This is a genomic window from Mitsuaria sp. GD03876 (assembly GCF_029840635.1).
Lineage (GTDB): Bacteria > Pseudomonadota > Gammaproteobacteria > Burkholderiales > Burkholderiaceae_C > Roseateles.
This window is the reverse complement of the sequence record NZ_JAOCCU010000017.1, coordinates 1-54720: the sequence shown is the minus strand read 5'-3', so window position 1 is coordinate 54720 and position 54720 is coordinate 1. Positions and strand designations below refer to the sequence as shown.

General features: G+C 70.1%; 54 protein-coding genes and 1 tRNA gene (1 of these 55 only partly in view). 17 read left to right on the top strand and 38 right to left on the bottom strand.

The window, feature by feature from the left end; all coding sequences use genetic code 11:
* On the top strand, nt 1-1891 hold the 3' portion of the coding sequence (locus N5D62_RS12860) for a M13 family metallopeptidase (protein ID WP_279758216.1). The gene continues 131 nt to the left of window position 1, outside the view; 1891 of the gene's 2022 nt are visible here — the last part of the coding sequence; the start codon falls outside the window, past its left edge; the stop codon is at nt 1889-1891.
* Between the two features lie 47 nt (nt 1892-1938).
* Here N5D62_RS12860 and glk read toward each other — a convergent pair whose 3' ends face one another.
* The 6 genes from glk to N5D62_RS12830 form a co-directional block, all read right to left on the bottom strand.
* Nucleotides 1939-2934: a glucokinase gene (gene glk, locus N5D62_RS12855; RefSeq protein ID WP_279758215.1), complete on the bottom strand. Its 996-nt coding sequence runs from the start codon at nt 2932-2934 to the stop codon at nt 1939-1941.
* A gap of 201 nt (nt 2935-3135) precedes the next feature.
* Nucleotides 3136-4581 (bottom strand): GH1 family beta-glucosidase, encoded by a 1446-nt coding sequence (locus N5D62_RS12850; RefSeq protein WP_279758214.1) that lies wholly within the window; start codon nt 4579-4581, stop codon nt 3136-3138.
* A gap of 38 nt (nt 4582-4619) precedes the next feature.
* Complete coding sequence (locus tag N5D62_RS12845) at nt 4620-5501, bottom strand: carbohydrate ABC transporter permease (protein ID WP_279758213.1); 882 nt, start codon at nt 5499-5501, stop codon at nt 4620-4622.
* Nucleotides 5488-6486 (bottom strand): sugar ABC transporter permease, encoded by a 999-nt coding sequence (locus N5D62_RS12840; protein ID WP_279758212.1) that lies wholly within the window; start codon nt 6484-6486, stop codon nt 5488-5490. The genes N5D62_RS12845 and N5D62_RS12840 overlap by 14 nt, the downstream gene beginning before the upstream one ends.
* A 9-nt stretch (nt 6487-6495) precedes the next feature.
* Entirely contained in the window at nt 6496-7776 is a 1281-nt protein-coding gene (locus tag N5D62_RS12835) for an extracellular solute-binding protein (RefSeq protein WP_279758211.1), read from the bottom strand.
* An 11-nt stretch (nt 7777-7787) separates the two neighbouring features.
* Nucleotides 7788-10235 carry a TonB-dependent receptor gene (locus tag N5D62_RS12830; RefSeq protein ID WP_279758210.1) on the bottom strand — a complete coding sequence of 816 codons (2448 nt, stop codon included), beginning with the start codon at nt 10233-10235 and terminating at the stop codon, nt 7788-7790.
* Nucleotides 10236-10466: 231 nt separating this feature from the next.
* Here N5D62_RS12830 and N5D62_RS12825 point away from each other — a divergent pair, with 231 nt between their 5' ends.
* On the top strand, nt 10467-12020 hold the full coding sequence (locus tag N5D62_RS12825) for a tryptophan 7-halogenase (protein WP_279758209.1): 1554 nt from the start codon (nt 10467-10469) through the stop codon (nt 12018-12020).
* Nucleotides 12021-12032: 12 nt separating this feature from the next.
* Here the strand turns inward: N5D62_RS12825 and N5D62_RS12820 are convergent, their stop codons facing one another.
* The 6 genes from N5D62_RS12820 to N5D62_RS12795 form a co-directional block, all read right to left on the bottom strand.
* Nucleotides 12033-13097, bottom strand: coding sequence for a LacI family DNA-binding transcriptional regulator (locus tag N5D62_RS12820; protein ID WP_279758208.1), 1065 nt, complete (start codon nt 13095-13097; stop codon nt 12033-12035).
* Between the two features lie 116 nt (nt 13098-13213).
* Nucleotides 13214-13298, bottom strand: a tRNA-Leu gene (locus N5D62_RS12815).
* Nucleotides 13299-13377: 79 nt separating this feature from the next.
* The gene (locus tag N5D62_RS12810) at nt 13378-14802 is read right to left on the bottom strand and encodes an FAD-binding oxidoreductase (protein WP_279758207.1); all 1425 of its coding nucleotides are present in this window, start codon (nt 14800-14802) and stop codon (nt 13378-13380) included.
* Complete coding sequence (locus N5D62_RS12805; RefSeq protein ID WP_279758206.1) at nt 14796-15899, bottom strand: DUF1338 family protein; 1104 nt, start codon at nt 15897-15899, stop codon at nt 14796-14798. Before N5D62_RS12805 ends, N5D62_RS12810 begins: the two co-directional genes overlap by 7 nt.
* The gene (locus tag N5D62_RS12800) at nt 15892-17394 is read right to left on the bottom strand and encodes an aldehyde dehydrogenase family protein (protein ID WP_279758205.1); all 1503 of its coding nucleotides are present in this window, start codon (nt 17392-17394) and stop codon (nt 15892-15894) included. The genes N5D62_RS12805 and N5D62_RS12800 overlap by 8 nt, the downstream gene beginning before the upstream one ends.
* Before the next feature lie 14 nt (nt 17395-17408).
* Entirely contained in the window at nt 17409-18503 is a 1095-nt protein-coding gene (locus N5D62_RS12795) for a saccharopine dehydrogenase NADP-binding domain-containing protein (RefSeq protein ID WP_279758204.1), read from the bottom strand.
* A 172-nt stretch (nt 18504-18675) separates the two neighbouring features.
* Here N5D62_RS12795 and N5D62_RS12790 point away from each other — a divergent pair, with 172 nt between their 5' ends.
* The 4 genes from N5D62_RS12790 to N5D62_RS12775 all read left to right on the top strand — a co-directional run bounded on the left by N5D62_RS12790 (nt 18676) and on the right by N5D62_RS12775 (nt 20377).
* Nucleotides 18676-19197, top strand: coding sequence for an Lrp/AsnC family transcriptional regulator (locus N5D62_RS12790; RefSeq protein WP_279758203.1), 522 nt, complete (start codon nt 18676-18678; stop codon nt 19195-19197).
* A gap of 124 nt (nt 19198-19321) precedes the next feature.
* Nucleotides 19322-19456 (top strand): hypothetical protein, encoded by a 135-nt coding sequence (locus N5D62_RS12785; protein WP_279758202.1) that lies wholly within the window; start codon nt 19322-19324, stop codon nt 19454-19456.
* Nucleotides 19457-19494: 38 nt separating this feature from the next.
* Nucleotides 19495-19734, top strand: coding sequence for a hypothetical protein (locus N5D62_RS12780; RefSeq protein ID WP_279758201.1), 240 nt, complete (start codon nt 19495-19497; stop codon nt 19732-19734).
* Between the two features lie 67 nt (nt 19735-19801).
* Nucleotides 19802-20377, top strand: a complete 576-nt coding sequence (locus N5D62_RS12775; protein WP_279758200.1) for an NnrU family protein — start codon at nt 19802-19804, stop codon at nt 20375-20377.
* Between the two features lie 76 nt (nt 20378-20453).
* On the opposite strand, the gene N5D62_RS12770 is transcribed toward N5D62_RS12775, so the two are convergent.
* The 3 genes from N5D62_RS12770 to N5D62_RS12760 are packed head-to-tail and all read right to left on the bottom strand — an operon-like array spanning nt 20454 to nt 22604.
* Entirely contained in the window at nt 20454-21347 is an 894-nt protein-coding gene (locus tag N5D62_RS12770) for a hypothetical protein (protein ID WP_279758199.1), read from the bottom strand.
* A 28-nt stretch (nt 21348-21375) separates the two neighbouring features.
* Complete coding sequence (locus N5D62_RS12765; RefSeq protein WP_279758198.1) at nt 21376-22257, bottom strand: ABC transporter ATP-binding protein; 882 nt, start codon at nt 22255-22257, stop codon at nt 21376-21378.
* Nucleotides 22254-22604, bottom strand: a complete 351-nt coding sequence (locus N5D62_RS12760) for a GntR family transcriptional regulator (protein ID WP_279758197.1) — start codon at nt 22602-22604, stop codon at nt 22254-22256. Before N5D62_RS12760 ends, N5D62_RS12765 begins: the two co-directional genes overlap by 4 nt.
* A gap of 334 nt (nt 22605-22938) precedes the next feature.
* Between N5D62_RS12760 and N5D62_RS12755 the strand changes: the two genes are divergently transcribed.
* From N5D62_RS12755 to N5D62_RS12735, 5 genes are all read left to right on the top strand, one after another.
* Nucleotides 22939-23598, top strand: a complete 660-nt coding sequence (locus N5D62_RS12755) for a class I SAM-dependent methyltransferase (protein ID WP_279758196.1) — start codon at nt 22939-22941, stop codon at nt 23596-23598.
* A gap of 124 nt (nt 23599-23722) precedes the next feature.
* Nucleotides 23723-24991 (top strand): arabinose transporter, encoded by a 1269-nt coding sequence (locus N5D62_RS12750; protein ID WP_279758195.1) that lies wholly within the window; start codon nt 23723-23725, stop codon nt 24989-24991.
* Entirely contained in the window at nt 24984-26213 is a 1230-nt protein-coding gene (locus N5D62_RS12745; protein WP_279758194.1) for an efflux RND transporter periplasmic adaptor subunit, read from the top strand. Before N5D62_RS12750 ends, N5D62_RS12745 begins: the two co-directional genes overlap by 8 nt.
* A gap of 9 nt (nt 26214-26222) precedes the next feature.
* Nucleotides 26223-29309 carry an efflux RND transporter permease subunit gene (locus N5D62_RS12740; protein ID WP_279758193.1) on the top strand — a complete coding sequence of 1029 codons (3087 nt, stop codon included), beginning with the start codon at nt 26223-26225 and terminating at the stop codon, nt 29307-29309.
* Complete coding sequence (locus N5D62_RS12735) at nt 29302-30771, top strand: efflux transporter outer membrane subunit (RefSeq protein ID WP_279758192.1); 1470 nt, start codon at nt 29302-29304, stop codon at nt 30769-30771. The genes N5D62_RS12740 and N5D62_RS12735 overlap by 8 nt, the downstream gene beginning before the upstream one ends.
* Here the strand turns inward: N5D62_RS12735 and N5D62_RS12730 are convergent.
* Nucleotides 30731-31429, bottom strand: a complete 699-nt coding sequence (locus tag N5D62_RS12730) for a TetR family transcriptional regulator (protein WP_279758191.1) — start codon at nt 31427-31429, stop codon at nt 30731-30733. The two genes, N5D62_RS12735 and N5D62_RS12730, sit on opposite strands and share 41 nt — an antisense overlap.
* Nucleotides 31430-31678: 249 nt before the next feature.
* Here N5D62_RS12730 and N5D62_RS12725 point away from each other — a divergent pair, with 249 nt between their 5' ends.
* Nucleotides 31679-33445 carry a glycoside hydrolase family 16 protein gene (locus N5D62_RS12725; protein ID WP_279758190.1) on the top strand — a complete coding sequence of 589 codons (1767 nt, stop codon included), beginning with the start codon at nt 31679-31681 and terminating at the stop codon, nt 33443-33445.
* Between the two features lie 132 nt (nt 33446-33577).
* Here the strand turns inward: N5D62_RS12725 and N5D62_RS12720 are convergent, their stop codons facing one another.
* Nucleotides 33578-34192, bottom strand: a complete 615-nt coding sequence (locus tag N5D62_RS12720; protein WP_279758189.1) for a hemolysin III family protein — start codon at nt 34190-34192, stop codon at nt 33578-33580.
* 334 nt (nt 34193-34526) lie between these two features.
* On the opposite strand from N5D62_RS12720, the gene N5D62_RS12715 reads away from it, so the two are divergent.
* Nucleotides 34527-34880 (top strand): RNA-binding protein, encoded by a 354-nt coding sequence (locus N5D62_RS12715; protein WP_279758188.1) that lies wholly within the window; start codon nt 34527-34529, stop codon nt 34878-34880.
* Nucleotides 34881-35158: 278 nt separating this feature from the next.
* Here the strand turns inward: N5D62_RS12715 and N5D62_RS12710 are convergent, their stop codons facing one another.
* The 10 genes from N5D62_RS12710 to N5D62_RS12665 form a co-directional block, all read right to left on the bottom strand.
* On the bottom strand, nt 35159-35821 hold the full coding sequence (locus tag N5D62_RS12710) for a DUF1080 domain-containing protein (RefSeq protein WP_279758187.1): 663 nt from the start codon (nt 35819-35821) through the stop codon (nt 35159-35161).
* Nucleotides 35821-36456 (bottom strand): gluconate 2-dehydrogenase subunit 3 family protein, encoded by a 636-nt coding sequence (locus N5D62_RS12705; protein WP_279758186.1) that lies wholly within the window; start codon nt 36454-36456, stop codon nt 35821-35823. The genes N5D62_RS12710 and N5D62_RS12705 overlap by 1 nt, the downstream gene beginning before the upstream one ends.
* A gap of 2 nt (nt 36457-36458) precedes the next feature.
* On the bottom strand, nt 36459-38270 hold the full coding sequence (locus N5D62_RS12700) for a GMC family oxidoreductase (RefSeq protein ID WP_279758185.1): 1812 nt from the start codon (nt 38268-38270) through the stop codon (nt 36459-36461).
* 80 nt (nt 38271-38350) lie between these two features.
* Complete coding sequence (locus tag N5D62_RS12695; protein WP_279758184.1) at nt 38351-38767, bottom strand: DUF6869 domain-containing protein; 417 nt, start codon at nt 38765-38767, stop codon at nt 38351-38353.
* A 4-nt stretch (nt 38768-38771) separates the two neighbouring features.
* Nucleotides 38772-39188, bottom strand: a complete 417-nt coding sequence (locus tag N5D62_RS12690) for a hypothetical protein (RefSeq protein ID WP_279758183.1) — start codon at nt 39186-39188, stop codon at nt 38772-38774.
* A gap of 160 nt (nt 39189-39348) precedes the next feature.
* Nucleotides 39349-39750: an ankyrin repeat domain-containing protein gene (locus N5D62_RS12685; RefSeq protein WP_279758182.1), complete on the bottom strand. Its 402-nt coding sequence runs from the start codon at nt 39748-39750 to the stop codon at nt 39349-39351.
* A 55-nt stretch (nt 39751-39805) separates the two neighbouring features.
* Nucleotides 39806-40267, bottom strand: coding sequence for a cupin domain-containing protein (locus tag N5D62_RS12680; protein WP_279758181.1), 462 nt, complete (start codon nt 40265-40267; stop codon nt 39806-39808).
* Nucleotides 40268-40331: 64 nt separating this feature from the next.
* On the bottom strand, nt 40332-41210 hold the full coding sequence (locus N5D62_RS12675) for a helix-turn-helix transcriptional regulator (protein ID WP_279758180.1): 879 nt from the start codon (nt 41208-41210) through the stop codon (nt 40332-40334).
* Complete coding sequence (locus tag N5D62_RS12670) at nt 41207-41608, bottom strand: VOC family protein (protein ID WP_279758179.1); 402 nt, start codon at nt 41606-41608, stop codon at nt 41207-41209. The genes N5D62_RS12675 and N5D62_RS12670 overlap by 4 nt, the downstream gene beginning before the upstream one ends.
* A gap of 95 nt (nt 41609-41703) precedes the next feature.
* On the bottom strand, nt 41704-42057 hold the full coding sequence (locus tag N5D62_RS12665) for a DUF1428 domain-containing protein (RefSeq protein WP_279758178.1): 354 nt from the start codon (nt 42055-42057) through the stop codon (nt 41704-41706).
* Between the two features lie 49 nt (nt 42058-42106).
* On the opposite strand from N5D62_RS12665, the gene N5D62_RS12660 reads away from it, so the two are divergent.
* Nucleotides 42107-42685, top strand: coding sequence for a DUF4148 domain-containing protein (locus N5D62_RS12660; RefSeq protein ID WP_279758177.1), 579 nt, complete (start codon nt 42107-42109; stop codon nt 42683-42685).
* Between the two features lie 120 nt (nt 42686-42805).
* On the opposite strand, the gene N5D62_RS12655 is transcribed toward N5D62_RS12660, so the two are convergent.
* From N5D62_RS12655 to N5D62_RS12635, 5 genes are all read right to left on the bottom strand, one after another.
* Complete coding sequence (locus N5D62_RS12655; protein ID WP_279758176.1) at nt 42806-43339, bottom strand: hypothetical protein; 534 nt, start codon at nt 43337-43339, stop codon at nt 42806-42808.
* Nucleotides 43340-43734: 395 nt separating this feature from the next.
* Complete coding sequence (locus tag N5D62_RS12650; RefSeq protein ID WP_279758175.1) at nt 43735-44127, bottom strand: VOC family protein; 393 nt, start codon at nt 44125-44127, stop codon at nt 43735-43737.
* 99 nt (nt 44128-44226) lie between these two features.
* The gene (locus N5D62_RS12645) at nt 44227-44400 is read right to left on the bottom strand and encodes a hypothetical protein (RefSeq protein ID WP_279758174.1); all 174 of its coding nucleotides are present in this window, start codon (nt 44398-44400) and stop codon (nt 44227-44229) included.
* Between the two features lie 99 nt (nt 44401-44499).
* Entirely contained in the window at nt 44500-44715 is a 216-nt protein-coding gene (locus N5D62_RS12640; protein ID WP_279758173.1) for a cold-shock protein, read from the bottom strand.
* Nucleotides 44716-44927: 212 nt separating this feature from the next.
* The gene (locus N5D62_RS12635; protein WP_279758172.1) at nt 44928-46346 is read right to left on the bottom strand and encodes an amino acid permease; all 1419 of its coding nucleotides are present in this window, start codon (nt 46344-46346) and stop codon (nt 44928-44930) included.
* A 245-nt stretch (nt 46347-46591) separates the two neighbouring features.
* On the opposite strand from N5D62_RS12635, the gene N5D62_RS12630 reads away from it, so the two are divergent.
* From N5D62_RS12630 to N5D62_RS12620, 3 genes are read left to right on the top strand one after another with little or no spacing between them, the layout of a single operon-like run.
* Nucleotides 46592-47968, top strand: coding sequence for an aminotransferase class III-fold pyridoxal phosphate-dependent enzyme (locus N5D62_RS12630; RefSeq protein WP_279758171.1), 1377 nt, complete (start codon nt 46592-46594; stop codon nt 47966-47968).
* Entirely contained in the window at nt 47968-49020 is a 1053-nt protein-coding gene (locus N5D62_RS12625) for a GNAT family N-acetyltransferase (protein ID WP_279758170.1), read from the top strand. Before N5D62_RS12630 ends, N5D62_RS12625 begins: the two co-directional genes overlap by 1 nt.
* Entirely contained in the window at nt 49017-49916 is a 900-nt protein-coding gene (locus N5D62_RS12620; RefSeq protein ID WP_279758169.1) for a hypothetical protein, read from the top strand. The genes N5D62_RS12625 and N5D62_RS12620 overlap by 4 nt, the downstream gene beginning before the upstream one ends.
* Here N5D62_RS12620 and N5D62_RS12615 read toward each other — a convergent pair.
* From N5D62_RS12615 to N5D62_RS12590, 6 genes are all read right to left on the bottom strand, one after another.
* On the bottom strand, nt 49876-51390 hold the full coding sequence (locus N5D62_RS12615) for a DegT/DnrJ/EryC1/StrS family aminotransferase (RefSeq protein ID WP_279758168.1): 1515 nt from the start codon (nt 51388-51390) through the stop codon (nt 49876-49878). The two genes, N5D62_RS12620 and N5D62_RS12615, sit on opposite strands and share 41 nt — an antisense overlap.
* Nucleotides 51387-51911: a DMT family transporter gene (locus N5D62_RS12610; protein WP_279758167.1), complete on the bottom strand. Its 525-nt coding sequence runs from the start codon at nt 51909-51911 to the stop codon at nt 51387-51389. Before N5D62_RS12610 ends, N5D62_RS12615 begins: the two co-directional genes overlap by 4 nt.
* Before the next feature lies 1 nt (nt 51912).
* Nucleotides 51913-52281 (bottom strand): EamA family transporter, encoded by a 369-nt coding sequence (locus N5D62_RS12605; RefSeq protein WP_279758166.1) that lies wholly within the window; start codon nt 52279-52281, stop codon nt 51913-51915.
* Complete coding sequence (locus tag N5D62_RS12600) at nt 52278-53165, bottom strand: alpha/beta fold hydrolase (protein ID WP_279758165.1); 888 nt, start codon at nt 53163-53165, stop codon at nt 52278-52280. The genes N5D62_RS12605 and N5D62_RS12600 overlap by 4 nt, the downstream gene beginning before the upstream one ends.
* Nucleotides 53162-53929: an MtnX-like HAD-IB family phosphatase gene (locus N5D62_RS12595; protein WP_279758164.1), complete on the bottom strand. Its 768-nt coding sequence runs from the start codon at nt 53927-53929 to the stop codon at nt 53162-53164. The genes N5D62_RS12600 and N5D62_RS12595 overlap by 4 nt, the downstream gene beginning before the upstream one ends.
* The coding region (locus N5D62_RS12590; RefSeq protein ID WP_279758163.1) for an HlyD family efflux transporter periplasmic adaptor subunit at nt 53922-54720 on the bottom strand (799 nt) is incomplete at its 5' end. The genes N5D62_RS12595 and N5D62_RS12590, both read right to left, overlap by 8 nt.

The window sequence follows — 54720 nt, the reverse complement described above, 5'->3', positions numbered from 1 at the left end:
GTTCCGCGCCGCCAACGGCCACTGGCTGTCCACCACCGAGATCCCGGCGGACAAGGCCTCGTACGGCGCCTTCGTGCAGCTGCGCGACCTGTCCGACAAGCGCGCGCGCGGCATCATCGAGGAGCTGGCGAAGAAGAAGGGCCAGGCGGGCAGCGTCGAGCAGAAGATCGGCGACTACTACGCGTCCTACATGAACACGGCGGCCATCGACAAGGCCGGCCTGGCGCCGATCCAGCCGCAGCTCGACAGCATCGCCGCGATCCAGACGCGCCAGCAGCTGGCCGCGTGGCTGGGCAAGCAGATGGGCGTGGTCGACACCCCGGTGCCGCTGGCCATCGAGGCCGACTTCAAGGAGCCGACCGTCAACCGGCTGCTGACCTGGCAAGGCGGCATCGGCCTGCCGGACCGCGACTACTACCTCAAGAAGGACGACGAGCGCCTGTCCAAGGCGCGCGACGCCTACAAGGCCTATGTCCAGACGCTGGCCAAGGCGGCGGGCCTGAAGGATCCGGCCGCGGTGGCCGATCGCGTGATGGCCTTCGAGCACGGCCTGGCCGAGGTGCAGTGGGACAAGGTCGAGAACCGCGACCCGGTCAAGCTCTACAACCCGATGACGCCGGCGGAGCTGGCGCAGAAGGCGCCGGGCTTCGACTGGGCGGCCTTCTTCGAGGCGGCCTCGCTGCCGGGCCTGGACAAGCTGTCGGCCTCGCAGCCGAGCTACCTGGTCGGCGTGGCCAAGCTGCTCAACGACGTGCCGCTGGACGACATCAAGACCTACCTGACCATCCGCGTGCTGGACGGCGCGGCGGACACGCTGCCCAAGGCCTACCGCGACGCGCACTTCGCCTTCCACGGCACCGCGCTGACGGGCGCCAAGAGCGAGAAGCCGCGCTGGCAGCAGGCCGTGGACAACGTCAACGGCGCGCTGGGCGAGGCCGTCGGCGAGGTCTACGTCAAGCGCTACTTCCCGGCCGCCGACAAGGCGCGGATGCTGGAGCTGGTCAACAACCTGCTGGCCTCGTACAAGGACTCGATCGACAAGCTGACCTGGATGACGCCGGCCACCAAGGCGCAGGCGCAGGACAAGCTGTCCAAGTACATGGTGAAGATCGGCTACCCGGACGTCTGGCGCGACTACGGCAAGCTGGAAGTCCGCGCCGGCGACCCGGTGGGCAACGGCCTGCGCTCGGCCCGCTTCGAATGGCAGCGCCAGGCCGCCAAGGCCAGCAAGCCGGTCGACCGCCGCGAATGGCTGATGACGCCGCAGACCGTCAACGCCTACTACAACCCGACGCTCAACGAGATCGTCTTCCCGGCCGCGATCCTGCAGCCGCCCTTCTACAACACGAAGGCGGACGACGCGACCAACTACGGCGCCATCGGCGCGGTGATCGGGCATGAGATCAGCCACGGCTTCGACGACCAGGGCAGCCAGTTCGACGGCACCGGCGCGCTGCGCAACTGGTGGACCGACGAGGACCGCAAGGCCTTCGAGGCCATCGGCGCGAAGCTGGTCGCGCAGTACGAGGGCTACGAGCCGATCCCCGGCAAGCACCTGAACGGCAAGCTGACGCTGGGCGAGAACATCGCCGACCTGTCGGGCCTGCAGATCGCCTACAAGGCCTACCTGCGCTCGCTGGGCGGCAAGCCCGCGCCGGTGATCGACGGCTTCACCGGCGAGCAGCGCTTCTTCATGGGCTGGTCGCAGGCCTGGCGCGAGAAGTCGCGCGAGGAACGCCGGCTGCAGCTGCTGACGGTGGATCCGCACTCGCCGGCCGAGTTCCGCGCCAACGGTGCCGCGATCAACCACGACGGCTTCCACGAGGCCTTCAAGACCAAGCCGGGCGACAAGATGTTCAAGTCCAGCGAGGACCGCATCCGGATCTGGTGATCGGATCCCTGACGACGAAGCGGCCGGTCATCCCGGCCGCTTTTTTTTCAGTGCGCGAGACCGTCCCGGTCCAGCGCGCGGCTCGCGCCGAGCAGCGGCGCCTGGTCGGCCTGCTGCACGACGAAGGTCGGGATCGCGCGCAGGTAGGAGGTCAGCCGGCCGCCCGCCTCGAAGCGCGCCCGGAACGGGCTGCGGTCGAACCACTCGCCCAGGCGCGGCACGATGCCGCCGCCGATGTACATCCCGCCGCGCGCGCCCAGCGTCAGCGCAACATGCGCCGCGATGTCGCCCAGCAGCGCGCAGAACATCGCCACGACGTCGCTGCTGAACGGCTCGCCCGCCAGCGCCGCCGCGGTGATCGCCGGCGCCGCCCGGCCCTCGCCCGGCGCGAGCCGCAGCCCGCGCAACTCGGCCAGCGCCATGTAGAGGTTCTCCAGCCCCGGCCCGGACACCGCGCGCTCCGCCGACACATGGCCGAAGCGCGCGTGCAGCAGGTCCAGCACGGCCCGCTCCTCGGGCACGTACGACGCGAGCGTGGCATGCCCGCCCTCGCCGCCGACGGCGACCATCGTCGTGCCGTCCTCCGACGGCAGCAGGCCCGACACCCCGAGCCCGGTGCCCGGTCCCACCAGCCCCATCGCCGCCCCGGCGACGACCTCGCCGCCCCCGACGCGCCGCACCGCCTCCGGCCCGAGCGCAGGCAGCGCCAGCGCCAGCGCGGTGAAGTCGTTGAGCACCAGCAGCCGCTCCGCCCCCAGCGCCGACTGCAGCGCGCGGGTGGAGAAGCTCCAGTGGTGGTTGGTCATCCGGACATGGTCGCCGGTGATCGCCGTCGCGATGCCGATCGCGCAGCTGCGCGGCGTCGGCAGGCCCTCGCGATGCAGGTGATAGAAGATCGCGTCGGCCAGCGTGTCGAAGTCCCGGCAGGGATACCGGGCCAGGTGCTCGAGCGGTTCCGCCTCGCCGCCCTGGCTGGCGAAGCGCACGTGCGTCGCGCCCACGTCCGCCAGCAACCGCGTCGGCGCCATGTCGCCCTGACTCATGCCTCGTGCTCCTTCACCGGTCCGTCCTGTCGCGCGGCGCCGCCGTGAGGTCACGGGCGCGCCGCCGAAAGCCCCGGATGCTGCCACAGTCCGTCCGCCGTTCCCCGGCCACGACCGCGCGCCCGACCGGTGTTTAGCGGGCGCCGCGCAACGCAGCGCCTCCGCGACGCCGCCTCGGCGCCGCCGCCGCCATGCCGCCCTTCAGCGCGGCGCCGCGCGGAAGGCCGCGATCAGGTCCCGGTACCAGTGGGCGCTGTCCTTGGCCAGGCGCTGCTGGGTCGCGTAGTCGACATGGAACAGCCCGAAGCGCTTCTGGTAGCCGGAGTTCCACTCGAAGTTGTCCAGCAGGCTCCAGTAGAAGTAGCCCCGCACGTCCGCGCCCAGCGCCACCGCCTGCGCCAGCGCCTCCAGGTGGCCGCGCAGGTAGGCGATGCGCGCCTGGTCCGGCACGCGGCCGTCGACGACCGCGTCGGCGTTGGCCATGCCGTTCTCGGTGATGACGATCGGCGGCGGCGTGTACTCGCGGGTGATGCGCAGCAGGTGCTGCGTCAGCGCCTGCGGGTAGATCTCCCAGCCCATGTCGGTGAAGCCCAGCTCCCCCGGCGGCGTCACGAACTGCTGCCGCCCGTTGAGCACGCTGCGCGTGTAGAAGTTGATGCCCAGGAAGTCCAGCGGCTGCTGGATCAGCGCGAGGTCGCCGGCCTCGATCACCGGCGCGTCGGCGCCCAGGTGCTCGACGATGTCGGCCGGGTACTGGCCGCGGAACACCGGGTCCATGTACCAGCGCACGTTGGTGCCGTCGTCGATGCGCGCGGCGCGTCGGTCCGCCTCGCTCAGCGGATCGGCCGGGAAGGACGGCGTGTGGTTCAGCACGATGCCCAACTGCGCGGACGAGCCCACCGCGCGCATCGCCTGGATCGCCGCGCCATGCATCATCAGCAGGTGGTGCGAGACCTGGTAGGCCTCGGCGCGATTCGTGTGGCCGGGCGCGAACTGCGCCGTCTCGTAGCCGAGCGTGGCCGAGCACCACGGCTCGTTCAGCGTCGCGATCGTCGCCAGGCGGTCGCCGAAGCGCCGCGCGATCTCGGCCGCGTACTCCGCGAACAGCGGCACCACGTCGCGCGACAGCAGCCCGCCGATCGAGTCGTCCAGCGCCTGCGGCAGGTCCCAGTGGTACAGCGTCGCGTTGGGCTTGATGCCGGCGGCCAGCAGCTCGTCGATCAGCCGGTCGTAGAAGGCGAAGCCGGCCTCGTTCCACGCGCCGCGGCCCAGCGGCTGCACCCGCGGCCAGGAGAACGAGAAGCGGTAGGACTCCAGGCCCAGCCACTGCATCAGCTTCACGTCCTCCGGATAGCGGCGGTAGTGGTCGCAGGCCACGTCGATCGTGGAGGCGTCCTTGATGCGGCCGGGCTGGGCGCAGAAGCGGTCCCAGATCGATTCGCCCTTGCCGTCCTCGCGGGCCGCGCCCTCGATCTGCGCGGCGCTGGTGGCGGACCCCCACTGGAAGTCCGCCGGCAGCGACTGGATCAGCGATTGGAGGGTGGCGGTGTCGGCGGCGGGAGTGGCGTCGTTCGCGTGCATGGTGGTGAGGGTCGAGGTCGTCGATGTCGTCGGGGACGACGGGGTCGGGGAGGAAGAGGAGGACATGGCGTGGGCGCGTCCGGAGCGGGGGGCGCGGCGCGGCCCTAGCCGCGCACCGCCCCCGAGGTGAGCCCGGCGACCAGGCGCCGGGCGCTGAAGAAATAGGCGACCAGCAGCGGCGCCATCGCGATGGCGCTGCCGATCATCAGCGCGCCCCATTCGGTGTTGTTGGGCGCCTGCATCGAGCGCAGCGCCAGCGGCAGCGTGTAGTGCTCGGCCGAACGCATCACCACCAGCGGCGCGACGAAGTTGTTCCAGCTGGCGATGAAGGTGATCAGTCCCAGCGTGCCCAGCGCCGGCGTCAGCAGCGGCAGCACGACGGACCAGAAGATGCGGAACTCGCCGCAGCCGTCGATGCGCGCGGCGTCGATCAGGTCGCGCGGGATGGCCGAGCCGATGTACTGCCGCATCAGGAAGATGCCCAGCGCGCTGGCCGCCGCCGGCACGTACAGCGCGCGCGGCTCGTCGATCCAGCCCAACGCGTCCATGACCATGAAGCTGGGGATCATGTGCAGGAAGGCCGGCAGCATCATCGAGCCCAGCACGACCGCGAACAGCGCGCGCTGGAAGCGGAAGCGGTAGATCGCGAAGGCGTAGCCGGCCAGCGCGCACAGCAGCAGGTTCAGCGCGGTCGTCATCGACGCGACGTACAGGCTCATGCCGAGGTTGCGCCAGAACGGCAGGCGCTCCTCGAGCAGCCGCAGGTTGGACGGCGCGGCGTCGCCGAACCACAGCGGCGGCGGCGTGTCGAAGATCTCCGCGCGGCCGTGCGTCGCGAAGACGAAGGTGAAGTACAGCGGCGACACCAGCACCAGCGCGCCGGCCGCGACGATCAGCCAGGCCAGCCAGGGCCGGCGCGCCGTCGATCCGGCGCCACGCCGGACGGTGGTGCCGACGATCGGGCGGGCGATGTCAGCGCGCGCCATGGCCGCCTCCCGCGTCGCGTCCGAACAGCTTCGCGTTGACCCAGGTCAGCGCGGCGATCAGCACGAACATCAGCCACGACATCGCCGACGCGGTGCCGAAGTCGCCGTCCGAGAACGCAGTCCGGTACATGAAGATCGCCGTCGTCATCACCGACGAGGCGACGCCCTTCTCGCCGTCGACGAGGATGAAGGGCTCCTCGAACAGCTGCAGGTTGCCCACGATCGTCAGCGTCACCGCGAAGAACATCATCGGCTTGAGCAGCGGCAGCGTGACGTGGCGGAACTGCTGCCACTCGCTCGCGCCGTCCAGCGTCGCGGCCTCGTAGAGGTCCTTGTCGATGACCTGCAGGCCCGACAGGTAGAGCACCAGGTTCCAGCCCAGGTAGCGCCAGAACACGACGAAGGCCACCGCCGGCCGCGTCACGTCGGCGTCGCCGAGCCAGTCGATGCCGCCGTCCTTCACCGCCGTCAGCGCGGCCAGCGGGCTGCCGATGAACGGGATGCGCGTCAGCTCCGCCAGCGCGGCGTTGATCAGGCCGTAGTCCTTCGAGTACAGCGTGGAGAAGATCAGCGCGATCGCGACGCTGGAGGTGATGTACGGGACGAAGTAGGCGCCGACGACCAGGTCGCGGCCGCGCTTGATCCGGCGGTGGATGAAGAAGGCCAGCGGCAGCGCCACCAGGTGCTGCGGCAGGCCCGCGACCAGCGCGAACCAGGCGGTGTTGTAGAGCGCGTCCCAGAACCACGGGTCGGTGAGCGCGTAGCCGTAGTTCTCCAGGCCGACCCAATGCATCGTGTGCAGGCCCTCGGCCGGATTCCACTGCTGCAGCGACAGGAAGATCGAGAACAGCAGCGGGAACAGGCTGAAGACCAGGAACAGCGCGAAGAACGGCGCGATGAACAGGTAGGGCGCGAGCTTGCGCGAGCGCAGCGCGGGCAGGCGCGGCGACGCGAGGCGGAGCAGCAGGGAGCGGAGCGCACGCATCGGGGGCCTTCAGCGGCGGCGCGCGCGGCGCTCGATCAGGAAACGCGCGTCGGCCAGGGCCTCGGCGATGGCCTTGCCCTTGGCGACGACGCGCTCGAACTCGTCGCGGATCACCGTCGTGGCCAGCGCGTCGAAGCGGTTGACCGGGATCGCCGGGATCCGCGCGGCGGTCTCGCGCCAGAGCTGGCGCGCGCGCTGTCCGCCGAGGAAGGCGATCGGCTCGTCCATCACCGGGTCGAGATGCGCCGAGCGCAGCGCGGGGAAGCTGTCGAGCACCTTCAGCGACTCGAGCTGGACCTGCGGATCGGCCGTCATCAGCCGGATGAAGTCCCAGGCGGCCGCCGGGTTCGCGGCCTTCTTCGGGATCGCGTAGAACGAGCCGCCGTAGGCCGCCCGCACGCCGCCGGGCAGCGGCGCCGAGCGCCACAGACCCGCCGTGCCGGGCGCGATCCAGTTGCGCAGCTGGCCGACCAGCCAGGCGCCCATCATCTGCGTGGCGATGCGGCCCTGCTTGAAGCCGGCCGCCCAGTCGTTGGTCCACGCGATCGCGCGCGCGTCCAGGCCGGCACGGCGCGCCGCGCGGCCGAGCTCGAAGGCGTGACGGAAGCGCGCCGACTCGACCAGCACGCGGCCCTCGGCGTCGAAGTACAGGCCCTCGCCGTCCTGCAGGCCCTGGCGCAGCGCGATGTCGCGCAGGTCCGCCGCGTCGGCCATCAGGTAGGCGCCGGTGGCCTTGCGGATGCGCTCGCCGGCGGCCAGGTAGGCGGACCAGTCGCGGGTGATCTCCGCCTCCGACACGCCGGCGCGGTCCAGCAGGTCCTTGCGGTAGATCAGCGTGCCCGGGCCGATGTCGGCCGGGATCGCGACCTGCGCGCCGCCCGGGCCGGCGCCCTGCGCCATCGCGAAGCGGACGTACTCGTCGGCGTGCGCGGCGGCATGGAACGGCGCCTGGTTCAGGTCGAGGAAGCCGCCGGAGCCGGCGAACTTGCCGATGTAGCGCAGGTCGATCGCCATCACGTCGGGCAGGCCGGAGCCGGTGGCCAGCGCGGTCGTCATCGACAGGTGGTGGTCGGCGTACTGCATCGACAGCAGCTTGAGCTCGACCGCCGGATGCAGCGCGCGCCAGCGCGGCGCGGCCGCGATCGCGGCGCGGTCGAGATCGGGAAAGGTGGCGACGCGCAGCACCGTGTCCGGCGCGCGCGTCGCGGGGAAGGCCGTGCCGGGCACGGCGGCCGCGAGGCCGGCGGCCAGCAGCGCGCGCGCCGCGGTCCGCCGATGCACGTGGCCCATCGTCACGTCGCTCAGAAGGTGTAGCCGACGTTCACGCCGAAGGTGCGCGGCGCGGCGTACTGCGCGGTCCAGACCGGATTGGCGAAGCTGACCGCGCTGCCGGCGCTGGTCTTGATCTTCTCGTCCGAGACGTTGCGCACGAAGGCATCGGCGTACCAGTTCTTCTTCGACGTGTAGCGCACGCTGACGTCGGCCGTCGAATAGGCCTTCTGCCGGTCGCCGTCGCCCAGGTTGAACACCGACAGCCAGTTGGCGGTCTGGTAGTGGAAGTTGATGCGCGGCGCGATCTGGTCGCCGTTGGACAGCGGGAAGACGTGCTCGTACATCAGCTGCAGCGCGAACTTGGGCGCGTGCGGCAGCTCGTTGCCGGTCACGTTCAGGCAGGAGCCGGTCAGGTTGGGCTCGGTGCAGGCCGGCAGCTGGTAGTCGTTGGACGCCGCCACCAGCGCGCCGAGCTTGGTCTTCGTGTACGAGGCCGACAGCATCAGCTTGTCGTCGTTGGTGACCATCCAGGCGGTCTCGAGCTCGATGCCCGAGACCTTCGCGCCCTCGGCGTTGGAGTAGGCGAACTGGCGGTTGCCGTTGACGATCACCGGCGCGCTGAACTGGAAGTCCTTGAACTTCATGTGGTACGCGCTGACGTTGAACGTCATGCGGCCGTCCAGCAGCGAGGTCTTGTAGCCGACCTCGTAGTTGGTCAGCGTCTCCGGGCCGTAGGGCAGGCCGCCGTCGCCGGTGCCGCCGGACTTGTAGCCGGTGGACACGCTGGCGTAGGCCATCGAGCTCTTGTCGATGTCGTAGGCCGCGCGCGCCAGCCAGGTGGTCTTGGAGCCGGTGTAGTGCGCGTCGTTGATGTTGCCGGCGATGTAGCCGTTGGCCGGGTTGGTCGGGTCGATGGTGGGGTTCAGCGGGATCTGCGGCGCGGTCGGGTCGTTGTTCCAGGTCCAGCCGCGGCCGCCGATGTTCTTGCGGTCGTCGTGCGTGTAGCGCAGGCCGCCGGTCAGGTGGAAGGCGTCGCTGACGTTCCAGGTCGCCTGGCCGAAGGCGGCCTTGGAATCGACCGTCTCCTTGGGCTGGATGAACGAGCCCTGCCAGCCCACGGTGCCCTGCTGGGTGCCGTTGATGATCGGGATGTCGAAGCGGATGCCGTTGTCCTCGGCCGCGTAGTACAGGCCCAGCACCCACTCCAGCGCCTGCTTCTGCGTGCTCTGCAGCGTCAGTTCATGGCTCTGGCTGCGGTAGCTGGTCCAGACGGTGTTGTCTTCCTGGTGGTTGGCGCCGGTGGTGAAGCTGGTCGGCATCTGCACGCCGAGGTCCTGGTCGTAGGTGCCCGAGCCCTTGAAGTGGGTGTAGCCCGCGACGTAGGCCAGCGCCATGCCGCCCAGGTCGTACTCCATGCGGCTGCGGATCGAGGTCGAGTCGCGCTTGAGCGTCGGCGCGGTGTCGATCAGCGCGGACCAGAGCTTCTCGCCGGCGCGCGGCGTCTGCATCAGGCTCATCGCCGGCGTGCCGCGGTCGGCGAACTGCTCGACCGACACGTCCCAGCGGAAGGCCTTCACCGGCTGCCACAGGAAGCTCAGCCGCGCGGCGGTCTGGTCCTGCGCGTTGTACTTGGGCCCGCCGGTCACGAACAGGTTGTAGTTGATCGGCTGGAACGGCGGGAAGGTGCCGCCGGTGTTGCCCGCGTTGTAGGCCGCCTGCTGCTGCGCGAGCGTGTACTGCGTCGGCTTCTGGTAGTCGACGTAGCCGTCGTGCTGCTCGTGGATGAAGGCCACGCGCATCGCCAGCGTGTCGGCCAGCGGCACGTTCACCGCGCCCTTGACGCCCAGGCGGTTGTAGCTGCCGGTGCCGCCCTCGATGTAGCCGGAGCTGTCCTTGAGCACCGGCTTGGCGGTCTTCATGTTGATCGCGCCGACGGTGGAGTTGCGCCCCCACAGCGTGCCCTGCGGGCCGCGCAGCACCTCGATGCCGTCGAGGTCGAACAGCATCGTCGCGGCGCCCTCGGGGCGCGGCGCGAAGACGCCGTCGACGAACAGCGCGACCTCGGGGTCGGCGTACTCGGTCTTGGCCGAGTCGTTGCCGATGCCGCGCAGCGTGATGCTGACGATGCCGTGGTCGCCCTGCCCCGTGCCCTGCATGCTGGGCACCAGGTTGAACACGTCGAGCATGCTCTTGACGTGGGCGTCGTCCAGCGTGGACGAGCTGATCGCGGTCACCGCGATCGGGGTCTTCTGCAGCGAGGTCGTGCGCTTGGTCGCGGTCACGACGACCTGCGGCAGCGCCTTGCCTTCCTTGGCGTCGGCGGTGGCGGCGGAAGGCGAAGCGGTCTCGGCCTGCGGCGCCGGCGCGGGGGACTCGGTGGATTGGGCGTGCGCGGCGCCGGCCAGCAGCGCGAGCACGGCGATCTGGACGGGCGAAGCCAGGCCAAGGCGCGGCCGGCGGATAAGGCGGTCAGTCATGTTGTCTCCAGGGTGGGCTCTTGAAGTGAAGCTCTGTTCCGGGGGCTTGTTCTTGTAGTTTGAGTACATCGTAGGCAACGCATGACAACGTTGTCAACGGGTCGGTTGACATCGTTGTCATTTTGCTCACTATCATTTACCCGTAGTGCCGGCGAGCCGCTGTTCATCGAGCATCCCGCGCACACCCCCCATGCATCGAGGGCCGGCACAGGCCCCCAAGGAGACAGCGCCATGCAAGCGATCCAGGACATCCTCATCGTCGGCGGCGGCACCGCCGGCTGGCTGACCGCCGCGTTCCTCGCGCGGCAACTCGGCACCGCGCGCGGCGGCGTGCGCATCACGCTGGTGGAGTCCAGCGACATCGGCATCATCGGCGTCGGCGAAGGGACCTTCCCCTCGATCCGGGGGACGCTGTCGGCGATCGGGATCCCGGAGTCGCGTTTCCTCGAGGCCTGCTCGGCGACCTACAAGCAGGGCATCCGCTTCGAGCATTGGGTGCGCGCGCCGGGGACACCCGGCGCCGATCACTACTTCCACCCCTTCAGCTTCCCGAGCCAGCGCCCCGGCGCGCCGGAGCTGCTGCCGTACTGGTTGATGGGCGAGGCGGGCGAGGGACGCGCCTTCGCCGAGGCGGCGACGCTGCAGAAGGCGGTGGCCGACGCGCGGCACGGCCCCAAGCGCGCGGCCGACGGCGACTACCTCGGTCCGCTGAACTACGCCTATCACTTCGACGCCGGACGATTCGCGGCGCTGCTCGCGGAGCACGGCCAGGCGCTCGGCGTGAAGCGGGTGATCGCGACGGTGGATCGCGTCGACCTCGATGACCAGGGCGCGATCGCCGCGGTCCACACGCGCGAGGCCGGCACGCTGACGGCCGGGCTCTACATCGATTGCAGCGGCTTCCGCGCGCGGCTGATCGGGGAGGCGCTCGGATCGCCGTTCAAGTCGATGCGCGACGTGCTCTTCGTCGACCGCGCGATGGCGATGCAGGTGCCGTACGCGCGACCCGACGCGCCGATCGCCTCGTACACGATCGCCAGCGCCCAACAGCACGGCTGGATCTGGGACATCGGGCTGCAGGAGCGCCGCGGCATCGGCCATGTCTACAGCAGCCGGCATGGCGACGACGAGGAGGCGGAACGCACGCTGCGCCGCTACGTCGGCCCGGCCGGCGACGCGCTGACGCCGCGCAAGCTCACGCTGGACATCGGGTATCGCGAGACGCAGTGGGTGAAGAACTGCGTGGCGGTGGGGCTGTCCGGCGGCTTCCTGGAGCCGCTGGAGTCGTCGGGGATCGGGCTCATCGAGACGGCGGCCTACCTGATCGGCCAGCTGTTCCCGTTCGACGGCGACATGGCGCCGGTGGCCCGCCACTTCAACGCGTTCATGAAGGAGCGCTACGCGCGGGTCGTCGACTTCATCAAGCTGCACTACGCGCTGACGCAGCGCACCGACAGCGCGTTCTGGCGCGACAACGCCGATCCGGCGTCATGGACCGAATCCCTGAAGGCGCAGCTCGCGATGTGGCGCTGCCGGCCGCCGCAGCGGCTGGACTTCATCACCGACGTCGAGATGTACCCGCCCGCGAGCTGGCAGTACGTGCTCTACGGGATGGAATTCAAGACGACGCTCGGGGCCGCGACGGCGGCGCTGTCGCGCGGCGAGGAGGCGCGCCGGGAGTTCGCGACGATCGCGCAGCTGGGTGCGCACGCGCTGCGGGACCTGCCGCCGCACCGGGCCTTGATCGAGCAGATGCTCGGGAACCGGGACCGGCGCGCGGCCTGAGGCCGCCGCCCGTCAGGCCTTCTTCGCGCGCGGCGCCGTCTTGGCGCCCAGCGCGGCGGTGGAGTCGCGCACCACCAGCTCGTGCGGGAGCACGCGGTGGCGCACCTTCGCGGCCTCGTCCGGCTCCGCGTCGCGCGGCGGGCCGATGAGCAGCTCGACCGCGGCGCGCGCCATGTCGTCCATCGGCTGGCGGACCGTCGTCAGCGGCGGCCAGACCCGCGCCGCGGCCGGGGAATCGTCGAAGCCCGCGATCGAGAGATCGCCGGGCACCGACAGGCCCAGGCGCTGCGCGGCGGCCAGCACGCCCAGCGCCATGTCGTCGTTGCTCGCGAACACGGCCGTGGGGCGCTGGCGGCGGCTCAGCAGCTGGTAGGCCGCCTCGACGCCGGTGTCGAAGGTGAAGTCGCCCTGCACCACCAAGTCCTTGTCCAGCGCGATCTTGTGGGCCTTCAGCGCGGCGAGGTAGCCCTGGTAACGACGCCTGGAGGCGACCTGCTCCTTCGCGCCCTTGATGATCGCGATCCGCGTGTGGCCCAGGCTGATCAGCAGGTTGGTAATCTCCTCGGCGGCATGCACGTCGTCCATGCGCACGCTGGGATGCTCGGGCTCGTCGGCGGCCGGGGAGATCAGCACGCACGGGGTCTGGCTCTCGCGCAGCGCGCTCAGCACCTGCGGGTTGTCGCACAGCGGCGGGGTCAGGATCATGCCGTCCGGACGCAGCGCCGAGACCATGCGGTCGACCTGCATCGGGAGATCGGGGGCGTCGTTGTGCAGGGACTCGACGACGAGGTGATAACCGGCCTCGCGGCAGCGCAGCGTCGCGCCTTGCTGCACGCCGCCGACGAAGGCGGCGGACGGGTCGTAGTACAGCAGCCCGATCAGGAAGGAACGCCCGCCAGCCAGGCTGCGCGCGGACTGCTTGGGCCGGTACTTCAGGTCGGCCACGACCTTCAGCACCGCTTCCCGCGTCTCGCTGTGAACGCCCGGCTCCTGATTCAGCACCCGGGAAACCGTCTTGATGGAAACGCCGGCTTCGCGCGCGACGTCGATGATGGTGGCGGGTTTGATTGGCGGCATGAACGGTCCGGAAAGCTCGCCGGACTTTGCCATATGGACACGAAGCCGGAGCGCGCGGTCGAGTCCGAACCTGGGCGCCAATGAGAAAAGCCGGCGCGAGGCCGGCTTTTCGTATTTGGTGCCCAGGAGAGGACTCGAACCTCCACGGAGTTACCCGCTAGTACCTGAAACTAGTGCGTCTACCAATTCCGCCACCTGGGCTTTCAGGATTTGTCTTCGCGTCAACTGCGTTGCAGCGAAGAATTGGACTGTAGCACGGTTTTGGGAACTGGCAAGCGGTTCAGCCGCCCCAGTTCACTTTTCCAAGACGAGCGTGCGGATCCCACAACATCTGTACTCTCCGCGCCCAATCCAGCGTGCCCGGCTCCACCGCCGCCCAATGCGCCCGGTACGCCGCCTGCAACTGCGGCCCGACCCCGTGCTCCGCGCTGATCGACCCGCCCAGCTCCGCCACCAGCGCGTACAGCCCCTCGCGCAGGGCCAGTTCTTGCGCCCCGGTCAACGCGCCGGCCTCGGTCGGCCAGACCATGTTGAAGTGCATGCCCCCGTCGCCGAGGTGTCCGAAGTCGGCCAGCCGCACCTGCGGGAAGCGCTCGGCCAGCCAGGCCGCGCCGCGCTCGCGGAAGGCCATGAAGTGCCGCCGCGGCAGCGAGAGATCGAGCCCGATCACCTTGCCCTGCACCCGCAGCCCTTCGCTGATGCGATGGCGCAGGCCCCAGATCGCCTCGTCGGCGTCGAGGACCGCGTCCCGCACCCGTCCCGAGTCGAATTCCGCCTCCAGCCAGCCCTGCAGCAGGCCGCCCAGCGCCAGTTGATCGGCCGGCAGCTCGCTGCTGAGCTCGATGAGCATCGCGTAGTCCGGCAGTTGCCCGTCGAACCACCGCGCCACGTCCTGGCCGTGCAGGCCAGCCTCGAGCGCCGCGCGGCTGATGCCCTCGAAGGCCGAGACCAGGCCGCCCCAGCGCTGCATCACGTCCGCGTAGAGCGGGAAGACCGCGTCCAGCGACGCCGGCGCCACCAGCGCGACGGCGCGTTGCCGGGGCAGCGGCGCGAGCTTGATCGTGACCTCGCTGACCAACCCCAGGCTGCCGGAGGAGCCGATGAACAGCTGCCCCAGCGCCAACGCCGAGTTGTCCTTCTGCAGCCCTTGCCCGAGCCGCAACACCTGGCCCGCGGGCTCGGCGAGCACGACCTCGAGCGCCAGCGTGTTGGCCCGCACGTCGCCGTAGCGCAGCATCCGCGTGCCGCCGGTGTTGTGCGCGACCATGCCGCCGATCGACGGATCGGCGCTCAGGTCGACCGGGAACCACAGGCCGTGCGGCGCCAGCCGCTCATTGATCTCGGAGAGCTTGAAGCCCGACGACACGCGCAGCGTGCGGTCGAGCAGGTCCAGCTCGAAGACCTCGCGCAACCGCTCGGTGCTGAGCAGCACCTCGCCCGCGGCGTCGTCCGGCGTGCCGGCGCGCACCAGGCCGGTGTGGGCGCCCTGCACCACCACGCGCAGGCCGGCGGCGACGGCCAGCGCCAGCACGCGCGCCGCCTCGTCGCGGCTGCCGGGCCGCACCAGCGCCGCGGCCTGCCCGGCGGCGTAGCGCGCGGGCTGCAGGTAGCGGGGCTCGATGAACGGGCCGTCCTGGACGAAGGCGTCGCCGCAGACCGCGCGGGCCTCGGCGACGAAGCCCTGCGCGCTCGACAGGGTCAGCACGCCGCGGCCTCGCCGGCCGTGTCGGCGTCCGTGGCCGCGCCCGCCGTCATCTTGAAGATGCCGGTGGCGTTGCCCGCGTCGAAGGCCAGGTCCAGCGCCCCGCCCTCGTCCAGCGGCGCGCGCTGGATGAATTCGTGGAAGCTGCCCGGCACCTCGAGCATCACGCGCTGGCCGCGGTCCAGGAACTCGCGCATCACGCGCGCCGCCTTGAACGCGGTCTGGCGCACGCGCCCGGTGGCCGAGGTCTCGATCGTGTCCTTCACCGGCCGGTCCAGCGCGCGCTGCGCCGCGACGACGGCCTCGATGTCGGCCACGCGGTCGGTCGCATGGTTGAAGGCGTTGCCCTCGGTCGCGATCCAGGCCATCTCGGCCGATTCGGCCAGCAGCGCGTGGTAGTCGTCGGCCTCGAACAGCCCGTGCTGGCGCGCGAAGCAGCCGACCAGGCCCGGCAGCAGCGCGATCGCCGCGTCCGTCGCCAGGTCGCCGTCGCGGGCGAGGTGCTCCAGCATCGCCAGGTCGGCCGGCGACAGCGGATCCCGTGACGTCGCCAGCACGCGCGTCACCGCGCCCTGGAAGCTGCCGGAGAAACGCTCCGGATGCAGCTCCGAGACGAAGAACTGCGCGATGTCCTCGGGGAAGTCGGCATGGCGCCAGGCGCGGCCGGTCATCTTCAGGCGCGGCAGCGGATAGGTCGCCGCCATCGTGAAGCCCAGCGGCCGCAGCACGCGGGTGATCGCGGCCTCGCCGGGCGGCAGCGCGCCCGAGGGCCACGCCACCGTGCGCAGCGCGCCGTGGTCGAAGACCAGCGGCTGGCCCTCGCGCTGCAGGTCGGCGACGTAGGCGGCCGCCATCGGCACGCGCTGCGTCACGTCGAGGAACAGCGCCATGTTCAGCGCCTGCGCCAGCTCGGCGCGCGACACGCGCTCGCCGGCCGGCCGCAGCAGGCCCGGCACCACGCGCAGCCGCGCGAAGGCGGCCTGCGCCGCCTCGTCGCCGAGCGCGCCGCGCAGCAGCCGGTAGACGCCGCTGCCGGCGGCCTCGGCGATGCGCAGGTTCAGCGCGTTCTGCGCCTTCAGCTCCGCCGCGCGCTCAGACATCGAACTTCACGCCTTGCGCCAGCGGCAGTTCGCGCGAGTAGTTGACGGTGTTGGTCGTACGGCGCATGTAGGCCTTCCAGGCGTCGGAGCCGGATTCGCGGCCGCCGCCGGTCTCCTTCTCGCCGCCGAAGGCGCCGCCGATCTCCGCGCCCGAGGTGCCGATGTTCACGTTGGCGATGCCGCAATCGGACCCGCTGGCGCTGACGAAGGTCTCGGCCTCGCGGATGTCGTTGGTGAAGATCGCCGAGGACAGGCCCTGCGGCACGTCGTTCTGCAGCGCGATCGCCTCGTCCAGCGTCTTGTACTTCAGCGTGTACAGGATGGGCGCGAAGGTCTCGTGCTTCACGATCTCGGTCTGCGCCGGCATGCGGACCAGCGCCGGCACCGCGTAGAACGCCTCCGGGTACTGCGACGCCAGCGCGCGTTCGCCGCCGCTGACCTCGCCGCCCTGCTCGCGCGCGGCCTTCAGCGCCGATTGCATCGCGTCGAAGGCGCCCTGGTCGATCAGCGGGCCGATCAGGTTGCCGGGCTCGACCGGGCTGCCGATCTTGAGCTGCGCGCGGGCGCGGTCCAGGCGGGCGACCAGTTCGTCATGGATCGATTCATGGGCGATGACGCGGCGGGTGGTCGTGCAGCGCTGGCCGGCCGTGCCGTAGGCGCCGAACAGGATGCCGCGCACGGCCAGGTCCAGGTCGGCGCTCGGGGTGACGACGATCGCGTTGTTGCCGCCCAGTTCGAGCAGGCAGCGGCCGAAGCGCGCCGCGACGCGCGGGCCGACGGCGCGGCCCATGCGGGTCGAGCCGGTGGCCGAGACCAGCGCGACGCGCGGGTCGTCGACCAGGGCCTCGCCGACGGCGGCGCCGCCGATGACGACTTGCGACAGGTGGGCGGGCGCGCCGGCGTAGCGGGCGACGGCCTTCTCGAACAGCGCCTGCGTGGCGAGCGCCGTCAGCGGGGTCTTCTCGCTGGGCTTCCAGAGGCAGGTGTCGCCGCAGACCAGCGCCAGCGCCGAGTTCCAGGCCCACACCGCGACCGGGAAGTTGAAGGCCGAGATGATGCCCACCACGCCCAGCGGCAGGTACTGCTCCATCATCCGGTGGCCGGGGCGCTCGCTGGCGATGGTCAGGCCGTGCAGCTGGCGCGACAGGCCGACGGCGAAGTCGCAGATGTCGATCATTTCCTGCACTTCGCCTTCGCCCTCGCTGGTCACCTTGCCGGCTTCCAGCGAGACCAGGCGGGCCAGCGCGGCCTTGTTGGCGCGCAGTTCCTCGCCGAACAGGCGGACCAGTTCGCCGCGCTTGGGCGCCGGCACGGTGCGCCAGGCCAGGAAGGCCGTCTGCGCCTTGGCGATCGCCGCGGTCATGTCGGCGGCCTTGGCCTCGTGGACCGCGCCGATGACGGCGCCGTCGATCGGGCTGCGGACGGTCATGGAGCCGCCGGTGAAGGCGGCGGCCGGCACGCCCAGGGCGGCCAGCAGGTCGGTGGTGGTAGTCATCGCGGAATTCTCCTTCAGCCGATGGACTCAACCTGACGCGATTGCTGGTACGCCATGCCGAAGCGGTTGGCGAGGAAGTCCGGCAGCGCCACTTCTTCCTGGCGGATGAAGCCCTTCTGCGGCAGCTTGCCTTCGCGGAACAGGTCGACCGCGGCGCAGATGCCGGCGGCGGTGGTGATCTGGATCGCCGACAGCGGATGCGCGCCGTCGCGCTGCGCGAAGATCTTGCGGGCGAAGACTTCCTGCAGCAGCACGCCGTTCTTCATGCCCGACACGGTCACGAACACCAGCACCACGTCCTGCATCGTCGCCGGCATGCTCTTGCGCATGATGTCCTTGAGCTTCTCCTGGTCGTTCTTCAGCGCCAGGTCGTCCAGCAGGAACATCATCAGGTCGCGGTGACCCGGGTAGCGCACGGTCTTGTAGTCCAGGTTGCGGACCTTGCTGTCCCAGGTCTCGCACAGCGTGCCCAGGCCGCCGGAGGTGTTGAAGGCCTCGTACTCGACGCCGTCCAGCGAGAAGTGCTCCAGGCCTTCCAGCGGCAGCGCGGCGATGGTCTCGCCGTCGTGGATCGCCTCGCAGGGGTGGCAGTACTCGTTGATCAGGCCGTCGACCGACCAGGTCAGGTTGTACTTCAGCGCGTTGGTCGGGAAGGCCGGCAGCGCGCCGACGCGCATCTTCACGTCCTGCAGCGTGTCGAAGCTCTTGGCCAGGTGGTGCGCGACGATGCCGATGAAGCCGGGCGCCAGGCCGCATTGCGGCATGAAGGCGGTCTTGGCGCCTTCGGCGATGCGCTTGATCTCCTTGGTCGCGGCGACGTCCTCGGTCAGGTCGAAGTAGTGGCAGCCGGCTTCCAGCGCCATGTGCGCCGCGGTGATCGCCAGGTGGTACGGCAGCGCGTTGACGACGACGTCATGCCCGCGCAGCGCGGCGGCCAGCTGGGCCTTGTCCTCGGTGTCCACGGCCTTGGTCGCCACGCCCTGGCCGGCGAGCAGCTTCAGCGCGCCCTCGCTCTTGTCCATCACGGTGACCTGGTAGTCGCCGCTGCCCTGCAGCAGTCGCGCGATCGTCTGGCCGATGTGTCCGGCGCCCAGCAGTGCCACTTTCATGTCGTGCTCCTTGTGATCCTGAAGAGGAAGAGTTGTGAGATGCGATGGCCGCAGTGTCCGAAGCTCCTCCGACGAAAGAAAGCGCGAGTTCGACGAAAAACACCTCTATGCTGACGATTCGTCATCCGATTCATTCATTCCGGCGAAAACAAGGGTTTATCCCGAGCTCCCCATGAACGCGAAGAAGACTGCCCCGGCATCCATTCCCTCGGCCTCCGTTTCCCCCGCGGCCGACGCGACGCCCGCTCCCACCGCGACGCTGCGCGACCGGACCGACCGCGACCTGATCGCGCTGCTGCAGGCCAACGCGCGGGAGAGCACCGCGGACCTCGCACGCAAGTTGGGCGTGGCCCGCACCACGGTGGTGGCGCGGCTGGCGCGGCTGGAGGCCGACGGCCTGATCGCCGGCTACACCGTGCGGCTGGGCGGCGAGGCGGTGGAGCGCGGCGTGCAGGCCTTCGTCGGCATCACGGTGCAGCCGCGCGCGGGGCGGGAGGTGGTGAAGCGGCTGTCGCGGCTGCCGGAGTTGCTGCAACTGGCGTCGGTCAGCGGCGAGTTCGACTACATGGCCACGCTGCGGGCCGACAGCACCGCGCGGCTGGACGCGCTGCTGGACGAGATCGGCGAGATCGAGGGCGTCATCAAGACCCACACCTCGGTGCTGCTGGCGCTGCGCGTGGACCGCGGCGCCTGAGCGCGCGCGGCATGTCGGCTTCGTTGAGCGCGGGTAACGCCATGTTCCGGGGGCCGGCGGGCGTCAACGCGGCCGGTTGGCATGCCGTTTGCACGGGATGTGTCGCCAGCTCCAGGAGCGCACCATGTCCAAGCGTCCCGTCACCGCCCCCCACGTCCCGCCGATCGTCCTCGGCATGAAGGCCCTCGCGATCCTCGCGGTGGCCTGGGGCGCGCTCTATCCGGCGTTGCTGTGGGGACTGGGCGCGGTGCTGCCCTGAGCCCGGCGGCGACTTCTGCCCTCACTCCGGAGTCCGCCATGAAAGCCCCTGCCCATCCGGGCGGCGTCGCGCCGCCCCGCGTCCGCCCCGCCGCCGGCCACCGGTGGCGCCGCATGCTGCTGCGCGCGATCGGCCTCGTCGTCGCCGTGCTGGCGCTGCTGGCCGCGATGGCCTGGCTCGACCACGCCGAAGGCGACCTGCGCCTGGTCCAGGCGCCGTCCTCGTCGCCGTCGTTCGCGCCCTCGGCATTCGCGCCGTCGGCGACAACGCTCTCTTGATCCGAAGCGCACTGGTGCGGTCCTCCGGGCGCGGGCATAGTCCGCGCCGCAAAGGAGCGACTTCACCATGTGGGCCCTCATCCTCGGACTGATCCTCTTCCTCGGACCGCACTCGGTCCGCCTCGTCGCGCCGGCCTGGCGCGACGCCCGCTTCGCCGCCTGGGGCGAGAAACGCTGGAAGCTGAGCTACAGCCTGGTCTCGGCGATCGGCCTCGTGCTGATCATCTGGGGCTATGGGCAGGCGCGGCTCGATCCGCATCCGCTGTGGGCCACGCCGCGCGGCATGAACCACCTGGCCGGGCTGCTCATGCTGCCGTCGCTGGTGCTGCTGGCGGCCTCGCATGTGCCGCGCAACCACTTCAAGGCGGGCCTGCGTCATCCGATGCTGATCGCCGTGATGCTGTGGGCCGCCGGGCACCTGGCGGCCAACAACACCGTCGCGGACGTGGCGCTGTTCGGCGCCTTCCTGGCCTGGGCGGTGCTGGACTACCTCTCGGCTCGCCGCCGCGAGACGCCGCCGCCCGCGGGCACCGCGAAGGGGACGGCGATCTCGGTGGCGATCGGCGTGGTCGCCTGGATCGCGCTGGTCCTGGGCCTGCACCGGCTGATCATCGGCGTCAGCCCGTTTCCGACGATGGGCTGAGCGCCAACGACAAGGGCCGGTCGCCCGGCCCTGGTCCCTCGCCGCCGCGCCGTCCGGGCGCGGTCTCGGCGTCGCCTCACAGGCTGCGCTTGCGCTGCAGCACCAGCAGCCAGAAGCAGAGCCCCGCCACCACCAGGCCACCGAAGAACTGCGGCTCCAGCGCGGCCTGGAACACCTGCGGCAGGCCGTCGCGGGCGTAGTCGGGGAAGGCGAACAGCGTGTTGAAGAAGTCCTGCATGTCCAGGCCGTCGTCATTCGTCATGATCATGCGGGTGCCGCTCTGGATCCAGGCGCTGGCGACGCCGTCCATCTGCACCTTGAGGGTGTGCACGATGGCGTCGGCGATCGGCGTGTCCTTGTAGATCTTCAGGAAGCCGCCGACCAGCACGACCAGCAGCGGCGCGCCCCAGCGCTTGAGCCAGGCGGACGCGGCCATCAGCGCCAGCGCGATCGGCGCGATCCAGAGCGAGGCCATCACCACGCCGACGGAGGTCCGCACCGCCAGCCAGACGGCGGCCTGGATGAGCGCGCTCCACTGCGTCTGGTGCAGCGCGGCGACGCCGAATTCCTTGAACGCCATGGCCGTGCCGACGACCGCGCCGCCGGCGATGCCCAGCACGATGGCGACGATCGGCATCAGCACGCCGTGCGCCAGGATCGGCGCGCCCAGGGCGGCCGCGTGGCTGCCGGGCAGCGAGGACCAGAACTCGATCGAGCGGTCCTGCTGGTCGCGCCGGGCCAGGCCCAGCAACTGGTAGCCGGAGACCGACAGCGCCAGCACCATCACGAGGCCCGCCGTCATCAGGCCGGCGATCAGCGCGACCGGTTCGGGGCTGGGCACGTTGATGCCCTCCACCTGGCTGATCGGCACCAGGACCAGCATCAGCAGGATCGGCGCGAGCACGATGCCGATCCAGGCCCACTTGTGTTGCAGCCATTCGCGCAGCAGCAGCGTGTTGAAGAGCGTCATGGGATGTCCTTCGAGGGGTTCGGGGCGGTCAGGCCGACTCGGGCGTGCGGGCCTGGATCTCCGGCTTGCGGGTCAGGGCCATGAAGAGGTCGACCAGGCTGGGGCGCACGCGCTGGCCGAGGTGGGCGACGGTGTCGGGCAGGACGCCGTCGAACAGCGCGGCGGGGCGGCCCTGCACGCGGTAGCGCAGCAGCGGGTGGTTGGCGGCGACGGCCTCGGCGGCTTCCGGGTCGTGGGACAGCGCGACGAAGCGCTCGTCCATGTCGGCCAGCGAGATGTCCAGCACCAGCCGGCCCTCGTCGAGCATCAGGACGTCGGACAGCAGCGACTCGACTTCCTCGACCTGGTGGGTGGAGATGAGCACGGAGCGCTCGCCGTCGCACCACTCGTCGATGAGCATCTCGTAGAAGCTCTTGCGGGACATCACGTCCAGGCCGAGCGTGGGCTCGTCCAGGATCATGAGCCGGGCGTCGATGGCGGCGACCAGCGCGAGGTGCAGCTGCGTGACCATGCCCTTGGAGAGCTGCTTGACCTTGTCGTTCTCGGTGACCGAGGTTCGCTTGAGCAGCTGGCGGGCGCGGTCGGCGGAGAACTTCGGCTGCAGGCCCTGCATCAGGCGGATCAGTTCCGAGACGCGGGCCCAGCGCGGCAGCACGGCGACGTCGGGGATGTAGCACAGCGAGGTGAGCAGCTGGCCGCGGTGGCTGCTGGGGTCCAGGCCGAGGACGCGGAGCTCGCCCTCGGGGCGCTTGAGGCCGACGAGGGCCTTCATCAGCGAGGTCTTGCCGGCGCCGTTGTGGCCGAGCAGTCCGACGACGCGGCCGGCGGGGATGGTGAAGGTCAGGTCCTGCAAGGCCGCCTTGCGGCCGTAGCGCAGGCTGAGGCCCTTGGCCTCGATGAGCGTGTTCATGCGTCCTCCCAATTCAGGTCCGAGGGCGAGAGGCCCAGGCGGCGGATCTTTTCCCGCAGGCGCGGCCATTCCTCCTGGAGGAACTGTTCGCGCTCGGAGTGCAGCAAGCGGATGCGGGCGCCGTCGCGGACGTACATGCCCATGCCGCGCCGGCTCTCGAGCAGCCCCTCGTCGACCAGGGCCTGCAGGGCGCGGCTGACGGTCAGGGGGTTGATCAGGTACTGGCTGGCGAGCGCGCGCACGGACGGCAGCGCCTCGCCTTCGGGAGGATCGCCGTCGAGCAGCTGCGACGCGAGGCGGTCGGCGAGCTGCTGGTAGATCGGCGCTTGATCGTTCCAGCTGTGCATGACGCGAGGCGCCGGGGCGCCGGTGTGTTGCTGATGTAGCACACCATAGCAATCACCCACCTCGATCAACTAGCGAACGGCGACGAAGTGCAGAAATGGGGGGTTGAACTGAAAACGCGAACCCGTCCGTCTCGATTGCACGCTCCAACGCCGCCGCCGCCCCCGGATCGCGCGCCCGCCCCCAGGGAACTCCGCCCACCAGGACCCAAGCCCCCATCGCTCCCGGAATGCGAATAGAAAACGCGAACCATTCGTCGTATTCTTCTCGCCAATGCGACGACTTGATCGCATTTCCACGAACAACCCAACGCGGCCCCGCGCCGCCCCCGATGCGATGACGACCACCCTGGCCACGCCCCCCCTTCTCGCCCTGCTCGAGCGCCTGTTCACGCAGGCCGATGCCGCCACCAGCCCCGCGCTGGCGGACATCAGCCGCGAGGAGCGTCTGCGCCTCATGCGCAGCAAGACCGACTACCTGGACCTCTACGGCCGCCTCAAGGACCTGTGGCTGCCGGTGTCCCGCGAGACCGGCACGCTGCTCTACCTCCTGGCGCGCAGCTCCGGCGCCCGCCACATCGTCGAGTTCGGCACCTCCTTCGGCATCTCCACGCTGCACCTGGCCGCCGCGCTGCGCGACAACGGCGGCGGCCGCCTGATCACCAGCGAGTTCGAACCCGCCAAGGTGGCCAAGGCCCGCGAGCACCTCGTCGAGGGCGGCCTCGCCGACCTGGTGGAGATCCGCGCCGGTGACGCGCTGCAGACGCTGGCCGTGGACCTGCCCGACACCATCGACCTCGTCCTGCTCGACGGCGCCAAGTCGCTGTACGCCGACGTGCTGGACCTGCTCGAAAGCCGGCTGCGACCCGGCGCGCTGATCGCGGCCGACAACACCGACTACTGCCCCGAGTACCTCGAGCGCGTCCGCCGTCCCGGCGGCGGCTACCTCTCGGTGCCGGTCGGCGACGACGTCGAGCTGTCGATCCGCGTCGGCTGAGCGCCGCCTCTCCGGCCTTCCCGGCCTCCCCGGCTTCCGGGTCGATCCCACCCCGGCCACGGCCGCCCGATCCGGCGGCCGGCATCGCCACGCCTGGGCGCGACCCCTTTCCTCCGTACACACCATGACCCGCTCCATCGACGCGACCTCCGGCCCATCTCCGGGAACATCCTCCGGAACATCCCCCGGCACGTCCCCCGGCGCCTCCCCCGGGCAGGCCGGCAGCACCGTCTTCCGGACCCTGCTGCCGCTGACGCTGACCGTGTTCATCGGCTTCCTGACCATCGGCATCCAGCTGCCCGTCCTGCCCCTGCACGTGCATCGCACGCTGGGCATGGACGAGCTGGTCGTCGGCCTGGTTATCGGCTCCCAGTTCGCGGCCGCCCTGCTCTCGCGCGCCTGGGCCGGCAACTTCGCCGACCTCCGCGGCACGCATCGCGCGGTCCGCCTGGGCCTGGCGCTGTCCGCCAGCTCCGGCTTCGTCTACCTGCTGTCGCTGGCCTTCCTGCCGAGTCCGTCGACCTCGCTCTGGATCCTGGTCGCCGGCCGCCTGCTGCTCGCGCTCGGCGAAAGCCTGCTCGTCACCGGCGCGATCGGCTGGGGCATCGGGCTCGTCGGCCCGCAGAACGCCGGCAAGGTGATGGCCTGGATCGGCACCGCCATCTATGGCGCCTTCGCGGTCGGCGCGCCGCTGGGCGTCGCCCTGAACGCCAGCCGCGGCTTCGTCGGCATCGCCGCGGCGATCCTGGTGATCCCGGTCGTGGCGATCGGCATCGTCTCGCGCGTCGCCGCGCTGCCGCCGTTGGCCAGCCGCCGCACGCCGTTCTACTCGGTGCTGAGCGCCGTCAGCGGTCCCGGCCTCGGCCTGGCGCTGTGCAGCGTCGGCTTCGGCGTGATCACCGCCTTCATCGCGCTGCTGTTCGCGTCCAAGCGCTGGGGCGATTCGTCGATGGCGTTCACCGCCTTCGGCGTCGCCTTCATCGGCGCGCGCATCTTCTTCAGCCACCTGCCCGACAAGATCGGCGGCGCCAAGGTGGCGCTGGTCTGCGTCGTCATCGAGGCCGTCGGCCTGCTGATGATCTGGCAGGCGGACTCGGCGGCCATGGCCTACCTCGGCACGGCGATCACCGCGTTCGGCTACTCGCTGGCGTTCCCCGGCTTCGGCGTGGAGGCCGTCCGGCGCGCGCCGCCCCAGGCGCGCAGCCTGGCGATGGGCGCCTACGTCGCGTTCCTGGACCTGTCGCTCGGCATCGTCAGCCCGGCGGCCGGCGCGCTGGCCAAGGCCTACACGGTCGACGCCGTCTACCTCGCGGGCGCCGTCGCCGTCGCGCTGTCCGCCCTGGTGGCGTTCGCGCTGCTGGTGTCCAAGCCGCAGGGAGCCGCCCGTGGCTGACACCGTCCGCACGTCCCCCCGTCCCCTCGCCCGCCGGGCGGTGCCGGTGGCCCTGACCGCCGTCGCGCTGGCGGCCGTCATGGGCCCGCTCTACGCCTGGCGCGCGCATCGACAGGCCGCGCCGCCGCCCCCGCCGCCTGGACCGACGCAGGTGGCCACCACGCGCGTGACGATGCGCGACGCCGGCGCCGACATCCAGGCCATCGGCAGCCTGGAGGCGGTGCGCGAGGTGCTGGTCGCGCCCGACACGGCCGGCCGGGTGACGGCGATCGCCTTCGAGCCGGGACAGTCCGTTCCGGCCGGCGCCGTGCTGCTGCAGCTCTACGACGCGCCCGAGCGCGCGGACCGCGTCGCCGCCGAGGCCAAGGCCGCCTTCGCCGAGCAGCACCTGGCGCGCACCCGGCAGCTCGTCCCGAGCGGCGCCGAATCGCGCGAGACGCTGGAGCTGCGCCAGTCCGAGGCGGACCAGGCGCGCGCCGCAGTCCGGCAGCTCGATGCCCGCATCGAGCAGAAGACGGTGCGCGCGCCGTTCGCCGGACAGCTCGGCCTGCGACGCGTCAATCCCGGCCAGTACCTGAACGCCGGCCAGGCCATCGCGACGCTGACGCAGCTGGATCCGCTGCACGTCAACTTCACCGTGCCGCAGCAGCGGCTGGCGGAGCTGGCGGTGGGCCGGCCCGTGCAGGTGGCGGTCGACGGCCTGCCGGGCCGGACCTTCGTCGCGAAGGTCAGCGCCATCGAACCCCGCGTCGAGGGCACGACGCGCAACGTCACCGTGCAGGCGCTGCTGCCCAACCCGGACCGGTCGCTCAAGTCCGGCATGTACGCGACGGTGCGCGTGCCGTCGGCGGCGTCGACCGCCGCGCCGGCCGCGACGCAGGCCGCGGTCGTCCCGCTGACCGCCGTGGTCACGACCGCCTCCGGCGACACCGTCGTCCGCGTCCGCGACGTGGACGCGCAGGGCGTCGGCGGCATCGAGGTCGTGCCCGTCCAGGTGCTGCGCACGGTGGGCGACGAGGCCCTGCTCAAGGACGGCCTGGCCGCCGGCGACCTCGTGATCGTCGCCGGCCAGAACCGCCTGCGGCCGGGCGCGAAGGTGCGCACCGGTCCCGCGCGATCCCCCGACGCCGCGCCGCCCGCGCCGTCCAGGCCGGCCGCCTCGTCCGGTCCGGCCGCTTCGTCGCCGATGGCCTCGGGCGCGCCGTCCGCGCCCTCCCGCTGAGAGATCCCGATGCGGTTCACCGACCTCTTCATCCGCCGCCCCATCCTGGCGATCGTCGCCAGCTGCCTGATCCTGCTGGTAGGGCTGTACGCGGCGTTCGCGCTGCCCGTGCGGCAGTACCCCTACCTGGAGAACGCGACCATCACCGTGAGCACCACGCTGCCCGGCGCGACGCAGGACGTCATGCAGGGCTTCGTCACCACGCCGATCGCGCAGGCCATCGCCACCGCGACCGGCATCGAGTACCTGAGCTCCACCACCACCCAAGGCAAGAGCGACATCAAGGCGCGGCTGGTGATCAACGCCAACGCCGACCGCGCCATGACCGAGATCCTGGCCAAGGTGCAGCAGGTGAAGTCCAAGCTGCCCGCCGGCATCACCGACCCCGTCATCGGCAAGTCCACCGAGGGCGGCACCGCCGTCCAGTACGTGGCCTTCTTCAGCGACACGCTGACCATCCCGCAGGTCACGGACTTCGCGACCCGCGTCGCCGTGCCGATGTTCAGCGGCATCCCGGGCGTCGGTTCCGTCGACATCAACGGCGGCCAGACGCTGGCCATGCGGCTGTGGATCGACCCGGTGCGGCTCGCCGCCCGCGGCCTGTCGGCCGGCGAGGTCGCCGCGGCGCTGCGCGCCAACAACGTCCAGGCCGCGCCGGGCCAGCTCAAGAGCGCGCTGACCGTCACCGGCATCAGCGCCGCCACCGACCTGCGCGACGTCGAGGACTTCCGCAACATGGTGATCAAGGGCGGCGGGACCGGCGGCATCGTCCGGCTGTCCGATGTCGCCACCGTCGAGATCGGCGGCCAGAACTACGACAACGCGTCCTTCGCCAGCGGCGTGCCGGCGATCTTCGTGTCGATCTACCCGACGCCCGACGGCAACCCGGTGGACATCGTCCGCCGCGCCGGCGAGCTGGTGCCGCGCATCCGCGAGATGGCCCCGCCCGGCCTGACGGTGCGGCCCAACTACGACGTGGCGCGCTTCGTCAACGCCTCCATCGAGGAAGTCCGCCATACGCTGGTCGAGGCGATCGCCATCGTGGTCGTCGTCATCTTCCTGTTCCTGGGCACCCTGCGCGCGGTGGTGATCCCGGTGGTCACGATTCCGCTGTCGCTGGTCGGGACCGCGGCGCTGATGCTGGCCTTCGGCTTCTCGATCAACCTGCTCACGCTGCTGGCGATGGTGCTGGCGATCGGGCTGGTGGTCGACGACGCGATCGTCGTCGTCGAGAACATCCACCGGCACGTCGAGGAGGGCCTGTCCCCGATCCGCGCCGCCCTGGTGGGCGCGCGGGAGATCGTCGGGCCGGTCATCGCGATGACGATCACGCTGGCCGCCGTGTACGCGCCGATCGGGATGATGGGCGGGCTGACCGGCGCGCTCTTCAAGGAGTTCGCCTTCACGCTGGCCGGCTCGGTGGTGGTGTCCGGCGTGGTCGCGCTGACGCTGTCGCCGATGATGAGTTCGACGCTGCTCAAGGGGAAGGACTCCGAATCGCGGCTGGCGCGGCTCGTCGAGCGCGCCATGGAGCGGCTGGCGCACGCCTATGGCCGCCTGCTCGGCTGGACGCTGGCGGCGCGCGGCGTGGTGCTGCTGGTCGGCGCGGCGATGCTGGCGGCGATCGTCGTGCTGTTCCTGGGCACGCGGCAGGAGCTCGCGCCGACCGAGGACCAGGGCCTGGTCGTCGTCATCAACAAGGCGCCGCAGTACGCCGGCGTCGGCTACACGGCCCGCTACGCCCGCCAGATCGCGCGGATCTTCGAGTCGCTGCCCGAGTTCGACAGCAGCTTCATGCACATCGGCGGCACCGGCCGCGGCCAGAACCAGATGTTCGGCGGCGCGATCCTGAAGGACTGGGCGGCGCGGGATCGCAGCTCGATCGACATCCAGAAGCAGCTGCAGGCCGCTGGCGCCGGCATCGACGGGCAGACCTTCACCGCGGTCCAGCTGCCGCCGCTGCCGGGCTCCAGCGGCGGCTTGCCGGTGCAGCTCGTGCTGCGCTCGTCGGACGACTTCTCGGCGCTGTACGAGACCGCCGAGAAGCTGCGCACCGCGGCCTACAAGAGCGGGCTGTTCGTGTTCGTGCAGAACAACCTGGCCTACGACAGCCCGCAGGCGCATGTACGCATCGACAACGCCAAGGCCGGCGAGCTCGGCGTCAGCATGCAGGCCATCGCGGACACGCTGGCGGTGCTGGTGGGGGAGAACTTCGTCTCGCGCTTCAACTTCCACGACCGCTCGTACGACGTGATCCCGCAGGTCCGCGGCGGCGACCGCGCGTCGCCCGAGGACATCGGCCGCTTCCAGGTCAAGACGGCCTCGGGCGCGATGGTGCCGCTGTCCACGGTGGCGCGCATCGACCGGCGGCCGCAGGCCAACCAGCTGACGCAGTTCAACCAGCTGAACTCCGTGACGCTGGAGATGCTGCCCCGGCCCACCGTCAGCATGGGCGAGGCGGTGGCCTTCCTGCAGTCGCAGCCGCTGCCGGTGGGCACCAGCGTGGACTGGCTCAGCGACAGCCGGCAGTTCGTCCAGGAGGGCAACCGCCTGGTCGTCTCCTTCGGGCTGGCGCTGATCGTGATCTTCCTGGTGCTGGCGGCGCAGTTCGAAAGCCTGCGCGATCCGCTGGTCATCCTCGTCACGGTGCCGCTGGCGGTCTGCGGCGCGCTGCTGCCGCTGTGGCTCGGTTTCGCCACGCTCAACATCTACACCCAGATCGGTCTGGTCACCTTGATCGGCCTGATCTCCAAGCACGGGATCCTGATGGTCAGCTTCGCCAATCACATCCAGGCACTGGAGGGCCTCTCCCGCGTGGAGGCCATCCGCAAGGCGGCCGAGGTGCGCATGCGCCCGGTCCTGATGACCACCGCCGCGATGGTGGCCGGCCTGGTGCCGCTGCTGTTCGCGACCGGCGCGGGCTCGGCGAGCCGCTTCTCCATCGGCATCGTCGTCGTGATGGGCATGCTGGTGGGCACGCTCTTCACGCTGTTCGTGCTGCCCACGGTCTACAGCTTCGTCGCGAAGGACCACCGGCCCGCGGCCCGCAGCGCCCGCGAGCAGGAACTGGCCGCCACGGAGGCGCAGCATGTTTGAACACGCCCCCTTCCCGCGCTCCCGGCCACGTGCGGGCTCACGGTCACGTCCGGACCCACGCGGTGCCGGCTTCGCCGCGGCCACGCTGGCGGTCGCGATCAGCGGCTGCGCCAGCGGACCGGTCGACCAAGCCCCGGCCGTCCCGTCGTCCGCGCACGGCGCCTTCGTCCACCGGTCCGATCCTGTCGAGTCCGCCGCCGAGCCGCCGGACGACTGGTGGCGCCTGTATGACGACCCGGTGCTGGACCGGCTGATCGCCGACGCGCTGGCCGCGAACACGACCTTGCGCGAGGCCGTGGCCCACCTCCGCCGCGCCCAGGCCGTCGAGGCCGAGGCGCGGGCGGGCCTGTGGCCGGGCACCGCGGTCTCGGCCGGCGCGTCCTCGGGCCGCAATCCCGCGGCGTCCGGCGGCACCGGCTTGCCGCCGGTCCAATGGACCTACACCGGCCAGGTGAACCTGTCGTACGAGGTCGACCTGTTCGACCGCGTGGACCAGACGCTGAAGGCGGCCCGGTCGGACCGCGAGGCCAGCGAAGGCGCGCGGGACGCGGCGATCGTCGTGGTCGTGTCCGAGGTGACCCGCGCCTACTCCGATGCCTGCGCGGCCGCGGCGTCGGCGGCGGTCTCGCGGCAGTCCCTGGACATCGCGGGCCGCGTGCTGGCGATGGCGCGGCGGCGTCACGAGATCGGCGCCGCGCCGGAGATCGACGTCCAGCGCGCCGACCTGGCGGTCGCCCAGGCACGGGCGCAGCTGCCGCAATGGGAAGGCCAGCAGGCGGCGGCGCTCCTGGCGCTCGCGGCGTTGATGGGCCGCACGCCGGCGGAGATTCCAGAGGCGGCGCGCCAGTGCTCGACCGTGCCGACGCCACTTGGCCCGCTGCCGGTGGGCGACGGCGCCGGGCTGCTCCGCCGCCGGCCCGACGTGCGCCAGGCCGAACGCCACCTGGCCGGCGACCTCGCCCGCGTGGGCATCGCCACGGCGGAGCTCTATCCCCGGGTGACGATCGGCGCGTCCGGCGGCTACACGCGCAACGACAGCCTGCGGGGCAGCCGCAGCTGGTCCTTCGGCATCGGCCCGCTGGTGTCGTGGACCTTCCCCAATCGCGTCGCCGTCCAGGCGCGGCTGGCGCAGGCGAAGGCCGACGGCGCGGCCTCGCTGGCGCGCTTCGACAGCACCGTGCTGACGGCGCTCAAGGAGACGGAGACCACGCTGGCGGCCTACGCGTCCGCGATGGCGCAGAAGGACGCGCTGGCCGTGGCCCAGGACAAGGCCGCCGCCGTGTTCGAGGTGGCGCGCAAGCGCTACGAGGCCGGCGCCGCCAGCGAGCTGGAACTGGACCTCGCGCGGGCCGACCTGACGTCGATCGCCGCGCAGGTCGCATCGGTCGAGCAACGGGTCGGCTCGACCCGTGTCGACGTGTTCAAGGCTTTGGGCGGCGGCTGGGCTTCGGCTTCGCGGTGACCGCGGCCTTCTCGGCGGCCGCGGGCTTCGCGGCCCCGAGGCTGCCGATGTAGGCGCAGAACATGTCCGAGACCGCGTTGGCGTAGGCCTTGATCTCCGCGGCCGTGCGCGGGCTGGCCGAGAAGTCGTGGCCCACCATGCTCAGCGTGGTCAGCACCAGCTCGCCGGCCAGGTCCCGCTCGGGCTCGGACGCCAGCGGCGCGGCTTCCCGCATGAAGCGGCCCATCATCAGGCGGATGGCCGACTTGGCCTCCTGCGCTTCCGGCGCGTCGCGGTACAGCGGGGCGGCGTCGTTCAGCGCGACGCGCATGTCGGCTTCCTCGCACTCGGACTTGATGAAGGCCTGCACGAGTACCCGCAGCCGCTCCAGCGGCGGTTTCTTCCCGTCCTCGAGGATGCCGCCGAGCCGGTCGGCAGTCTCCCGCCATTCGTCGGCCTGCAGCCGGAACAGGATGGCGGCCTTGTTGGGGAAGTACTGGTAGACCGACCCCACGCTGACCCCCGCCTTCTCCGCGACGCGCGCGGTGGTGAAGCGGGCGGCGCCTTCCTTGGCCAGGACCTGGATGGCGGCCTCCAGGATGGTGGCGACCAGCTCGGTCGAGCGCGCCTGCTTCGGCTGCTTCCGGGACGAGATCTGCGGGGGCTGGCGCGTGGACATGGGCGGGCTCGAATGCGATGGATTGTTCGCATTCTATCCACGCGACGCCGTCGACCGGGAGGGCTGGCTTTCAAGCCGTTGCAATCGAAAACCCCAAATTCTTGAAAGCGCTTTCAGAATTCGCCGATCTTGCCTAGGATTGCCACGGCTGGAGAAGTCGCGGACCTGGACGAGCGTCGCAGAACGCTGGCCGGATCGCGCCGATCGGTGCCCTCCCGCACACATCGACAACATTTCTTGGAGACATGAATGGGACTTCAGAACCGCCTTGACGCGCAGGGATTGCTGCGCGCCGCCGCGTTGGGCTTGCTGGTCACCGCGGGCGCGCAGGCCACGGCCAGCGTCACCAACCCGACCATCGGCCGCCTGCTGTGGTCGGAGGAGTTCAACGGGGCGTCGTTGAACACGAACGTGTGGACGACCTTCGACGGCAACGGCTGCCAGATCAACCTCTGCGGCTACGGCAACGCGGAGCTCGAGTACTACCGGCCCAACAACCTGTCGATCGCCGACGTGCCCTTCGAGCCCGGCACGCGGGCGCTGGCGATCCGCGCGTTGCGGGAGACGATCGGCAGCAACCAGTTCACCTCGGGCAAGGTCGATTCCTACGGCAAGGTGCAGGTGCAGTACGGGATGATCGAGATCCGCATGGCCTCGCCGCAGGTGACGACGGGCCTGTGGCCGGCGGCGTGGATGCTGGGCACCAGCCCGCAGACCTGGCCGCGCAAGGGCGAGATCGACATCATGGAGCAGGGCCACCGCGCGTCGGCCTGGGCGGCCGCGGGGGCGCCGTCGGCGGACTACTTCATCGGCTCCAACGTGATCACCTGGGCGCAGGCGGCCTGCGTGCCGGGCAACGAGTCGTGCGCGGCCTCGACGGCGTGGCAGACCAAGAATTGGTACAAGCCGCAGGTGTCGCTGGCGAATCGCTTCGTCAAGTACCGCTTCTACTGGACCGACACGCAGATGCGCTTCACGGTCGTGGACAACGACGGCGAGCACGACATGTACGACGCGCCGCTGCCGGTGAACTCGCCGGCGCTGCAGGCGCCGTTCTACCTGCTGCTGAACCTGGCGGTGGGCGGCAACTTCACCGACGCGGCGAATCCGTCGCAGGTCAGCGCGCCGCTGCCGGCGACGATGTACGTGGACTATGTCCGCGTGTATGAGCTCGACGGCAAGGGCGAGGTGAAGCTGGGCAGCCAGGTGGTGCCGGAGGTCGGAAAGTTCGGCGTGTTCACCGACAACACAGTGGTGAACAACAAGCTGGTGGCGGGCAGCACGTCCGACATCTTCCTGTGGAATGCCGCGTCGTCCGGGGCCGGCAACATCCAGCCGTACGAGGGCACGAACGTGATCGCGTGGAGCTACAACACGCCGGGGCAGTGGTTCGGCGGCGGCATCCAGTCGCGGCAGATCCGGGACCTGACCAACTTCCGCAACGGCAACGTGAAGTTCCGGATCAAGATCCCGGCGGACGTGTCGTTCAACATCGGCATCGGGGACACCTACACGAATCAGTCGTGGGTGAACTTCCCGGCCAACACGACGGCGTTCGGGCTGGTGCGCAACGGCGAGTGGGCGACGGCGACGATCCCGGTGTCGACGCTGATCGGGCCGAAGGTGGCGCTGCAGTCGATCGCGGACATCTTCATGATCTCGAGCGACAACAACCGGATGCCGGCCTCGGCGTTCCAGTTCGCGATCGACGACGTGGTGTGGGACTCGGGCACGACGACGACGGAGCCGCCGACCCAGCCGACGCCTGCAGGCATCACGCAGCCGACGGCCACGACGGTGAAGTTCACGGAGCCGACGGGGACCTGGGCGGACGTGCATTACACGGTCAACGGCGGTGGCCAGCTGAACGTGCGGATGCTCAAGGAAGGCAGCGGGAACGCGTACACGGTCACCGGACTGAAGAAGGGCGACGTCGTGCGCTACAGCTTCACGTACTGGGATCCGGTGCGCAACGGGGCGTATGACTCGGCGCAGCAGAGCTACACGCTGAAGTAAGGCGGCGCTCGTCGCGTCGCGACCGCATCAAGTGGAACGCCCGGCTTGCCGGGCGTTCTTGCGTTTGGATGGCGCTGAACATCCCCATGAACGCGCGGCGTCCGGAGGCTCATCGACCTGCGTCCATCGACGCTAAGGCAGCACGCAAGCCATGACAGCGCCAAAGTGCGCGCCGCTTCCGGCGACGACGAAGAGGTGCCAGATGCCGTGCGCGTGCTGCCTCCGGCCGGGATTGACGAAGAAGTAGGTGCCTGCGGTGTAGAGACCCGCGCCCGCCAGGAACAGCCCCAGCGAGCCGCGCGAGGCCTGCGCCAGCGCCGGAACGCAGGCGAGGGTCGCCATCCATCCGCTCGCGAGGTACACCCCGAGCATGGGCCGCTCCCGTCGGCCAAACAGCGAGAGCACCGATCCGGTGAGCGCCACGGCCCACACGCCGGCAAGCAGCGCCCAGTCCGCCGAGCCACGCCCCGACAGCAGCGCGAACGGCGTCGCGGTGCCGGCGATCAGCAGGAAGATCGCGCAGTGGTCGGCGCGTGCCCAGAATTGCTGCGCGCGCCCCCGGGTGCTGTGGCACAAGGTCGATGCCGCGAAGACGGCGACGAGCGCCGCGCCGAAGACACCCACCGCCGCGACGCGACGCAGGCTGCCGGTGTCCAGCGCTTGAACCACCAACCAGGCCGTCGCCGGCAACGCCGCGAGCAGGCCGGCCAGGTGGGTCGCAGCATTCAGGCGCTCGCCGCGGTACATCGCACCTCCAAGGAGCCGTTCGTCACGGACAGCCTATCCAGCGCGTATGACGCCCAGATCACCGCTTGGCTGGCCACGGGTCTTTGCTGCTTCGACCCGAAAAAGATAAATCTCGCGACGATCGGATCCGTGTTTCAATGCCTCGCGTCATTCGACCCCACGGGGTTCGGCTGAACGCATTCGATGCACCACCCTGCATCGCACCGATGCCCGGGACGTTTGCGTCCCGTGATGCCGCCCGGCGCCTCGCCGCCCGGCCTCCCGCACGTCACCAACACGACGGGGACATCGATCCCAGCGGCACGCCAATCAAGCATGAAGAAAGGCTCTTTGCATGAGCAGCAAGATCTACGTGGGCAACCTGCCCTACTCGGTGACGGACGACACCCTCCGCAGCAACTTCTCGGAGTTCGGCGACGTCGCCTCGGCCAAGGTGATGATGGACCGCGACACCGGCACCTCGAAGGGCTTCGGGTTCGTGGAAATGAAGTCGGCCGAAGGGGCCGAAGCGGCCATCGCGGGCTTGCACGGCGTGTCGGTGCAAGGACGCTCGATCGTGGTCAGCCTGGCGCGCCCTCGCGACGCGGAGAAGCGTGCGGACGCGCGCCCACAGCAGGGGGAGTTCCGCGCGACCAAGCGTTCCGACGTGGGATACGGGTCAGGCGGATTTGGCGGCGGCCGCTATTGAGGCGCATCGGCCCGGCAAGGGCCGGCTCTCTCGAGTCGGCATTGCGTCGCGGGCACTTGGCGGAATGGCTGGTGAGCAGGCAGCGATGAGGAAGCCGGAGCACCTCCTCGGCAAAGCCTTGAAGGACGTCATATCCGTTTGGCCCGGCCAGGGGGTAAGCCACTACCTTGATGGCCATGCTCCCCGACAACGCGTCGATGAGCGGTTGGAACAACGTCCCGGTGCCATCCATGCCGGGGAGAAGAACCAGCGTGGTCATCGTCAGGCTGGATCACTTCTCACGGCAGCACCCTCACCTTGATGTTCCTGAAGTGCGCCTCGCTCTCCGGGTCGTGGCCCTGCAGCGCGAAGGTGCCGCTGGCCAGGTAGCGCTTCTCCAGGCCCTTCTTGCGGACGATCGGCGATTCCTCGGTGTAGTCGGCCGTCTTCTCGCTGTTGACGAAGGTGGTGACGTGCTTGCCCTCCACGCGCACGGTCAGCGTGAACCACTGCTGGTCCGGCGACACGACCTTCAGGTAGTCCTGCACCCCCCACAACCCGCCCGTGCGGCTGGGATCGCTGTGGGAGTTGTTCACCTGCACCTCGTAGCCGAGTTCGGGCCACCCCACCTCCTGCCACTTCGTGTGGAAGTACACCCCCGAATTGGCCTTCGGGAAGGTCATCACGTCGACCTTCAGCTCGAAGTTCCTGAAGTCGTGCTGCTGCACCGGCCCCATGTAGAACAGGTGCGAGCGCGGACCGCGGACGACGATCGCGCCGTCCTTCACGCTGAACGATCCGGGCTGGTCGCTGGCGCGCCAGTGCTCCAGGCTCTTGCCGTCGAACAGCAGTTGCCAGCCGGCGGCGGATTCTTCGGCGGTGAGCGTGTTGGGCATGTCGGCGGCGTGGGCGGTGGCGGACAGGATGAGGGCGGCGGCGGCCGCGACGGGGGCAAGGCGCATCAGGCGACTCCAACGATCTGCAGGACCTTGAGGGGCGGGCCGTCGAAGGTGACGGAGGGAATGTTGCCGACGTAGCCCACGTCCTTCATGCCGTCGGGCGTCGTGTAGAAACCGCCGGCGGTCAGGTCGCGGAAACGCTTGAAGAAATGCGCGGCGGCGGCGAACTCGGGGCGGGCGCTCTCGGTCCAGCAGATGTCGTCGGCGATGCGCGACTGCTGGGCCACGTCGAGCTGGTCGAAGCGCAGGCCGCCGAAGCGCCTCGCGCTCTCGGCCTCCAGCCAGGCCAGGCCGTCCACGATGAGGGGCTTGTCCTTGGCCTGCTTGGGATACGGCGCGCTGATCCATTCGTCGATGAAGCGATGCACCTGCAGCTGCGCCGCGCTGGGCGACCGGTCGTCGGCCGGGATGATCAGGCCGCACAGCACCTGCGCGGTGCGGTTCTGCGCGGCGTCGAAGGTCAGTGGCCACAGGTCGCCGCTCTGGTAGGACTTCGTCAGCAACGGGTCCGTGCCGTAGCCGGTGGGCTTGCCGCCCTTGCCGGCCTTGCGCTTCGCGGGCGTGGCGCCGGCCGACACGTCGAGGCTCGAGGCCGCGCTCGCGGCCAGCATCCATTGCAGGGTCGTTCTGCGGTCCATGCTCAGAGCTCCTTCCGGCGGAAGCGGTCGACGATGTGATCGGCCTGGCGCCAGGCCAGCGCCATGATGGTCAGCGTGGGGTTCTTGTCCGCATTGGAGGCGAAGGGCGCCCCGTCGGAGAGGAACAGGTTGGGCACGTCCCAGGTCTGGCCCCAGCGGTTGGTGACGGAGGTCCTGGCGTCCGCGCCCATGATGGCGCCGCCGACCTCGTGAATGATCGAGCCGCCCGGGGCGATCGCCTTGCGGCCATCCAGCTCCGGCCCGCCGTCGAGCACCCGGCCGCCCATCGCGCCGACGATCTCCGCGAAGGTCTTCTGCATGTGCGCGGCCTGGCGGGTCTCGTGCTCGGCCCATCGCCAGTGGAAACGCAGCACGGGGATGCCGAAACGGTCCTTCGTCGTCGGGTCGATCTCGCAGAAGGACGCCTCGTTGGGGATCATCTCGCCGCGGCCGGCGAAGTAGACGAAGGAGCCGAAGGTGCGCCGCACGTCCTGCTTGAACTTCGCGCCGTAGCTGCCCTTCGTCAGCCACTCGAGATTCGCGCCGGTGCTCGCGCCGGGCATGCGACGGCCGGTGCCCAGCTCGATGTGATAACCGCGAGGGAATCCGAGGCCCTCGGCCCATTTCGCGCCCTGCTTGCCGTACAGCCACCACGGGGCATACATGTGGGAGCCGCCGGCGCCGTCCTCGTTGTGCGGCGGCAGGTTCTCCAGCAGCGGCACCTGGCCGGACAGGTCGCTGCCAACGGTGTCCATCACGTACTTGCCGACCTTGCCGCTGCTGTTGGCCAGGCCTTGGGGATACGCGCCTGACTTGCTGTTCAGCAGGATGCGCACCGACTCGCAGGCGCTGGCGGAGAGCACCACGGCGCGGCCCTTGGCCTCGAGGTGCTTGCCGCTCTTGCGGTCGACGAAGCGCACGCCGCTGGCCTTGCCGTCCTTGGTCGTCACCTCGTAGACCATGGCGTCGCACAGCACGTCGAGGTGGCCGCTGGCGAGCGCCGGCGGCAGGTGCACGGCGGGGCTCTGATAGGTCGCGCCGATGGAGCAGCCGCGCAGGCAGGGCGTGGCCCAGAAGCAGGCGGCGCGATCGCGCATGGATTGCGCGACCAGCGCCTGCGCGCGCGTGTTGCCGGGATGCAGCAAGGCGGGGATGCGGGTGTCGTCGAGCTTGGCGGTCAGGACAGCGCGGTGGATCGGCACGACGGGAATGCCCAGCTGGCCGGCGCGCTGGGCGATGAGGCGTTCCCCGACGCGCGCGGCCGGTGCGGGCAGCAGGCAGCCGTCGGGCGAATCGGGTGTGTTCTCCAGGCCCTCGTTGCTGCCGTAGATGCCCACGAGCATCTCGACCTTGTCGTAGTACGGCGCGAGGTCGTCGTAGCCGATGGGCCAGTCGAAGCCCAGGCCATCGCGGCGATGCGGCTTGAAGTCGTAAGGGCCGTTGCGCAGCGCGATGCGGCCCCAGTGGTTGGTGCGGCCGCCGAGCATGCGGGCGCGCCACCAGTCGAAGCGCTGTTCCTCGTTGTCGGAGGCCTGGGTGTAGGGCTCGCCCGGCACCTGCCAGCCGCCGTCGACGGTGGCGTCATAGAAACCGAAGGGCTTGTCCGGCGTGCTGGCACCGCGCAGCGGCGCGTCGTGCGAGGCCTGGAACATCGGGGTCTCGGTGCGGAAGTCGTAGTAGCGGCCGGCTTCCAGCATCAGCACCTTCACGCCTTCCAGCGCCAGCGTGTAGGCCGTCTGGCCCCCGCCGGCACCCGAGCCGACGACGATGACGTCGTAGTCGCGCGCCATGGTGCGCGTCGTCACAAAACCCATGCGCCCTCCAGGAAGAGTCGGCGGAGTGTGCCATTGGAGGGAGCGCTTTCAGACGTTCATGCGCGGCGGCGAGGGCGCGCTCATTCGGATGGGATGCCGTCCCAGCCGCGGCGGTCCCAAACCGCCTGCACCCGCGCCCAGACGTCGTCCGTCATCTCGAAGCGCCACACGCCGCCCAGGAATGAGGCGAATCGAGGATCCGAGCGGGCTTGCGCTTCGACCCGGTCGATGAAGAGCGCGCCGTGATACGAGAGGAGATCCTCCATGGGGCCTGCGGCCAATGTATTGAGGTAGGGCGTGCAACGAGGATCGCGAACGGCAGCCAGGATGGCGGCCCATGCGTGCTCAGGGCGGTCGCGCGTGATCCATTCGAACTCGTCCCATCCCGTGAGCGCGGAGCCATCCGCGCGGGGCTCCGGCGTGCTGATCCACTCGGCCCATTTGAGCCATTCATCCAGCAGTTGGGGAATGGGCAAAGGGGTGGGCATCGTCGTCATGGCGTCAACCTCGTGGCGCCTCTGGCTCGAGATCGCGGCGGGACGGGAATTCACCCTTCGCCCGCCTGACGACGGCGTCGAGGCAGAGCGCCTCATACCCGAACCGTCGCGAGTACTCCGTTGCCGTCGAGTGGCCGACGTGGTCGACGGAGACCACGCCATTCGCCGAGCGCCAAGGGAGCCAGCTCCGGAACGTGAGACGCCCTTGGAGGAGCTGCTCGACGAGAGGCGTGGCGAACAGGGCGACCTCCGCGTCCCAAAGCACGACCGTGATGTCATCGCCTCGGCGATATCCATCGAGCGCCCATCGCTCGAAGAGCCGGACGCCCTCCGCGGAGTTCTCGAACGAGGCCCGTCGCCCCGAGTCAACGGCGATCTCTGCTTCGAAAGAGGCGGCGGATGCGAGGACGGCGATTTTCATGTGATGGCGAGTTTGGGATGGCGAATGCGCCTGTTGAGCCAAGGGCGCCCGAGTATCCACCTCGCTGCGATGGCGCTCCGGAGGTCGATGTGAACCGAAGGCATGGAGATCGGACGGACCGCGGCGTGTCTGACGAGGCGGCCGGTTGGTCGAAGACGATTCAGAGGCCGGGAATCCGAGAACGAACCCAGTTGGCCATTTCCTCGTTGTCGCACTCAAGCAAGTACTCGACGAGGTCTTGTCCGTCGGATCCGACGACGAGCGGATCAGCGCCCGCAGCGACGAGCCAGTTGAAGAGATCCTTGTAGCCGAGGGCCGCGACCTCGAAAACAACCGCCTCGCCGAACGAGTTCATGGTGTTGACGTCCGCTCCACGCGAATGCAACCAGGCAACCGCGGCGCCGTCGTCTTCCACGGCGAGGTAATGAAGCACCGTCTCTCCGATGCCGTTCATGAGATGGATGAGCTCGGGCCGAGCTGCCACGAGGGTCTCGGAACGCTCATATTCCTTCGCGTAAAGGGCATCGCGAAGCTCGTACCAGGCGGGATCTGTTTCGGACATGCCCGCGAGCATAGGTCCGGTTTCGCCACGCAGGCGACCGAAGATTGCCGGGCTTCTATTCGCGCTCGATCGGCGACCCATCGCCCCGCGTGAATCGGCGCTCCGTGCCGTCGTGATGCATGACGACGTCGTGATCCGGATAGTGGACGACGCCCTTCGACGCCCGACTCCCGACCACGAGGTACACGGCCTCCGAGGCGGAGCGATTCTCCAGGCAATGCCCCACAGGCGCCCCTGCTGCCCAGCCGGCGGCTTCCCCGGCCCGCAGGACGGACGTCTCGTCTTCGACGAGCACCAGTTCACCGGCGAGCACGTACACGAATTCATCCTCCGTTTCGTGCCAGTGCCTATGCGACGACCGGGAGCCCGGTGGCAGCCGTTCGAGCCTCACGCCGAATTGCGTCAGCCGCGCCTGATCGCCGAGGACCAGTTCGGCGTACGGCCCATCGTTCTGTCCGGAGAGGCGATTGGCCGCGCCGGGATGGTCGGTCCAGAGGGTGGTGTCGAGCTTTGGCATTGAAGTGACTCCTCGTTCGAACGAAGGCCATTCTCTGCGGCCGCCGGCCGGCGCGCCCGCCCGCTCACATCCCTCTCGCGTGCCCCCGCACCGCCGTCGGCGCGAAGCCGAAGCGATCGCGGAAGCGCACCGCGAACCGTGATGGCGAGTCGTACCCCACCGCCGACGCGATCTCGGAGACCGGCCGTGTCGTCGCCTGCAGCAGCACCAGCGCGGAGGCCATGCGCACATCGGCGATCAGCTCGCGCAGCGTGACGCCTTCAGCCGCCAAACGGCGCCGCAACGTCGCCTCCGACATCGCCAGCGAGCTCGCGATGGCGTCCGAGCTCCAGTCGCCGTCCAGCTGCGTGGACAGCATTGCCCGTATGCGCCCGGACACCCGCGCGTCATCGGGCGGCACGCGCAGCACCAGGCCTTCCGCGAGCAACCAGTGCGCCACTTCCAGCAGCTGTTGCCGCACCACCGCCTCCGGCCGCGACGGATCCGGCGCCAACGCATGTCGCGCGCGCTCGAAAGCCTCGGCCAGGCCGCTCGACACGCGTTTCAGCACACTGGCGGGCGGCAACGCCGCATCGGCGGCGGACAGGCGCTCCGCGGCGGCGAGGTAGTAGGGATCGTCCAGCACCGTGCCACCAAACATCAGCCAACGCGCCTCGTAGCGCTCGCCATCGGTGATGCGGTTGTAGAAGTCGACCGTCTGTCCGCCGGCCAGCAGCAGCACCTGGCCGGGCAAGGCCCGGACGGCGCCGCCGCGCGCGGGCTTGACCGTCTTGATGCCGCGGTCCACGACGATCACCGCGGGCCGATCGACGCGGATCCGCACGATCTCCAGGCCCTCGCCCTGCATGACATGGGCGGCCACGCCCAACCCGGCCCGCACATGCAGGGTCCGCGCGAGCTCGGCACCCGCGGGCAGGGTCGCACCGCCGCGCACGGCGCTCACGCCGGCGTCTTCACGCGATGGACGGCGCACAGCTTGTTGCCATCCGGGTCCCGGACATAGGCCAGGTAGAACTGGCCGAGCGAATCGATGCGCAGGCCGGGCGGCTCCTCGATCGAGACGCCACCCTGCGCGACCGCCGTGTCGTGGAAGGCCTGGACCTGCTCCGGCGACACGCACCGGAACGCGATCGTGCCGCCGTTGGCGCAGGTCGCGGGTTCGTCGTTGATCGGCTGCGCGATGCCCAGCGTGCCGCCGTCATGGCGATAGAACAGGCGCCGGTGACCGGTCTTGGACTGATGCGGCATCGCGCCGCCGGCGCCCAGCACGCCCAGCACCTGGTCATAGAAGCGCTGCGCGCGGTCGATGTCGTTGGTGCCGATGACGATGTGATTGAACATGAACGCTCCTCGTGGATGACGCCTCCAGTGTAGGAAGCGCCGTCCACGGCGGCGCGCCGCGCTCGCTCAAGTTCGGTGCCGATCCGCTCACGCCATCAGGCGTCGACGATGACCTCGAAGCCGCCGAAGATCATCCGCTGCCCGTCGAAGGGCATGTTCTTCGGATCGTGGTTCATGCGGGGGTCTTCCATCGACTTCTTCATGCCTTCGTCGCGCGCCTGGCGCGACGGCCAGACGATCCACGAGAAGACCACCGTCTCGTCGGGCTTGCGCTGCACGGCCATCGTGAACGAGGTCACCTTGCCTTCGGGCACGTCGTCGCCCCAGCACTCGACGACGCTGAGCGCGCCGTGGTCCTTGAACACGGCCGAGGCGTCCTTGGCCAGTTGGAGATAGGCCTCGCGCTTGGCGGTCGGCACAGCGATCACGAATCCATCCACGTAGTTCATGCGGTTCTCCGGTTGTCGGCGCGGCTCTGGGCCGCCCCTTGGACGACGAATGACGACGGGCGAAATCGACAGCTGGGAGAAAACCGAGGGGATTGTTCGCGAGGAGGGTGCCATTCGCTGGCAGGCAGGCGGGCAAGCGCCCATTCAGGCCGGGATTGTTGTTCCGCGAGCAACAGCGCATTCGCGGCGGCTGCATTTATGCGGAATGGCTCGACATCTATTGTTCCGGCATGGGCGAACAAAACCGCTCTCGACACCGGATACCGACCTCACCCGCTCTCTCAAAGGAACCATCATGACCGCCACCAAGACCCTGATCGCCGCCGCCCTGATCGCAGTTTCCGCCGTGGGCTCTTCGGCCTTCGCGCAGAGCTACAGCCACCTCGACCCGATCACCGCGAGCCAGAAGTCCCGCGCTGAAGTGCTGGCCGACCTGGAGATCTATCGCGAATCCGGCCTGGCCGCAGTGGACCGCACCGAGGACTTCTCGTTGAATGCCGGCCAGCGCGCCAAGGCCGAAGCCCGCTACGCCGAGCTGAAGGCCTCGCCGAAGTACGCGGCGCTGGTTCAGAAATTCGCGGCGAAGGAAAGCAAGGGTGCCGTCACCGAAGGCGTCGCCGCCCGCTGATCGATTCGATCACCCTCATGCGAAACGCCCGGCTTGCCGGGCGTTTTTGCTTTTCGCGCGTCCGCTTGGGGTTATTCAGGAATCTGCGAACCGCCTGGGCTTCTTGAAGAAGCGGCGAATCTACTTCGCCTTGCAGCATTGCAGGTAATAGGCATCGGCTTCCCGTTCGATGGCCCGCATCTTCTCGGTACCGAGCCGACGACGGTGCGCATCGACGACTCGGCCAAAGTTCTGCGTTCCGACTCCTTCCGATTCCTTGATCTTGAGAAGCACGACATCGAACATCGCGCTCTTCTCCGCATCAGCTTCTGCGATGGCGCCGTTTCCATAGATCGTAGAAAGGCCTGCGATGGCCTCGACGTCACCCTTTTTGGCCGCGCCGATCAGAGCCGCTTCTGCGTCCCGCATCCACGCCCGAACCAACGGATCGTCCCGCCGCGCCATGAGGTCCTCCGGATGACCATTTGGACCGGCAATCCACTGTTGAACTGCAGCACCCGGCACCTCGCTCGCAACCGCTTTCGCGAGCCACGTCAGATGGTCCCGGCGCTGTTCCGCGGTCAGCAATTTGCAATCCACTGACTTGCCCTCTGACAAATGGATCACCGGCTCCTCTGGCACGGAAGGGTTTTCTCTCCGCAACGTTTCCTGCATCACGCACCGCTGCACAGCCTGATGCGCTTCGAGCCAATCCGCTGGGCGGGAGCTGGAAGCAAGCGCCGCAATCCAGTCATTGGGTCGGCGGGTCTCAAGCGCCGGAGCACTTTCCTGTTTCGTGCCACCTGCGAATGCCTCGGATGGCGAGGTTGGGGAGCTATTCGGTGAATGGGGCGATGGCGTTCGCGTGGAATTGGAGAGCCTGACCTCGCCAGAACCACTCGGCATGGCAAACCTTGCCCAACCTCCCGCGAGCAAGACCGCGCAAATTCCCAGGCCGCCGATCCAAAAGAGGCGCTTCATATCAGACAGCGGGTCGCTCGCCTGGAAGCGCTGGCAGCGCCAACGACTCAATGAGCCTCACGGCGTCGCGCATGGTGGGGCGCCACGGGTCAGGCCAGCTCCGAAATCTCGATCAGATTCAGATCCGGATCCCGGACATACACCGAGCGGATCTTCCCGGTCGCCCCGGTGCGGAACACCGGGCCTTCGATGATGTCGACCTGCGCCGCGGCCAACTTCCGGATCACCTCATCCAGCGGGATCGCCGCGATGAAGCACAGGTCCAGCGCTCCGGGAACCGGCGTATGCGCCTTGGGCTCGAACTCGCGGCCCTTGACATGCAAATTGATCTTCTGTTCGCCAAACTTGAACGCCCGGCGCTCCACCGGCGGCGTGCCTCCGACGAAGCTTTCCAACTGCATCCCCAGCACGTCCACGTAGAAACGGATGCACGCTGCCTCATGCGACGTCGTCAGCACGAGGTGGTCAAGGTGATGAATCATCGCCACTCCTTGCGCCGCCCTGGTCCGGCGGGCCGGCCGCGGCCTCTGCATCGACGGTGTCTCGAGCCGCCGGCCTCGCCGGCGCCCGGCACCCGGGCCTCACGCGTCGCCGGATTCCTTCGGCGCGTCGTGGTCCTGCTGCGGCTGGTCGCCGCCAGAAGGCTCAGGCGACGGCGACGGGGTCGACTTGCGCTGCGCCTTCTCTTCCTTCTTCTTCTGCTTGGCCAGCTCCCGCTGACGTTTCTCGAACTGGTAGTTGGGCTTCATGGCCATCTAGCTCTCCTTGGCGACGGGGTCAGACACGCGCGGCCGGCGGGTTCGGACTGCAGGATCGGCTCCCGCCGTCCCCCTCGCGCCGGCCGCGAAGGACGCTCAGATCACGCGGATGTTCGCAGCCTGTTGGCCCTTCGGGCCTTCCTTCGTCTCGAATTCCACTTGCGCGCCTTCCGGCAGCGTGCGGTAGCCGCCGTCGTTGCGGATCTCGCTGTGGTGCGCGAACAGGTCGTTCGTGCCATCGGCCGGCGTGATGAAGCCGAAGCCCTTGTCGTTGCTGAACCACTTCACGGTGCCAGTCTTCTTGGTTGTCATGGCTGTTCCTTTGAAAAATCGGTAAATGGGGAAGATCACCCGGCACGCCAGCGCGTACCGGGACAGAAACACTCAAGAGCAGTCAGCGGGGGAACGATGCTGATGCAGGCCGCTCGCGGCAAGGGTCTGGAGAAGACCAGCGGGGCTGCAGGAAAAGACCTCGGACGAAAGGTCTTGCGCGAATCTATGCCGCGCACTCTAACAGTCCCCGTTCATCGCCCGGACGCCCCGCGCCCGCCGCCCCCCAGCAACGACCGCCGCCGCGCATACCCGAAGTACACCACCAGCCCCAGCGCCACCCACACGCCGAACGCGATCCAGGTCGTCGGCTGCAGGAAGGTCATCAGGGTCACGCACAACGCGATCGCCAGCAACGGCACCACCGGCACCCCCGGGCACCGGAAGGCCCGCGGCAGGTCCGGCCGCGTCTTGCGCAGCACCAGCACCGCCACCGCGATCAGGCAGAACGCCGCCAGCGTGCCGATGTTGATCAGCTCCGCCAGCACGCTCAGCGGCACCAGCGCCGCGATCAGCCCGAACACCCCGCCCACCAGCCAGGTCGCCAGGAACGGCGTCCCGTGCCTCGGGTGCAGCGCCGACAACCGCCGCGGCAGCAGCCCGTCCCGCGACATCGCGAAGATGATCCGCGTCTGACCATACGCCATCACCAGGATCACCGTCGTCATCCCCACGATCGCGCCCAGGTCGACGAAACCCGCGAACCAGGTCTCGTCCGCCCGCTGCAGCGCCAGCGACACCGGATGGTCCACCCCCAGGAATTCCCGGTACGGCACGATGCCCGTCATGATCAGCGACACCACCACGTAGAGCGCCGCGCACACCGCCAACGACCCGATGATCCCGATCGGCAGGTCCCGCTCCGGCCGCTTGACCTCCTCCGCCGCCGACGACACCGCGTCGAAGCCGATGAAGGCGAAGAACACCAGCGCCGCCGCGCTCAGCACCCCGTTGACGCCGAACGGCGCGAACGGCTGCCAGTTTTCCGGACGCACGTGCCGCGCGCCCACGACGATGAACAGCAGCACCACGCCGATCTTCACCGCCACCATCACGTTGTTGAGCCGGCTCGACTCCCGCATTCCCAGCGACAGCATCCCCGTCAGCGCCAGCACGATCGCGAAGGCCGGCAGGTTGAACCAGGTCTGCGCCCCCGGCACCGCGCCCGGCGCCGCCGTCAGCGCCACCGGCAGCGACACCCCCAGCCCCGACAGCAGCGACTGGAAGTAGCCCGACCAGCCCACCGCCACCGCCGACACCGCCAGCCCGTACTCCAGCATCAGGTCCCAGCCGATGATCCAGGCCACCAGCTCGCCCAGCGTCGCGTAGCTGTAGGTATAGACCGACCCCGCCACCGGGACCGAGCTGGCGAACTCCGCGTAGCACAGCGCCGCGAACGCGCAGGCCAGCGCCGCGATCACGAAGGACACCGTCAGCGCCGGCCCGGCCGTCAGCGCGCCGGTGCCGGTCAGCACGAAGATCCCCGTCCCGACGATCGCGCCGATGCCGATCAGCACCAGGTCCAGCGGACCCAGCACCTTCTTCAGGCCGTGGCCCGGCGCGCGCGCCTGCGCCAGCAGGTCGTCGAGATTCTTGGTTCGGAACAGGCTCAAGGCTTTCTCCAGGTACTGCGGGTCGGAGGCGCGGGGGCCGGGACCGTCATCGAATTGACACGGGTCGCATTGGACCAGATCGCCTTCGTCAACCCGGCGGCCCCTCCCCGTGCAGGCCGCGTTCAGGCCGGGGCGCCCCTCGGTCGCAGGGGCACGCCTCCACATTTCCTCCACAAATTCGCGACTGCATCTCCATAGAGGAATTTCAGACTCCGCCCGCCTCAGCAATAAACCAGAAACTTTTCATGAGCCTCGACCTCGAACAACTGCTGGCCGACGAAGCGAAGTACTGCTCCCACGGGGACACCGTCCATTACGTGAATCCGCCCAAGGTCTTCACCGACTGCAACGGCAGCTACATGTTCGACGACCATGGCACGCCCTACCTGGACCTCCAGATGTGGTACTCCGCCGTGAACTTCGGCTACAAGAACCCGCGCCTGGAAGAAACGATGATCCGGCAGCTCCAGACGCTGCCCCAGGTCGCCAGCCAGTACCTGCACCCGACCAAGATCGAACTGGCCAAGTTCATCGCCGAGGACGCGCAGCGCAAGTGGGGCAACGCCGGCCGCGTGCACTTCAACGTCGGCGGCGCGCAGGCGATCGAGGACTCGCTCAAGGTCGTGCGCAACGCCAGCAACGGCAAGAGCCTGATGTTCGCCTTCGAGGGCGGCTACCACGGCCGCACGCTGGGCGCCTCGTCCATCACCTCCAGCTACCGCTACCGCCGCCGCTTCGGCCACTTCGGCGACCGCGCGCAGTTCATCCCCTTCCCCTACCCCTTCCGCCGCCCCAAGGGCATGACGGCCGAGGAGTACTCGGACGCGATCGTCAAGGACTTCGCCCGCAAGTTCGAGAACGAGTACCACGCCATCTGGGACCCCAAGACCGGCCAGTGCGAGTACGCCGCCTTCTACGTCGAGCCGATCCAGGGCACCGGCGGCTACGTCGTCCCGCCGGCCAACTTCTTCAAGGGCCTCAAGCAGGTGCTGGACCAGCACGGCATCCTGCTGGTCGTGGACGAGATCCAGATGGGCTTCTGGCGCACCGGCACGCTGTGGTCGGTCGAGAACTTCGGCGTCAAGCCCGACGTGCTGGTCTTCGCCAAGGCGCTGACCAACGGCCTGAACGCGCTGTCGGGCCTGTGGGCCCGCGAGGAACTGATCAACCCGACCATCTTCCCGCCCGGCTCGACGCACTCGACCTTCGCCTCCAACCCGCTGGGCACGGCGCTCGGCCTGGAGGTCATGAAGATGACCCACGAGATCGACTTCGGCGCCCAGGTGCGCGAACGCGGCGCCTACTTCCTGGAAGGCCTGCGCGAGCTGCAGAAGCGCCATCCCGAGATCGGCGACGTCGACGGCATGGGCCTGGCGCTGCGCGCCGAGATCTGCACCACCGACGGCTTCACGCCCAACCGCGCGCTGCTGGACAAGATGGTCGACATCGGCCTGGAAGGCTCGCTCGAGTACCAGGGCCAGCGTCGCGGCCTGGTGCTGGACGTCGGCGGCTACTACAAGAACGTGATCACCTTCGCGCCCTCGCTGATGATCACCCGCGCCGAGATCGACGAGGCGATGGTGCTGCTCGACCAGCTGCTGACGCGCGCCAAGAAGGCCTGATGCGCTGGCGCAACCAGCTGGAGCCGCAGGCGCTGCTCGATCGCTTCGCCGCGGCCCCGCCGGAGGGCTTCCGCATCGTGGACACGCTGGCCGCGCCGGCGTTCGAGGCACCGTTCGACCTGCTGACCACCGCCGACGACGCGCTGCGCGCCACCGCGCGCCGGCTGCCGCTGTTCCGGTGGTGGTCGCGCGCGTTGACGGTGCGCACGCTGTTCGTCGGAACCACCGTCAGCGAGTACGCGCCGCTGCCCGCGGACGCCGATGTCGACGGCCTGGCCGCGGCGGTGGCCGACACCGCCGTGCGCCGCCGCTTCACGCTGGCCATCCTGAAGGACCTGCCGCAGGACTCGCCGCTGCTGCTCGACGAGGACAACCGCCACGCGCGCGCGCTGGCCCAGGCCTGCGAGCGGCGCGGCTACGTCCTGGTCGAGGGGCAGGCGCTGGCCTATGTCGCGGTCGACTTCCACGACATCGACACCTACCTGGCCCGCCTCTCCTCGAGCCGCCGCAAGAACATCCGGCGCAAGCTGCGCAGCCGCGCGGAACTCACCATCCGCCGCATCCCGACCGGCGCGCACTTCGACCATCCGGCCATCGTCGACGCCTACTTCGCGCTCTACGAGGGCGTCTACGCGCAAAGCGAGATCCACTTCGACAAGCTGACCCGGCCCTTCTTCGAGGGCGTGCTGCGCGACCGCGCGAGCGGCGGCGTCGTCTTCGAGTACCGCCGCGCCTACGACGACGCGCTGGTCGGATGGAACCTCTGCTACGAGCAGGGCGGCCGGCTGGTCGACAAGTACATCGGCCTGTCCTACCCTGCCGCGCGCGACCTCAACCTCTACGTCGTCAGCTGGGTGGTGAACCTGGAATACGCGATCGAACGCCGGCTCACGCATTACGTCGCCGGCTGGACCGACCCGGAAGTGAAGGCCAGCCTGGGCGCGCGCTTCACCTTCACGCGGCATGCGGTCTTCGTGCGCAACCCGCTGCTGCGGGCGGTCGCGCGGCGCTTCTCCCGCCACTTCGAGAGCGACCGGATCAAGACCTCATGAACGCGCCTCCCGTCGTCCTGGACTTCGACGCCGCCGTGCCGCCGCTGCCGGCGGAGCATCGCCTGCCCTTCTCCGACGAGGCGCACGAGACCTACCGCTTCGGCTGCCGCGTCCGCGACATGCGCGCGCTGCGCGAGGACCTGGACCGCCGCATGCCGCGCTTCGCGGACCACGGCACCGTGTTCTTCGGCAGCGGCGACTTCCACCACCTGAGCTGGCCGCTGGTGCAGCGCTGCATCGCGGCGATGCGCGCGACCTCGGCCGAGCCGCTGCGGCTGGTGGTGCTCGACAACCATCCCGACAACATGCGCTTCCCGTGGGGCGTGCACTGCGGCTCCTGGGTGCGGCGCGTCGCGCTGATGCCGGAGGTGGCGCATGTGCATGTCGCGGGCATCACCTCGGGCGACATCGGCCCGGGCCACGCGTGGGAGAACTACCTCGCGCCGCTGCGCGCGGGCAAGCTCACCTACTGGAGCGCCGGCGTGGACACGCGCTGGGGGCGGTGGCTGGGCGCGGGATCGGCGTTCCGGTCCTTCGACGACCTCGACGCGCTGGTCCACGCGCTGTGCCGCGCGCTGATGGACAGCCGGGCGCCGACCTACCTGAGCATCGACAAGGACGTCTTCGCCGAGGCGGTGCTGCAGACCAACTGGGACCAGGGCGACATGCGGCTGCATCACCTCGACGCGATCTGCGCCGCGCTGGCGGGCACCGTGGTCGGCAGCGATGTCTGCGGGGAGGTCTCCAGCTGGCACTACCGCACCCGCTGGAAGCGCTGGCTGAGCGCGGCGGACGGTCAGGCGCCGCCGGTGCCGGGCGCCGAGCTCGCGGCCTGGCAGCAGCGCCAGGGCGAGGTCAACCAGCGGATCCTGACGGCGCTGTCCCGCCGGCCGTGACCGGCCCGGCCGGCATCGCGCCGGCCGCCGGGACTGCTGGGGCCGCCTGGGTAGCTGGGGCCGCCTGGGTTGCTGGGGTTGCCTGGGTTGCTAGGGTCGCCGGGGTCGTGGGAGTCGCCGGCCCGCCGCTTTGAGCGTCCGCCGAGATGGCCGCCACGATGGTGGCCAGCACCTGCTCGAAGCGGGCATCGTCCAGCCAGAGGCTGTTGCTGATCGAGATCACCCGCGCGGCCAGGTCGCGTGCGTGCGGGATCTCCTTGGCCGCCATCGACGGCACCACCTTCGCGTAGCGGGCGTAGTCCGGCAGCGCGTGCACGAAGGGCACGCCCAGGCCGCTGCCGTCGCCCCAATGCGCGTTCAACAGCGCGTCGCGGGCGCGCGCCGTCGGCATCAGCGCCAGCAGCACCGGCCAGGTGCCTCGCGCGCCAACGGCGTCGGCGCTGTCACGGATCAGCGTCAGGCCGGGGATCGCGGCCAGCTGGCTCATTCGGCGCCGTGCCTGGTCCTCGGTGGTTTGAAGGAACCCGGGCAGGCGTTCGAGCGCGCGCGCGCCGACGCTGCGCCGCCAGGCGCCAACCGGATGCAGCGGGATCGGCGGATCGAAGTCGTCGCCCGCGGCGGCGATCCAGTCGCGGCGCGCGAGCGCGCCACGCAGCGGCCGGCGATAGGCCCAGCCCAGCGCGCGCGGCCGGTACAGCGCCCAGTAGCCCAGCAGCTCGACGGTGCGGCGCGCGTCCCACGCCAGGTCGCGCCAGCCGAGGCCGCCTTGCGCGTCGAGCCGGGCGCCGATCTCGGCGCGCAGCGCCGGATCGCGCGCCACCAGCACGCCGCCTTCGAAGATCGACAGCCCCTTGCCGACCGCCAGGCTGAAGAAGCCGACATCGCCCTGCAGGCCGACGGCCTGGGAGCGGCGGTCCTCGCGCAGGGCCTCAGCGGAGGCGCCCTCGCCTGTGCGTGCGCTTGCGCCTTCATCGATGTCGGCGCCCACACGGGCGCCGAGCGCCTGCGCGGCGTCCTCGATGACCCAGGCGCCGGCGGCGCGGGCGATCCGGCAGGCGGTCGCCACGTCGGTCACGCGGCCGGCCAGGTGCGTCGGCACGACGGCGAGCGTGTCGGCGTCGCACAGCCGCGCGAGGTGCGCGGGATCCAGGTCCAGCGTGCCCGGCAGCACGTCGCACACCGCGAGCGCCAGGCCGCAATGCGCGATCGCGAGCGCCATCAGCGGGCAGGTGTAGGCCGGCACGATCACGCGATCGCGGTCCGGCGAGCGGCGCTTCAGCGCCTCGAGCGTCGCGACGAACGCGGCCGTGCCGGAGCACGACAGCCGCACCGCGTCGACACCGATGAACCGCGCGAGCGCGGCTTCGAAATCGCCGCCGCCCGGCCACCAGTCGCTGGCCAGCAGGGGCAACCCGGCCGTCGGCGGCACCGTCCCGGAGAACGATGCAGGCCGGCCGGGTGCCCGCGCGCTCACGCGCGCGACCCCGCGGGATCCGACGCGGATGCCGAGGGCGACGCGGCTGCCGATGCGGACGTCGCTGTCGCTGTCGACGTGGATGCCGACGCCGAACCCGCCTCGACGTCCGCGTCGGGTTCCTCCCGCAGGAGTTGCCCGGCATGCGCGGCGTCCTCGGACTCGCTCATCGCCAGCACCACGATGCCCAGCAGGATCAGCGCCGCGCCGACCAGCTGCGCGCCATGCAGGCGCTCGCCGAAGATCAGCGCCGAGGCGCCCATCACCGTCACGATCTCCAGGTGCGACGCGGCGAACGCCGGCCCGATCGGCGCGTGCTTGAGCAGCGTCATCCAGGTGAAGAACGCGCCGATGTAGCCCGCCAGCGCGCCCAGGATCCACGGCTCGCCGAGCACCCGCGCGACCCAGGCGGTCGACATCTCCAGCGGCAGCGCCTGGTCGCCGACGAACTTCAGGCACAGCTGCGCGACCGTGTCGAAGCTCAGCAGCAGCAGGAACCCGAGCAGGTAGAAGCGCCGCATCTCACCGCCCTCCCAGGCCGACGACCGCCACGCCGATCGACACCAGCGCCACGCCGGTGACGCGCAGCGGCGTGAGCTTCTCCTTGAACAGGACGCGCCCCAGCACCATCACCGCGACGATGTTGATCGAGCCCAGCAGCACGCCGTCCGACAGCGGCACCATCGACAGGAAGGCGATCCAGACCAGGAACTCGGCGACATAGCTGCCGATGCCGATCCACAGGTAGGGCCGCGCGCCCATCGCGCGCCAGCGCGCGACGCCGTCCAGCGCATGCGCGCGCGGATCCGCGGCCGCCGCCTTGAAGGCGATCTGGCCCACGCTGTCGAGCACGACGTTGAGGATCCAGAGCACCATCACCAGCGGTGTCATGCGGGGCTCCCCGCCACCTCGGCCAGCGCCGGCAGGTCCTCGTGCCGCGCGTCCGCCGCCGCCGGCGGCGCGATGCGGGTCATGAACTCGATGCAACGCGCGATCACCGTGCGGCGCTCGCGGTCGATCGTGATCATGTGATAGCAGTCGTCCAGCAGCAGCAGCTCCACCGGCGCGAGGCGCACGCGGCGCTGGATGTCGAGCGCGTTGGACAGGCTGGCGATGTCGTCGTGGCGCGCGTGGATCACCAGGCAGGGCGAGCGCACGCGGTCCAGCCGGCGCCGCACGTGGGACGACAGCGCCTGCAGCTCCGCCACCGACCACCACGGGTTGCCGGGCAGGCCGGCCGCCGCGCTGTCGCCGCCGTGCATCTGGCCGACCACGCGGTTGCGCAGGCCCTCGTCCTTGATGCCGTAGGGCGGCAGCTCCATGAACTGGCGGTCGCGGCACAGGCCCAGCGAGCGCAGGAACGGGATCAGGAAGGACAGCCGCGAGTACACCGGCATGCTCCAGCCGTCATGGCGGAAGGTGGTCGACAGCGCCAGCACGCCAGCGACCTGCGCCGGCCGTTCCTCGGCCAGCGCCAGCGACAGCACCGAGCCCATCGACAGGCCGCCGACGAAGACCCGGTCCACCTGCGCGCCCAGCCAGTCCAGGCCCTCGCGGGCGCTCTCCAGCCACTGCGCCCAGGTCGAGTTCAGCAGGTCCTCCATCGTGCCGCAGTGCCCCGCCAGCTGGACCGAGAACACGGTGAAGCCGGCGTTGTTGAGGCCGCGCGCCAGCACCCGCATCTCCGCGGGCGTGCCCGACAGGCCGTGGATCAGCAGCACGCCGGTGCGCGCGTTGGGGCCTTCGCCCCGCATCAGGAATTCGTTCGGGGTCATTGGGCCAGTTCCTCCGCCTGGAATCGCTCCACGGTGGCGGTGAGCAGCGCGGTCGCCTCGACGAAGTCGGTGAAGGCGGCGTGCGGGATGTCGTTGTCGACGCAATGGCCGATCAGCCGGGCCTTGGCGAGCACGAAGTCCGCCTTGCCCGACACGCAGAAGTCCGAGCTGCCGTCGCCGACGAACAGCACGCGGCGGCTGGTCTCGCGCTGCGCGGCCAGCCGGTTGCACTTGCAGTTGGCGCTGCGTTTGGCGCAGGCCGGATCGGTCCACGGCGTCTGCAGCCGCCACTGCCGCGGCGCGGCCTGCTCCAGGTGGTTGGCGATGACCGGCAGGTGGCCCAGGCCGTGGCGCGTCAGGATCGCGCGGATCGCCACGTCCAGCCCGTCGCTGATCACCTGCACCGGGATGCCCAGGCGCTCGGCCTCTGCGACGAAGGCCGGGAAGCCGGGATCGATGCGCATCGCGCCGATCTCCGCGTCGAACTCCTCGCGGCTCATGTCCATCAGCGCGACCTGGCCCGGCATGCATTCGCGCGAGCCGATGCGGCCCGCCTCCCATTCGGCCTCGAGCGCTTCCCAGCCCGGCTGGCCGAAGCGCTGCAGCAGCGCGTCGGTGACGTCGCGCAGGTTGATCGTGCCGTCGAAGTCGCACTGGATCGTCCAGTCCAGCCGCGGGGCGGGACGGGTCGCGTCGTCGGACGCCAGGATCGAGGCCTGGGTCGAGGTCGGGGGCGTGGTCGGCTGGTGCACGGGACTACTCATGGAAGCTCACTCGGACGATCTGGCCCACGCGGGCCTGGGGTTCGGATTCGAATTCGATGACGCACTCGACGGTGCGCGCGGGGCCGCGCTGCTGGTCGTCCTGCAGCTTGCTGGCGCCGAACAGCGGGCTCAGCCGCAGCACGCGCGCCTTGGGGAACGGCGTGGACGCCGATTCGCCGTCGCCCTGCACCACGGCGCGCATGCCGGGGCGGATCGACGACAGGAAACTCTCGTTGACCTCGGCCCGCACGATCAGCTTGCGGGCCGGCATCACCACCAGCGCCGCCGTTTCCGACGGCACGTGCGCGCCGGCGTGCGCCGCCACCTGCAGCACGACGCCGTCCTCGGGCGCGCGCAGCACCAGCTGGTCGCGCCGCGCGGTGGCCTGCGCCAGCCGGGCCTTGGCGGTGCCGAGGTCGGCCTCGGCGATCGCCGCCTCCGACTGGGCCTGCTCGACCTTCTGCTGCGCCTCGTCGGCCAGCACGCCCTGGGTCGCGCCGGCCTGCGCGGCCTTGCGCAGCCGCTCGGCGGCGCCGCGCAGCGCGGGCAGCCGCTCGCGCAGCACCTGCAGCCGCACCTGCGCCGCGCGCTGCTCGGCCTCGGCGGCCTGCACGTCGGCGTCGGCCAGCCGGCCGTCCAGCGTCAGCAGCGTCTGGCCGCGCTTGATCCGCTGGCCTTCGGCGACCAGCACCTGCTGCGCGACGCCGGACGTCGCCGGCGACAGCCGCAGCAGCCCGCCCTCGACGTCGACGCGGCCGCGGGCCATCGCCACCGTGCCGGCGGCGGCGCCG

Excerpts from the sequence above, each read along its gene's own strand:
- glk (WP_279758215.1), bottom strand. The coding sequence starts at position 2,934 with ATGAGTCAGGGCGACATGGCGCCGACGCGGTTGCTGGCGGACGTGGGC.
- N5D62_RS12850 (WP_279758214.1), bottom strand. The coding sequence starts at position 4,581 with ATGTCCTCCTCTTCCTCCCCGACCCCGTCGTCCCCGACGACATCGACG.
- N5D62_RS12845 (WP_279758213.1), bottom strand. The coding sequence starts at position 5,501 with ATGGCGCGCGCTGACATCGCCCGCCCGATCGTCGGCACCACCGTCCGG.
- N5D62_RS12840 (WP_279758212.1), bottom strand. The coding sequence starts at position 6,486 with ATGCGTGCGCTCCGCTCCCTGCTGCTCCGCCTCGCGTCGCCGCGCCTG.
- N5D62_RS12835 (WP_279758211.1), bottom strand. The coding sequence starts at position 7,776 with ATGGGCCACGTGCATCGGCGGACCGCGGCGCGCGCGCTGCTGGCCGCC.
- N5D62_RS12830 (WP_279758210.1), bottom strand. The coding sequence starts at position 10,235 with ATGACTGACCGCCTTATCCGCCGGCCGCGCCTTGGCCTGGCTTCGCCC.
- N5D62_RS12825 (WP_279758209.1), top strand. The coding sequence starts at position 10,467 with ATGCAAGCGATCCAGGACATCCTCATCGTCGGCGGCGGCACCGCCGGC.
- N5D62_RS12820 (WP_279758208.1), bottom strand. The coding sequence starts at position 13,097 with ATGCCGCCAATCAAACCCGCCACCATCATCGACGTCGCGCGCGAAGCC.
- N5D62_RS12805 (WP_279758206.1), bottom strand. The coding sequence starts at position 15,899 with ATGTCTGAGCGCGCGGCGGAGCTGAAGGCGCAGAACGCGCTGAACCTG.
- N5D62_RS12800 (WP_279758205.1), bottom strand. The coding sequence starts at position 17,394 with ATGACTACCACCACCGACCTGCTGGCCGCCCTGGGCGTGCCGGCCGCC.
- N5D62_RS12795 (WP_279758204.1), bottom strand. The coding sequence starts at position 18,503 with ATGAAAGTGGCACTGCTGGGCGCCGGACACATCGGCCAGACGATCGCG.
- N5D62_RS12790 (WP_279758203.1), top strand. The coding sequence starts at position 18,676 with ATGAACGCGAAGAAGACTGCCCCGGCATCCATTCCCTCGGCCTCCGTT.
- N5D62_RS12785 (WP_279758202.1), top strand. The coding sequence starts at position 19,322 with ATGTCCAAGCGTCCCGTCACCGCCCCCCACGTCCCGCCGATCGTCCTC.
- N5D62_RS12780 (WP_279758201.1), top strand. The coding sequence starts at position 19,495 with ATGAAAGCCCCTGCCCATCCGGGCGGCGTCGCGCCGCCCCGCGTCCGC.
- N5D62_RS12775 (WP_279758200.1), top strand. The coding sequence starts at position 19,802 with ATGTGGGCCCTCATCCTCGGACTGATCCTCTTCCTCGGACCGCACTCG.
- N5D62_RS12770 (WP_279758199.1), bottom strand. The coding sequence starts at position 21,347 with ATGACGCTCTTCAACACGCTGCTGCTGCGCGAATGGCTGCAACACAAG.
- N5D62_RS12765 (WP_279758198.1), bottom strand. The coding sequence starts at position 22,257 with ATGAACACGCTCATCGAGGCCAAGGGCCTCAGCCTGCGCTACGGCCGC.
- N5D62_RS12760 (WP_279758197.1), bottom strand. The coding sequence starts at position 22,604 with ATGCACAGCTGGAACGATCAAGCGCCGATCTACCAGCAGCTCGCCGAC.
- N5D62_RS12755 (WP_279758196.1), top strand. The coding sequence starts at position 22,939 with ATGACGACCACCCTGGCCACGCCCCCCCTTCTCGCCCTGCTCGAGCGC.
- N5D62_RS12750 (WP_279758195.1), top strand. The coding sequence starts at position 23,723 with ATGACCCGCTCCATCGACGCGACCTCCGGCCCATCTCCGGGAACATCC.
- N5D62_RS12740 (WP_279758193.1), top strand. The coding sequence starts at position 26,223 with ATGCGGTTCACCGACCTCTTCATCCGCCGCCCCATCCTGGCGATCGTC.
- N5D62_RS12735 (WP_279758192.1), top strand. The coding sequence starts at position 29,302 with ATGTTTGAACACGCCCCCTTCCCGCGCTCCCGGCCACGTGCGGGCTCA.
- N5D62_RS12730 (WP_279758191.1), bottom strand. The coding sequence starts at position 31,429 with ATGTCCACGCGCCAGCCCCCGCAGATCTCGTCCCGGAAGCAGCCGAAG.
- N5D62_RS12725 (WP_279758190.1), top strand. The coding sequence starts at position 31,679 with ATGGGACTTCAGAACCGCCTTGACGCGCAGGGATTGCTGCGCGCCGCC.
- N5D62_RS12720 (WP_279758189.1), bottom strand. The coding sequence starts at position 34,192 with ATGTACCGCGGCGAGCGCCTGAATGCTGCGACCCACCTGGCCGGCCTG.
- N5D62_RS12715 (WP_279758188.1), top strand. The coding sequence starts at position 34,527 with ATGAGCAGCAAGATCTACGTGGGCAACCTGCCCTACTCGGTGACGGAC.
- N5D62_RS12710 (WP_279758187.1), bottom strand. The coding sequence starts at position 35,821 with ATGCGCCTTGCCCCCGTCGCGGCCGCCGCCGCCCTCATCCTGTCCGCC.
- N5D62_RS12705 (WP_279758186.1), bottom strand. The coding sequence starts at position 36,456 with ATGGACCGCAGAACGACCCTGCAATGGATGCTGGCCGCGAGCGCGGCC.
- N5D62_RS12700 (WP_279758185.1), bottom strand. The coding sequence starts at position 38,270 with ATGGGTTTTGTGACGACGCGCACCATGGCGCGCGACTACGACGTCATC.
- N5D62_RS12695 (WP_279758184.1), bottom strand. The coding sequence starts at position 38,767 with ATGACGACGATGCCCACCCCTTTGCCCATTCCCCAACTGCTGGATGAA.
- N5D62_RS12690 (WP_279758183.1), bottom strand. The coding sequence starts at position 39,188 with ATGAAAATCGCCGTCCTCGCATCCGCCGCCTCTTTCGAAGCAGAGATC.
- N5D62_RS12685 (WP_279758182.1), bottom strand. The coding sequence starts at position 39,750 with ATGTCCGAAACAGATCCCGCCTGGTACGAGCTTCGCGATGCCCTTTAC.
- N5D62_RS12680 (WP_279758181.1), bottom strand. The coding sequence starts at position 40,267 with ATGCCAAAGCTCGACACCACCCTCTGGACCGACCATCCCGGCGCGGCC.
- N5D62_RS12670 (WP_279758179.1), bottom strand. The coding sequence starts at position 41,608 with ATGTTCAATCACATCGTCATCGGCACCAACGACATCGACCGCGCGCAG.
- N5D62_RS12665 (WP_279758178.1), bottom strand. The coding sequence starts at position 42,057 with ATGAACTACGTGGATGGATTCGTGATCGCTGTGCCGACCGCCAAGCGC.
- N5D62_RS12660 (WP_279758177.1), top strand. The coding sequence starts at position 42,107 with ATGACGACGGGCGAAATCGACAGCTGGGAGAAAACCGAGGGGATTGTT.
- N5D62_RS12655 (WP_279758176.1), bottom strand. The coding sequence starts at position 43,339 with ATGCAGGAAACGTTGCGGAGAGAAAACCCTTCCGTGCCAGAGGAGCCG.
- N5D62_RS12650 (WP_279758175.1), bottom strand. The coding sequence starts at position 44,127 with ATGATTCATCACCTTGACCACCTCGTGCTGACGACGTCGCATGAGGCA.
- N5D62_RS12645 (WP_279758174.1), bottom strand. The coding sequence starts at position 44,400 with ATGGCCATGAAGCCCAACTACCAGTTCGAGAAACGTCAGCGGGAGCTG.
- N5D62_RS12640 (WP_279758173.1), bottom strand. The coding sequence starts at position 44,715 with ATGACAACCAAGAAGACTGGCACCGTGAAGTGGTTCAGCAACGACAAG.
- N5D62_RS12630 (WP_279758171.1), top strand. The coding sequence starts at position 46,592 with ATGAGCCTCGACCTCGAACAACTGCTGGCCGACGAAGCGAAGTACTGC.
- N5D62_RS12625 (WP_279758170.1), top strand. The coding sequence starts at position 47,968 with ATGCGCTGGCGCAACCAGCTGGAGCCGCAGGCGCTGCTCGATCGCTTC.
- N5D62_RS12620 (WP_279758169.1), top strand. The coding sequence starts at position 49,017 with ATGAACGCGCCTCCCGTCGTCCTGGACTTCGACGCCGCCGTGCCGCCG.
- N5D62_RS12610 (WP_279758167.1), bottom strand. The coding sequence starts at position 51,911 with ATGCGGCGCTTCTACCTGCTCGGGTTCCTGCTGCTGCTGAGCTTCGAC.
- N5D62_RS12605 (WP_279758166.1), bottom strand. The coding sequence starts at position 52,281 with ATGACACCGCTGGTGATGGTGCTCTGGATCCTCAACGTCGTGCTCGAC.
- N5D62_RS12600 (WP_279758165.1), bottom strand. The coding sequence starts at position 53,165 with ATGACCCCGAACGAATTCCTGATGCGGGGCGAAGGCCCCAACGCGCGC.
- N5D62_RS12595 (WP_279758164.1), bottom strand. The coding sequence starts at position 53,929 with ATGAGTAGTCCCGTGCACCAGCCGACCACGCCCCCGACCTCGACCCAG.